Here is a 56,477-nt window from a genome sequence, read left to right as displayed (position 1 = left end):
GGTGCAGAAGAATTGATCCGCTGCAGAGGCACGCTGTTCGACAGCGAAGCCGTAGATGCTTTTACGGCAATTCTTGCCGACTGTGATTATGAATTGGAACGTTATGAGAAATAGGAAAGAGGCTGTCGGCTATGAGCCAGTTTGATTACTTATTGATTGCCCACTTGATCGGCGATTTTCTGCTGCAGACCGGCTGGATGGCGAAACACAAAGCCAGCAAATGGCTGCCTCTATTAACACATGTCTCTATTTACACGGCGGTCATTGCGCTGTTCGGCCATTTCTCAGGAGGCTTGTCCTTTGCGGCAGTGGCCATCGTTTTTATCGGCCATATTATTCTGGACCGGAAAACCTTTGTTTTATTTTGGGTGGAGCGGGTCCAGACGGCTAAAGGGCCGGAGAAGGTTTGGCTGTCGATCATGGCTGACCAGATTTTCCATATTATTTTGCTGGCTGTTGCCGTAGCGATTTCTTAGGAGTGAAGACCATGAAGCCCAAAACCTATGTGCTTGAAAAAGAATATGCAGTAGACCGGAAAACCGCTTGGCAGCTGCTCGCAGACAATAACCGCATGAACCTCTACATCGGTTTGTTTCCGGTAAGCTTCAGTCCGGCAAAACAAGACGGCGCGGAAGTGTTTTACCGGGAAGCCCATGCCAAAGTGCTGGGGCTTGTGCCGATTTCGTGGCAGGAGTTTCCGTTCCAGTGGCAGGAAAACGACAGCTATACCGTTGAACGCCGCTACCTGACAGGTCCGCTCAAGCATTACACCTTGAAAGTGGAGCTGTTCGACAATGGAAATAAAGGGACGCGGGTCAAGCTGACGGCTGATTTTACGCCGCTTAATCCTTTAGGATATGCTGCTATTTGGGCGACCGGCCTGCCGGCTATCAAAAAGATCATGCGTTATTTGGACGATTATTTGGCGTCGGATGCAAAAAACGTTTTGGAAGCGCCGCAAAAACCGGCAACCGTCAAAATCAACCTGCTGGAACTGGACCGGTTGTCGGCCTTGCTTGCCAAGTCACCTGTCGATGGCAGCTATGTCGAACGGCTGCACCAGTATTTAGCCGGGAAAGGCGACCATGACGTCGCGCAGATCGAACCGATTCAACTGGCGAAGCTGTGGAACGCCGATTTGGATGATACCTTGCGCGTGTTGCTTTATGCCACAAAAGCGGGCTTGCTGAACTTGAGCTGGAACGTCATCTGTCCGAATTGCCGGGTGTCGAAAGTCGAGCACAGTTCATTGGCGCAGCTGGAGCAGGAATTTCATTGCAACCTGTGCGGCGTCAATTACGATGCCAATTTCGATCAATTTGTCGAGCTGAACTTCTCGGTGCATCCAAGCATACGCCAAGCCTATGCCGAAGTGTATTGCATCGGAGGGCCGATGATCACGCCGCATGTCAAAGCGCAACAGGTGATCCAACAAGGCAAAACTGCTTGGTTTGTGATTCCGGAAGGCGAAGATGCGCTGCGTTTTCGGGTGTTGCAAGCGAATGACAGAGTCATTGTAGATAGTCATACCGAAGTGGGTTCGCTGGATTATTCCGATGCGGGCTGGTCACAGGATTCGGTATCAGGCTCTTGTGAAGTCTCCATCACAAACTCAAGTTCAATGGATATTGTCGTCGCCTTGGAGCATGCTGATTGGAACAAACAGGCGGTGACAGCTGCCAAAGTGACGGCGATGCAGGAGTTCAGGGACCTGTTTTCTTCAGAAGTGCTGTCGCCCGGCCAGAAAATCGGCATCGATCATGTGACGATCCTCTTTACGGATTTAAAAGGCTCGACTTTACTGTATGAAACGGTGGGGGATTCGAACGCTTATGGCCAGGTGCGCAATCATTTTGATTTCCTGACCGGACACATCGCGCGAAATTCAGGCAGCGTCGTAAAAACGATCGGCGACGCCGTCATGGCGATATTCAATAAACCGGAAGACGGATTGAAGGCGGCGTTGGCCATTCAGAAAAACCTGGCAGCGTTCAATGACACAGCGAATGAAGACCTGGTGCTGCGCCTCGGTTTGTACAGCGGAGCGGCCATCGCCGTCAATTCCAATGACCGCCTTGATTACTTCGGACGGACCGTCAACCTTGCTGCTCGTATCCAGGGACAGGGCGAAGGCAATGACATCGTCATCAGCCGTGAGGTATTGGCGCAGCCGATGTCGGCGGAATTATTGTCGACTGCTGGTGTGGAGCTGGAGGAGTTTTCGGCTGCCTTGAAAGGCATTGATGGAGCGGTGGAGTTGGTAAGAGTCCGGTTAAGGGAAGAGTTGTTGATTGAAGAGCAGACGGGTTGAACGGTTTCCAATAGCTGGAGCTAATTAAAAATAGTTTGTTAATAAATGCCTGTTGAGATATCTTTATCTTAAGAGGCATTTTTTTGTTATGGAAAGGGAGTTGGGCATGAAAGTTCAAACAGAACAATTCGGTGAAGTGGAACTGGCAGAAGAACGTGTCATCACGTTTGATAGAGGAATTCCAGGATTTGATGAATATAAAAAGTATGTGTTGCTGCCGGCAGATGCAGAAGAGGAATCGCCATTCTTTTTCCTGCAGTCAGTAGATACGATGGAAGTCAGCTTCTTTCTGGTCGATCCGTTTACGTTTTTCCAGGATTACGACATCAAATTGGAAGAGCAGATGGTGGAGCGGCTGCAGCTGGAAGATCCGTCAGATGCTATTGTATTAACGACGGTGACAGTTAAAGACGACATCAGCGGAGCGACAACCAATTTGAAAGCGCCGTTGGTCATCAACAATAAGAAGCAAAGCGGTATGCAGATTGTACTGAACAACAAAGACTACCAGATCAAGCAGGCTTTATTCCAGAGCGGTGACACCGCTGCAAGGCAGGTGTAAAGAATGTTAGTACTGGGACGAAAAAAAGGCGAAACGATCATCATCAACGACGACATTGAAATCACGGTGACCTCTATAGAAGGGGACATGGTGCGCCTCGGCATCAACGCGCCGAAGCAAGTGATCATCCACCGGAAAGAAGTGTACCTCGAGATTCAGGAAGAGAATAGGCAAGCAACTTCGAATATCATCAACTTGAGTGATTTTTTGAGCATGAAGAAGAAATAGAGCGAGAGCCTGCAGAATTTGCAGGCTTTTTAATTGGTTTGAAAAGAAAAAAGAAAAACTTTCAAAAAACGCTAAACATTTATGAAACCCCTCCGATATAACTACTGTAAGGCAGTTCAAAAGGATTTGGGCGCTTGCAAAAAAAACAAAAAACATTACACGGAGGTAATACACAATGATCATCAACCACAATATCGCAGCACTTAACACACACAGACAAATGGGCTCAGCTCAAAGCGCACAAATGGACAGCATGGAGAAATTGTCTTCTGGTCTTCGCATTAACAGTGCAAAAGATGATGCAGCAGGTCTTACAATTTCTGAAAAGATGCGCGGACAAATTCGCGGGTTAGAGCAAGCTTCGACGAACGCACAAGATGGAATTTCGTTGATTCAAACTGCTGAGGGTACATTGAATGAAACTCAGGATATTCTTCAGCGTATGCGTGAACTAGCAGTTCAATCTGCCAACGATACAAACACAGATACAGATCGTAACGAAATCCAAAAAGAAGTAACTGAATTAGCTTCTGAAATCACAAGAATCGGTAATGATACTGCATTCAATACTAAAGATTTGTTAAACGGCGAATTTAAAGCTACTTTCCAAATTGGTGCAAACTCGGGTCAAAATCTTTCTATCTCAATCGGTGATATGCGTTCAGAAGCTCTTGGAGTTGGTACTAACTACACTGCAAATGCAACTGGAACTGAAATTGCGTATAAAGATGCTGAAGGAGCTGACGCTACAGCTACTTGGCAAGATGCTGTAAAAGCAGCACCGGCAGTAGCAGCAGTAGCAGCAAGCGATGGACCAGATGGTATAGCAGGAAATGCAGATGATATAGCAGCAGTAGCAGCAGTAGATGCAGTAGAGGCTTCAGCAGCTGGTTATTACAATGGTACTGATCTTGTAGTAGCAGCAGATGCTCAATTTGCAGCAAATGCTACTGGTGTAGCAGGAATTGACGTTTCTTCACAAACAAATGCTGATAAAGCAATCACAACAATCAACAATGCAATCGAATCAGTTTCTTCTGAGCGTTCTAAACTTGGTGCAAGCCAAAACCGTTTAGATCACACAATCAACAACCTGAACACATCTTCTGAAAACCTAACAGCTGCGGAATCAAGAATCCGTGACGTTGATATGGCGAAAGAAATGATGGAACAAACAAAGAACTCGATTCTTGCACAAGCATCACAAGCAATGCTAGCTCAATCCAATCAAATGACTCAATCAGTTTTACAACTGTTGAGATAATTGATTCTAGGGCGTCTAACCGGGTAACGGGTTAGAGTATAACTGGGTGAATTGCTGGAACTTCCTAAAGCCCCATCAACCACAACGTAACTGGAAACGGTCGGCGTGACGGTTTGAAAATGATGAGGATGGACCAATGGATAATCAGCAGCCAAGCTCCTGTGAGGAAACTCTGGGGAAGGTTCAACGACTAGGATAGACCGTCTAAGGCGAAAGCTATGGCGATGAAATCCGTAGGGTGGCAAGCGACATTCGAAGTGCCCAGCCCCTCTAAATAGAGGGTGAAGATATAGTCTATTCTATGATCGAAAGACATAGCGGCAAAGCAGGCCAACCAAGCACCACAGCAAGTACTACAATTGCTGCGTTAATCTTAAAAATGAGAAGGAGCCTAATTTTAGGCTCCTTTTTTCATAAGGAGGCAATCTAATGGATATCGCCGCATTATCAATGGCCTTAAGCCAGATGAACGTCCGGACTGAAGCGAACGTATCGATTATGAAGAAGACAATAGATCAGGCAGAAACAAACGGTCGAGATGTTGTGAAGATGCTGGAGCAGTCTGTTCAGCCTCATATTGGAAGTTCTCTTGATATAAAAATCTAAAAAGGAAAAAGATCTCATACTTTGAGATCTTTTTTTAATCCGGCAATATATACTCACTGTTATTCTTTCGCAGCTCAGCCCATTTATAGACAACGGACCAGTACGGCCGGTTCAAGTGAGCTGCAATTTCTTTATCGGTTCGGCCTTCTCTTTTCATTTTGCATAATACCTCGCATTCTTCCTCGGTATAATTTTTCTTTCGATCAGACGAACTGACAATTACTTCGTATCCTGGATAAGATTCTTGATATCTCTTAACTTCCTGCGAAAAACGGAATTCCCAATCTGTTTTGTGATACATAGAAGGGCAATCTCTAGATACTTCGCCAACTATTTTCAGGAACTTCATTGTTTCACAGACTTTTGTTGTTTTTAATATATAACCAAACCCATCTGATCTCTTACTGGTGTTAACTTCTACTGAAAATTGAGTGTGGATATGCAATTTTAGTTTGCATAGGTCTTCTAAAGAAAGACATTGCAAGTAAAGATAGATATGCGGCGTTAAATAAATAGTTTTTTTCAAGTGATTCTTACTAACCGATATAGACAGCGAACCGTCATCTAAAAATAAAGTTGTCAGAAACAATGGGGACTTGCACAGTTTCAGCATTTCTAGAGAAACAATTTTATCGCCGTTTGAATTATAAAAATGATTAAACATTTGTGTTAAAAGAGGCAAGGAGGGAGAGACTAGGAAAGAACAAGATTTATTAAAATAAAAAGTGGGCGGTAGTAGATTCAATTTCCAAATACGGTAATCTAATTGTTGGATACTGAAATGCTCCCTATAGCTATTATTTTTTCGACGAGATCCTGGATACCTCTTAGTGATTTCTCCATCTCCTAATATACTAGCGATTAAGACATTTTGTTCGTCTGATGTTAGAACATGTAAGTCCATAGTGACCCTCCTTTAATTAAGAGCATATGTTCTTTTTTAATATACTATGAAGTAGTTGTAATTGTCTAATTACTGTCGCATTAATTTAATTCAAGTTTAAAAATAAACTTTCTCTCCCACAATTATCCTATTCTTTTTTCCTTCGTTATCTTGTAAACTAAACAAGATTAACTCAAGCAAGGGGTGTGAGAACCGCATGACCAGTCCGATTTCTAATAATTTTCTTTTATATAATACAATCGCTTCGATGGCGAAGTCGATGCCCGCTTTAGGCAAGGCCGACAATGGCGCTAATTCCGTCGGCAGTTCGACGAGTCCGAGTACGTTTTTTGCAATGTTGATGAACGCAATGATGGAAAGTATGGAACAAACGAATACCGGGACCGGGACGGCTCCGCAAACAGGCGTTCAGGCTGCTGCGCCATCTTTGACTACACCGTTAACGGCGCCACTCGCGAATTCTTACAATCCGGCGATTACGATTCCGCCGATCGATAAGAAAGAAGTACCGACTGCTGCGACGGATACGAGTGATTTGAAGTTCAAGCCGACGCAATTTATCAAGCTGGACAATACACTGGAAGGCAAGTTGGGCGGAACAGCTGCTCACTTTATCAACGCTGGAAAGAAATACGACCTGGATCCGAATTTATTATCAGCCATCGCCATCCATGAAACCGGCAATGGTTCATCACGTGCGGTCAATGATAAGAATAATGTCGCCGGCATGATGGGCAAGAACGGCCTGCGGAGCTATGCTTCTGTAGAAGACAGCATTTTCGACATGGCCCGCAACCTGCGCCAAAATTATTTGAATGAAGGCAAAGACACCATCGCGAAGATCGGGGCGAAATACGCGCCGGTTGGAGCCGCTAACGATCCAACCGGGTTAAATAACCACTGGACAAAAGGCGTCAGCAATCATTATTCCAAACTCACATAAGATAAGGCAGGCTCTTTACGGGCTTGTCTTATTTTTTTTGATTTAATGCTAAAAAAATCTGCTTTTCTGCCGATAACTAATATAGAGAACCATTTAGCGAGTTTAACCAATTAGGAGAGTGTCCATTATGGAAGTAACCAATACATCAATACCGCATTTTCCGAAAGTCAATGAGGTGGATCCAGTAGTCTCAAAGGAGACAGCTGGTGCTGGAAAAACCAACAGCGAAAACTTAGAAAAACCTATTACTAAGGAAGCAATCATAGATAAAGTGGACAGCATGAACAAATTTTTAGAGCCAACATCGACAAACGTGAAATTTCAGCTGCATGAAGAGCTGGAAGTTTATTATGTGCAAGTCATTGATTCCAAAACTGACGAAGTTTTAAGGGAGATTCCTAACAGGAAGTTTCTGGATATGTATGCTTCGCTGGATGATTTAGCAGGCTTGATGATGGACGAGAAACGATAAGAAGGGAGTGAAAACCCAATGCGCGTTGGCGGATTAGCATCGGGCATGGATACCGACTCAATCGTCAAAGACATGATGAAGATCCAAAAGATGCCTTTAGATAAATTAATGCAGCAAAAAACGTTTACCGAATGGCAGCAAGAAGCAACTCGCGATACGAACCTGTCCATGACGAACCTGCGCACAAGCGCCAGTAACTTACGTCTGCAATCGTCATTCAACTCTTATAGCGCCACGTCGCCGACTCCAAACAGCTTCACGGTTGCGACAACAGCGAATGCGATGAGCGGATCGTATCAAGTACAGGTAATAAGTGTGGCGAGTGCAGCGAAGTTGAATTCAGCTAACTCAGTTACAAATTCAGCAGGTACTGCGGCAAAATCAACAGACCAAATCGGTGTAGCCGGAAGAATCACCATAGGCGACATAAGTATCGATGTGGCGAGCACCGATACCTTTGCGGACGTAGCCAAAAATCTACAGGACAAAACAGCAGCTTCAGTTCCAGCGTTACGGGCCAGCTTTGACAACACGACTTCCCGATTTTTCATCGCGACAAAAGGGATGGGCAGTGAACAAGCTTTTACAATGGAGTTTAAGAATGCAGATGGAACAGCAGAAAATACAGACTTAGCTGCAAAAATTGTCAATAATGGCAGTGCTACAGCAACGGCCGATGGAGCCGCCGATGGATCAATCAAGTTCGATGGCATTGACATTACAGGATTGAAAACTAATCAAACGACCGTCAATGGATTAACGATTAATCTATTACAGACTTCTGAGACAGCATCCACCATCAACGTCCAATCCAACCCGGAAAAACCACTGGCGATGATCAAAGACTTTGTCGACAAATACAACGAAACCATCGAAAACCTGCAGAAGCAGCTGGTCGAAAAGCGCTACCCGGATTTCCAGCCTTTGTCTGACGAACAGAAAAAAGACATGACGGAAAAGGAAATCGAATTATGGGAAGACAAAGCACGGAGTGGTTTATTGCGCAATGACCCCGTATTGAAATCCGCCATGCAGGACTTGCGGAGAGCTTTTATGGACAGTGTAACCGGTCTTGCGGAAGGCAATATCAATCATTTATCGCAAATTGGCATCAACACCGGATCGTATACAGAAGGTGGTAAATTATTCATTGATGAAAAGAAATTGAGCGAAGCGCTTACCAATAAACCCGATGAAGTAATGGCGCTTTTCACCACACGTGATGCAGCGGGGAATGGTGTCGGTGCAAGAGTCTATGACACATTGAACAACATCGTCAAAAATCTCAGCGAAAAAGCTGGCAGTTCTTCAAGCTCGGTCGATAACAGTACATTGTCCAAAAAGATCAAACAGATGAACGATGAAATCAGCCGCTGGCAGGACCGTCTGACACGTGTTGAGGACCGCTACTGGAAGCAGTTCACTGCAATGGAGAAGGCGTTAAGCCAAATGAACTCACAAAGCGCCTGGATGCAGCAGAACCTGTTTGGAGGTGCGTAATGAACAGCGCGAAATCGATCATGCATGCATTTCTGAAACAGACACAGGAACTTTATGAAAGAGCGCAAACTATCCATTCCCGCATGGAAGCCAATGAAGAAGGAACAGTCGAAGCTCTTGAAACCTTATTCTTCCGGCGGCAGGAATCGATTAAGCAATTGGAAACGTTTATGAGGCAAAAAAACTTTCAATGGACTACAGAAGAACACTTCATCATCGAGCAAGTAAAAGAAAGTGACCAGCAGCTCCAACAATTGCTTAATAACCTTCATTTTGCCTTCCTGACGCAGATCAAACGCATTGCCCAAACAAAAGAAGTATCGAAAAAATACAACGGTGCTTATCAAACGATGGCCACCGGCGGTTCATTTATAGACAAGCGCAACTAAAAGCAAGGGGGAATTATTTACATGGCAACGATTAATCCTTACCAGACTTACCAGCAAAACTCAGTACTGACCGCATCACCGCAGGAGCTGACGTTAATGCTTTACAACGGCAGCCTGAAATTCATGAAAATGGCAAAGCGTGCGATGGCCGAAAAGAAATTCGAAGAAAAAAACACCAATATCATCAAAGCCCAAAACATCGTTCAAGAACTTCGCATCACTTTGGATTTGGAGATCGAAATGTCAGCCGCTCTTGCCCAGATGTACGAATACATGTACACCCGCCTGATGGATGCCAACATGAAAAACGACATAACAGCCCTGGAAGAAGTGGAAACACTCATGGCTGACATGCGCAACACCTGGAAACAGGCGATGGTTTTAGCAAAAAAATAATTAATTTAACCAAATTTACTGATCAAACGATCTCACCAGTAGATATAAAAATTGTGGAAGACTTGGAGTTACTTATAGCTCAACAATTTTTTTAGCGCCGGCGCGTCCACGGGCTAGGCGAAGCAAGAAGACGGGCGTATTTTGCCCGGCTTCTTGCGGGAGCCATGCCCAAAGCGTCCGAAGCGATGTGCAACAGGTAATTTTTTAGTATGTATATAAATGAAATGAGGTATGAACGTGGATAAGACATCATGGATAGGGGTCATCATGGGATTTGCGGTGCTGGTTGGCGGAATGATCCTGAAGGGATCAAGCCCGATCGCATTATACAATCCTGCGGCGTTGGTAATCATTTTTGCTGGAACCATCGCCTGTATCCTCGTTGCCTTCCCAATGGATGAAGTAAAGAAAATCCCTAGTTTGTTCAAAGTGATTTTCAGAAACGAGAAAACGGTCTCCATCAAAGAAATGATTCCCATGTTCACTGGATGGGCGATGTTGGCGAGAAAACAAGGTTTGCTGGCACTGGAAGAAAAAGCGGAAGAAGTGGAAGATCCGTTTTTGCAGCGTGGATTGAAAATGGTCGTCGATGGCCAATCACAGGAACATATTCGTGATTTGATGGAAGAAGAAATCGCCGCCATGGAAGATCGCCATGAATTGGGTGCGAAAATCTTTGCGCAAGCTGGAACCTATGCACCGACACTCGGTGTATTGGGTGCCGTGATTGGACTCGTTGCCGCACTTGGCCATTTGGACGACGTGGCGCTGCTCGGAAAATCGATTTCCGCAGCCTTTATCGCTACCTTGTTCGGGATTTTCTCAGGCTATGTATTATGGCATCCATTTGCCAACAAGCTGAAGCGGAAATCCGAACAGGAAGCCAAAATGAAAATGATTATGCTCGAAGGCTTGCTAGCTGTTCAGGAAGGTTTGCCTGTCCGGACAGTAGAAGAGAAATTATTGACTTATTTGCCGGCGAAAGACCGTGTGCTCGACTCTGAAGAAGGAAGCGGTGTTCCACTTGAAGCGCAAAAAGAAGCATGAAGAACACGTTGATGAAGCCTGGCTATTGCCTTATGCAGATATCTTAACGTTATTGTTGGCGTTATTTATCGTCCTCTTTGCAGCGAGCGAAGTGGATTCAAAGAAATTCCAGGCGATTTCCAGTTCGTTCAATAGCGAATTGCAGGGCGGCACCGGAATCCTGGATCAGGAAGCGCCGGTCGAAAGCTTAGATCCATCGACGACCGCTAAGTTGAACGAGGATCTGCCATCGGGTGAAAGCGAAGAAGAAATCCTGGCTGCTAAAGACCAGCAGGAATTAGAGGATTTTCAGACAAAGATTGAAGCGTATATCGATGAAAAAGGGCTATCGCCTCGCCTGCAAACCGAGATGACTGTAAAAGGATTGATGATTACCATTAAAGAAGGGGTTTTATTCGAATCGGGCAGTGCTGATATTATTGGCGGTTCACAGACCATTGCGGATGAGATTTCGAATCTGCTGGTTTCCGATCCGCCACGGATGATTTTCATTGAAGGGCATACCGACAATATTCCGGCAGGAACAAAAGAATATCCGACGAATTGGGAATTGAGTTCTGCACGCGCCATTAATTTCATGAAAATCCTGTTGGAGAACGACAAGTTAGATCCGGAAAAATTCAGTGCGACCGGCTACAGTGAATACCATCCGATTGCCACAAACGATACGCCTGAAGGACGGACAGAAAACCGCCGTGTCGAAGTGTTGATCTCACCTTACGAAAAAGAAACCGAAGAATAAGAGGTGCACCATGGGGAAATTGGGGAAATTAGAGAAAATAATCGCCATTGTCATTATCGCGACTATTGTCGGCGGAGGCGCCGCATTTTATGTGGGGCAAAAAGATGCTGAAGCGGAAGTGGACAAGCCGCTCAGCGCTGAAGAAGTGGAAAAATTGAGCGTTGCCACCGATATCATTACAACCAACTTGGCATCTCCCGGAAGTTATGGCATTGTCCAATTCAATATTTTGTTAAGTGATAAAGACACAAAAAAAGAAGCGGAAAAACGGACCGCTGAAGTGCGTGCTGCGGTTATCGCAACAGTTGCAAGCTTCGAGAAAGACGAACTGATCGGTGAAAATGGGATTGAAACGCTCGAAACCGAGCTTGCCGCCCGTTTAGCTGAAGTTTTTCAAAAAGGTACTGTCGACCGGGTGCTGGTGACAGAATTTAAAGTGCAATAAGAAGATTTCTTTAAATAAAAGAGAAATAAATTGAAATTACCACTAAACTTTTCGTGGAAACTACCGATAATAAATCTATAGAGAAGATCAGGTGAATGATATGGGAGCAAATCAGCTGGATAATTGCCGGATTTGCGGTACATTATACCTTAAAGACCACACGGATTACTGTTTGGACTGCTACAAGGATATCGAGCAGGAATTCAAGACAGTGAACGAATTTTTAAAAATTGAAAGCAATCGCTTTGCGAATATTCGAGAAACCAGCCAATCCACAACTGTATCTGTTAAGCGGATTACCGATTTTATTCGCGATGGACGCATCTACGCGGATGACTTCCCGAATTTGGGTTATCCGTGCAAACATTGTGGTACAGAGATTAAGAAACAAATCCTATGCGATGACTGTTACACTGAGTTTGCGGCGGAAATCGATGCGACATTGAAAAACGATGAGTTTTTGCAAGCTATCGGCAGAAAACGGGAAAGGCCGAAGATCAATGCGCAATACTGGCAAGCACGAAAATAAAAAACTTAAACTAAAGGGCGGTGAAGGAATGAATATTGATAAAACGAATGCTTCTTCCTTTATTCAATCTTATCAAAAAATGCAGGTGACTCCGGCAGCTAAGACGAAGCCGCTGCAAAAAGAGGACGAATTGCAGATTTCAAACCAGGCTAAGGCTATGTTTGAAAAAAACGCCAGCGTCGATATTGAAAGACAGGAAAAGATCAAGATGCTAAAAGCGCAAGTCCAATCCGGTGAATACGAAGTCAACAGCGACAAAGTAGCCGAACAAGTTTTTAAATTCTGGTTTGATAAGTAAGTGGAAAACATGAAAAAGGAGGGTATCGGATGCTGAATTTAGTAGTCAATACGCTGGATGAATTGATCAGTATACAAAAACAGCTTATCCGTTATGCCGAACGCAAGCAGACTGTGTTGATCGAACGAAAAGTCGATGAACTGACGGAGCTTGTGAAAGAAGAAGCAAAGCTGGTCAAACAGCTTAGCCAATTGGAAGACGAACGGCAACTGCTTGTGGCCGACGTATTGGAAGAGCATCCGGGTCTGACATTCAGCCAGTTTGCGGAACAGATTCCAGATGAACAAGTGAGACAAGAGCTGCATTTACAATTGAAAACCTTACAAATGCTTTTAACAGAGCTTCAGGCGAAAAACAAAAGCAATGAAAAAATCCTGGAAGACTCAATGAGCTTTGTTCAACATATGATCACCCAAGTAACAAAATCAAAACAACAGCAATTTAACTACCAATCGCCGGCAGGGCAGCAGAAACCACAAACAACCAATCAAGGCTTTTTCGATACAAGAGCCTGAAGGTTGCAGGAAAGCAGGGAAAACAATGGTCTCATCATTTCACGGTTTGGAATTAGGGAAGCGCGGATTGTCCGTTGGGCAGGCAAGCATTTCAACAACTGGCCAAAACATTGCCAACGTCAATACGAAAGGCTACTCACGCCAGCAGGTGAATTCAAGCGCTTCGCCATCTTTGGACGTTTGGACCAGCCAAGGTGCGAATACTGGCCAACTTGGAACCGGCGTTAACCTTGATTCGATCACCCGTGTAAGAGACTTTTTTTTGGATCAGCAATTCCGGGATCATTCAGAAACTCTTGGCCAGTGGCAGGCAAAGCAGACGACATTGGACCGTTTGGAAACCATCGTCAACGAACCGAGCGACAGCGGCTTGAATACTGCGATGGACGGACTGAAAAATGCGTGGCAGGATTTGGCCAATGAGCCGGACAGCCTGTCTGCACAGGCAGTAGTGAAAGAACGTGCGCAAGGCTTTATCGAAGTGGCCCAGTCGATGAACAAGTCGATGGACAATTTGAACAGTGAACTGTTGCAGCAGTCGCAGCAGACCGTTGAAGAAGCAAATGCCTATTTAAAACAGATAGCAGACTTAAATAAAAGCATCGTCCGCGACGGCAACCAGTCAAATGATTTAAAGGACAAACGGGATGCGTTGGTGGAAGAACTATCGACTTTGATGTCCATCAAAGTCGATGAAAAATCGAATGGCAGCTATTCCATCAGCCTTGCTTCCAACAACCAGCCATTGGTCAGCGGTGAAGAAGTTTCTGAAATCGATGACAAAGCCGGTGCTGAGGGAAATAAAGTATATGGTGGTAAATTAGCCGGACTGAGCGAGTCAATGGACATTGCAAAAGATTATCAAGCGAACCTGAACAAAGTGGTTGCTGATTTTGCGTCAGCCAACAGCATGTCCGCAACCGGTGGGAAGGATCAGGCTTTATTCATCGGCAATGCGGCAGAATTCAAGCTTTCGGAGTTGAAAGTCAATTACGCAGCTGACCCTTTAAAGCAGCCAGCTGGAACAGGAAAAACATCCGAAGCGGCGCAAAGCGATTTCCGTAAACTGGTCAGCCAGCTTGGTGCGCAAAGCCAGGCAGCGGTCAACTCTGTAAGCAATCACGGTGCAGCTCTTCAAGCGACGGAAAACCGCAGGCAGTCCGTAACCGGTGTTTCCCTTGATGAGGAAATGGCCAATTTGATCAAATATCAGCATTCATACAATGCGGCAGCACGGTTAGTATCAATGACAGATCAGATGCTGGATACCATCATCAACCGTATGGCCGCCCGTTAAGTAGAGGGGGAAGCAAGATGAGAGTGACACAGCAGATGCTCAACCAAAATTCGATCCGCAACATGAATCAGAACTTGAGCCGTTTTGAAAAAATCAATAATCAGGTGTCGACAGGAAAATTGCTTCACCGGCCATCGGATGATCCAAATGGAGTCAGCCAAGCAATGAACTTGAAAAGTTCACTTGCTGCCAATGCACAAGCTGAACGCAATACCAGCGAAGCGAAGTTATGGATGGATGAAACCGACCAAAATATCGGTTCCATGGTGGATGTCGTGCAGCGGGTTCGCGAGCTCGCCGTACAGGGCAATAACGGCACTTTATCCGAACATGACCGTACAGTGATTTCCAAAGAAGTGGAAGAATTGACGGAGCAGATGCGCCAATTGGCGAATGCCAAGATTAATGGAAAGTCGTTGTTCAATGGCCAAAAAACCAGCGAAATTCCTTTCCCTGAAAAAGGAAACTATGCTTTTGACAGCAACGGACTGAGCGCAAAAGTGGTTAACGTCGGAGAAGGCATCAGTATCCAATCCAGTGTCTTACCGGATGACTTGTTTGGATCAGCGACAGACGACAACAATCTCTTCAAAACATTAGAAAGCATGCATGCTTCTCTGCAGGCTGGAACTTCCATTGATTTGGAGAAGATCGATAAAGGAATAGAGCGGTTGTTGACAGCCGCTGCTGAAAACGGCGCTCGCCAAAACCGTGTGGAAGCCGTAGAAAATCGGATGCTCGACAGCAACCTGCAATTGAAAACGATGCTGTCAAATGTTGAAGACATCGACTACGCGGAAGCGATCATTAAGTTGACCAGCGAAGAAAGCGTCTACCAGGCCAGCCTTGCTGCTACTTCAAAAATAATTCAACCGAGCTTGATGGACTTTTTAAGATAATTTAAAAACGATAAAAAGAGCAGGCACCCCGCGGGGTGCCTGCTCTTTTTGCATTATCCTTTAATCGAATTGACCAAGCCCATCATATCATCTGCGTAGGAAATGGCTCTTCCTTGTGATTGAAACAATCGCTGCGTTGCAATCAATTCGGTCATTTCATCGCTAAGTTCCACATTGGATGCTTCAAGCGCACCTTGCTTAATGCTGACGGAACCGTCATTTTGTTGGGACAAGTTGATCAGCTGCAAATTGCCGTTGGCGATTTGCTCAGCTTCGGTGCCGGCCAGGCGGTAAAGATTGCCGCCTGCTTTTTCAAGTGAATTCGTCCGGTTTACTTGGGCGATGCCCATTTGGATTTCTACCGGTTGTTTGGGATCGTTATAGGAAATTTCCAAAGCACCATTTCCATTCAACTGAAGGGTTTTGTAATCGGCATCAAAAACAATTGGCTGGTTGTTGGCCCCAAGAACAGCTTCTCCGTTGGCAGTGACCAAACTTACTTGATTGGAATTTAAAATCGGTTGAACTTGGAAAGAACCGTCTTTTGTATAAGATACTCCGTCTTCGGAAGAAACCCGGAAATAAGCGTTTTCTCCTTGGATCATGAAATCAAGCGGCCGGTCGGTTTGACGGACAGAACCTTGTTCGTTGCGTACGGCTGTTTGTGAAAGAATAGCGCCCGCTCCAATGCGCAAACCATAAGGTGTATTTCGTCCGACTTCATGTTGCTGGCCGACTTGTTTTTCGATGGATTGCACCAGTGCGTCTGAAAAACTGGCTTCCTGGCGCTTATAGCCATTGGTGTTGACATTGGCAATATTATTGCCGATCAAATCGATTTTCTTTTGCAGTTCACTCATTGTATTACTGGCTGTATTCATTTGGATATTCAACTTTATAACTTCCTCCTTACACGCGTCCTATTTCATTGACGGCTTTTTCCATGCTTCGATCATATGCTTGAATCACTTTCTGGTTGGATTCGAAGCCCCGGTATGTCGTCATCATATCGGTCATCGTCCGAGTCAGGTCGACATTCGACTGTTCAATAAATCCTTGTTTGACAAAGGACTCTGTATTATTAAGAAGAGCAACATCCCCAACATTTTGAGGAGCTTGATCTGCATCTCCTTGCCAGCGCAATAAATTCTGGCCTTCTTTTACAAGTTGATCGGGATTTTCAGTATGGCCAATCCATAGACGCCCCACTTGTGTACCGTCAGCCAAAACGACTTGGCCGTTATCGGCTACAGTAAAGTCAGTGGACCCGACTTGAATCGGCTGCAGGTTTTCGCCTAATACCGGGAATCCTTCGCTAGTCGTTAATGTGCCTTCAGGATTTACAGCGAAGGTTCCATTTTTTGTGTAACGTGTATCTCCATTTTCAGCAGTGACTGCGAAAACCATAGTGCCTTTTTGTTGAGTATCTGGATTTACGGGAAGCAGCTCATCCAATAAAGCCATATCTGTCGAATTTCCGGTTTCTTTTAAAGGACCTTGCAAAAAAGAAGGAATTCCTTCTTGAGCATATACTCCTGTAGTTAAAGTCCCGATATTTTGTGAGGCTATTGTACCTTTTTTACCGGTTTCCATCGCTTTAATCAACTGATCAGGAAAAGCGCGAAGGACCGTTTGATCTTCTTTAAATCCAGGAGTATTGGCATTAGATAGGTTATTTGTCAATATTTGTTGTTGCCTATTATTGGCCATCATCCCTGATGTAGCAGTATATAATCCACGAAACATGGTCTTTTCTCCTTTTTGAACAACGGTTAGTATTTCTCGCGTAGCATACCATTAAAAAAACGAAAAAAATAGAGACTATTCTATTAAAATGGAAAAAATATGATAAAAAATTTTATTAAATAAAAATATACAAAAATGTAGAAACATGATACTATCACTTTGCTATTATTTTTTGAAAATAGTACGAAATAACGAGTTTGAAAATCAAATACTTGAAATCATTGTGATAATGGCAAACTTATTCGAAAGATAAAGACGCAAAGCCACGGGCCTAAATACGCAATGTACAGGGCAGCCGGGTTACCAAAAATGGTAGATTTAAAATAAATCCACCTTTTTTAAGGGTGGATTTTTATATACCAAATAACTGTAAAAAAAAGGAGTTTATTGATGAATATATTCCCTAAATCTCTGGAAACGATGGAACAAGCTTTATCGGCTTCCACTTTACGTCAACGGGTTCACTCGGCAAACATCGCCAATGTGGATACGGCCAACTACAAAAGCAAAAAAGTCGATTTTCAAGCGGCCTTGGATACAGCAATGAATAAACAAAGCTTAACGAGTTATAAAACAAATGATCAACATCTATCGTTCAGCAATGAAGTTTCCAAAACGACGACAGAAATTACTACTAATCATTCCACTCAATACAACAACAATGGCAACAATGTCGACATGGATGCCGAAATGGCCGAGCTGGCCAAAAACCAATTATGGTATAACGCGGTCACTGAACGGGTCAACGGCAAGCTTAACAGTCTCAGCTCCGTCATTAATGGAGGGAGATAAAAAAGATGAGTTTATTTAATGGATTTAACATCAGTGCTTCAGGGCTGACGGCGAACCGGTTGCGCATGGACGTTGTCTCTGCCAATATCGCCAACGCGAACACCAATCGTGCTGAGCTGGTCGATGGGGAATGGATGCCTTACCGCCGGAAAACGGTTGAGTTGTCGCAAAGTGGAACATCGCCTTTTGCCAACCAACTCCAGTCAGTGATCAATAGAGGGAATACCGCGGTATCAGGTGTGAAAGCATCGGAAATCAGAGAAGACCAGACACCTTTCACCATGAACTATGATCCGGAACATCCGGATGCGGGAGAAGACGGTTATGTGCGGTCATCCAATGTCGATCCATTGAAAGAAATGGTCGACCTGATGTCTGCAACCCGTTCATATGAAGCAAACGTCACCGCCATGAACGCTTCCAAAAGCATGTTCATGAAAGCATTGGAGATTGGTAAGTAAATCAGTTACTTTCACTTTTGATATTCCGCAAAACAACTCCGCTTTCCTGCGGGCGAGCGCCAAGCCGCTTCGTCGCTGCGCTCCTGCAGGGTCTCGGCTGTCTCACTATCCCGCGGGAGTCTCCGCTGTTTTGCTCCATATCTTATATAGAAACAGTGAAAAATTTAATGTCGCTTCTAAGTTAATAAGTTTCTTAGCGCCGACGCGTCCAGGGGCTAAGCGAAGCGAGAAGACAGGCGTTCTTTGCCTGGCTTCTTGCGGGAGCTATGCCCAAAGCGGCCGGAGCGGTGTAAAAAAGGTAAATTCTTCATCTTAAAATATAGAGAACATTAAGGAGGCACCATGGAAAAAATTAGCCAAGTTCAGACGCCTTTCATTCAAAATCAATTGCTCGATAAAGTAAAACCTGAAAACAAAGTTGAAGGGTTTGGGGAAATATTTAAAGACGCGTTGAAAGAAGTTAGCAAAGCACAAAATGAATCAGATAAATTGACCAATCAATTGGTGACAGGAGAAGTACAGGATGTACACGAAGTCATGATCGCTTCGCAAAAAGCCAGCTTATCGCTGCAGATGACCATGCAAGTGAGAAACAAGGTTGTCGAAGCTTACCAAGAAGTTATGAGAATGCAAGTATGATACGAACTGGCGGGATGATGACTAGATGAAAGAAAAGTTTTCGGCATATAAATCGAAGTTGAGTGAATCATGGGCCAGTTTTTCTCCTGTAACAAAATGGTCTGTCATTGGCTCATTTTTAATCACTTTGTTAATTTTGATTGTCTTCGTTTTTCTCAGCAACCGCTCCGATTTTTCGGTATTGTACTCGAATTTAACAGCGGCAGAAGCAGGAGAAATCAAAGCAGCAATTGAGGCACAGACCATTCCGGTGGAAGTATCAGCCGATGGCACGACCATCAGTGTGCCTAAAGAACATTTAGCGAACTTGAAAGTCAGTTTGGCGGCAGAAGGCATTCCGAAAAACGGCAATGTCAATTACGGCATATTCAGCGAAAACATGGGCCTCGGCATGACCGACCGCCATTTTGATGTGGTCGAGCGTGACGCGATGCAGAACGAGTTGGCGTATTTGATCCAACAGATTGATGGTGTGACGGAAGCGAATGTCATGATCACGCTGCCGAAAGAAAACGTCTGGATTACCGATGAAGAACAGACATCTACAGCGTCCATCGTCGTCAAAGGCGATCCGACATTTCAATTAGATCAGAAACAAGTTAATGGGTTGTATCACTTGATCAGCAAATCGGTTCCAAGTTTACCGCCTGAGCAGATTGTCATCATGGATCAGAATGGGCAAGTGTTTGAAGTGCAGGATGCGAGCCAAGCGGATACAAATTTGACAGCTTATCAGCAGCACCGCGAAATCCAAAAAGGGATCGAGCAGGACATTCAGCGTGAGCTGCAGCAAATGCTCGGCTTGCTTTTAGGGCAGGATAAAGTCGTCGTTTCTGTTATGACGAATATTGATTTTACGAAAGAAAAGCGGGAAGAACAATTGGTTGAACCCGTCGATATTGAAAACAACGAAGGTTTGGATATCAGTGTGGAACGGATTGTGGAAACCTACTCGAGTGAAGGTACTGTAGCGGAAGACGCAGCGGGAACTGGAGACACCGAAGTCGCGAATTATCCGGCTGGAGATGCAGCTGGAAACAGCGAATCCGAACGGACAGAAGAACGCATCAACAGTGAAGTCAACCGCATCAATCGCCAAATTGAAATGAGCCCGTACGTCATCGATGACATTACAATCAACGTCGGTGTGGAACCGCCAGTGCCAGAAAATCCAGCGAGTTTATCGCAGGAAAACATCACCGACATCAGCAACTTGCTGAAAAATGCAGTGAGTACTTCATTGAGCATGAATGAATTCCCAGTAACGGAAGCGGAACTGGAAGACAAGATTTCGGTGTTTGCAACAGAATTCCAGGGCCGTCCGGCAGTTGAAGAAGAAGAACCGGAAACCACGTTCCTGTCAGGCATACCGAATAATCTGCTGCTCGTTATTGGTGCAGCCGTGGTGTTGCTGATCATCATCATTATTGCGGTCATCTTGCTTCGCAGAAAGAAAAAAGAAGAACTATTTGAAGAAGACTATGATTTTGGAGGATTTGAACAGGCATTAGCCAAGTCCAATCAAGTAAATCTGGAAGCAGAAGAAGAAGAAATGGACTTGTCCGAGTTCAGTGCCAAAGCAAATCCAAAACGAAAAACTATTGAAAAGCTTGCCAAAGGACGACCTGAAGACTTTGCTAAATTGTTGCGGTCATGGATGGCAGATGACTAGGAGAGTGGCAAATGGTTAGACGCATGAGAGAGTTCACAGGGGTACAAAAAGTAGCCATTTTGTTGGTCGGCTTAGGGCCGGATGTCTCCATTGAAATATTCAAGCAGTTGACAGAACCGGAAATCGATCAATTGACTATGGAGATTTCCAACGTTCGCCAATTGAAAAAAAGCCAGACGGAAGACGTCATCAATGAATTCTATGAAATGATTTTAGCTCAGGACTATATGAATGAAGGCGGATTAAGCTATGCCCGCAACATTTTGGAACAGGCATTGGGGAAAGAAAAAGCGATAGATACCATCAACCGCCTCTCGAACAGGCTGCAAGTAAAGCCATTCAGTTTCGCTCGAAAAGCCGATCCCAACCAGATTTTAAATGTTTTGCAGCACGAGCAGGCTCAAACAATTGCGTTGGTGCTGTCGTATTTGGATCCCAAGCAATCTTCACAGATTTTGTCTCAGCTTCCTGCTGAAAAACAAGCGGAAGTGGCAAGAAGAGTTGCGTTGATGGAAAGCACATCACCTGATGTCATCCATCAAGTGGAACAGATTTTGGAACGTAAGCTGACTGCCACAGGAACACATGATTATACTGCTACCGGCGGAGTCGAAACCATTGTCCGTGTATTGAGCAATGTTGACCGAGGAACAGAAAAATCCATTTTGACGAACCTTGAAAACGGCAGTCCAGAATTAGTAGCCGAAATTAAGAAGCGGATGTTTGTCTTTGAAGATATTGTCAATCTTGAAATTCGTTCGGTGCAACGGATTGTCCGTGAAGTGAGCGATGCTGATTTGATGTTCGCTCTGAAAGTAGCGAGTGAAGAAGTCAAAGACAGCATTTACAGCAATATGTCGACTCGCAGAGCGGAAGCCATCCGTGAGGAAATTGACGTGATGGGCCCTGTGAAACTGAAAGATGTAGAAAACGCACAAACAAATATTGTCGGGTTGATTCGAAACCTTGAAGAAAAAGGAGAAATTAGCGTTTCCCGTGGAGAAGGGGATGAAATGATTGTCTAATATCATTCGCCTTTCTCAGACATCATCAAGTGAAAAGAAAATCATCCATACCCGAAAGATTGAAATGAAAAAAACTGTGTTCAATGATTCCGAAACGGATCCGAGGGAACAGCGGCAACAATTATTGCAGGAAATCATGGATTTGGAAACACGCCGTGAGCAATTGCGGATCCAAATTTCAGAAGAACAGCAAAATGCTCAGCAGGAAATCAATGAATGGTGGCAAGTTAAACAGCAGGAAGCCCGACAACAAGCTGAAAAGCTGGAGCAGGAAGCTGAACAACAAGGGTTTCAAGCTGGATTTACGCAAGGTCTCCAACAAGCAGAGCAGGACAGTGTTGAAAAGCGCTCGGAGATGAACCGTTTATTGGAAATTGCTTATGAAGAAAAAGTGAACATCATTCAACAGGCAGAACCGTTTTTATTGTCGTTAAGTGTCAAGATTGCAGAAAAAGTGATTCACAACGAATTAAATCAAGATGAACAACAAGTGCTGCACATTATTCAACAGGCATTAAAGCAGGTGGAAGAATCGGAAGATGTGACAATGCAGGTTTCTCCTGAAGATTACCCGTTGATCATTCCATTTTTGGAAGAGCTCAAGACCTATGTTAAAGCAGATTCGGAATTGAAGCTGATTCCGGTTGCCAGCCTGACGCCAGGGGGCTGCAGAATCCATACAGCAAGCGGTTCTTATGACGCGATGGTCGATAATCAGCTGGAAGAAATCAAGAACCAATTGCTTTCTTACTGTGAGGAGAAAACAAACGATGAATCTGTGGGCAGATGAATATTTAGAATTGATGAATGACATTGAACCGATCAAAAAGCATGGGAAAGTGATCCAGGTCATTGGTTTGACGATTGAATCAAGAGGGCCGAATGCAAAAATCGGTGAGCTTTGTCTCCTATACCCGAATCGCAATGAACCGCCCATTGAGGCGGAAGTTGTCGGCTTTAAAGAAAACCGGATCATGTTGATGCCTTTGCAGGATCTTTCGCAGGTCGGTCCGGGATGCCTGGTGGTTGCGACCGGAGGACCGCTTCAAATCAAAGTGGGTCCATCTATTCTAGGGAAAGTCCTCGATGGAACAGGTATGCCGTTAGATGAGAGTTTGTTGCCGCGCGGCCTGAAAAAGTATTCGACCAACAACGCTCCGCCGAATCCGTTGAAACGTCCGCGGATCGACAAATCGCTGGAAGTCGGCGTCCGTGCAATCGACGGCTTGCTGACAGTCGGGCAAGGCCAGCGGGTTGGGGTGTTTGCAGGAAGCGGCGTCGGAAAAAGTACGTTGATGGGCATGATCGCCCGCAATACAGAAGCCGATATTAACGTGATTGCGTTGGTTGGGGAACGTGGCCGGGAAGTCCGTGATTTCATTGAACGGGACCTTGGACCAGAAGGATTGAAGAAATCGGTGGTCGTCGCAGCGACTTCCGATCAGACTCCGATGCAGCGCATTAAAGCTGCGTTGACTGCAACTGCCATTGCGGAATATTTCCGTGACCAAGGAAAGAACGTCATGCTGATGATGGATTCGGTTACCCGTTTCGCCATGGCCCAGCGTGAAGTCGGGTTGGCGGTGGGGGAACCTCCGACCAGTAAAGGCTATACGCCGAGCGTCTTCGCCTTGTTGCCTAAATTGCTGGAGCGCTCAGGCACTTCAAGCAAAGGGTCCATCACCGCTTTCTATACGGTTTTGGTGGATGGCGACGATATGAATGAACCGATTGCCGATGCGGTGCGCGGAATTTTGGATGGCCATATTGTGTTGGACCGAAAAATTGCCCAAAAAGGCCAATTCCCAGCGATCAATGTCATGGCCAGCGTCAGCCGGGTTATGCATGAAGTCGTATCGGCGGAACATCAGCTGGCCGCGCGGGAATTCAAGCGGCTTTTGGCGGCTTATGAAACATCGGAAGACCTCATCAACATCGGTGCTTACAAGAGCGGCGCCAATAAAGAGATCGATGATGCCATCCGGTCGCATCCGCTGATTAAAGAGTATCTGCAGCAGGACATTTACGAAAAAGCCAAGCTGGAACAAAGTGTAGAACGGTTAACAGCACAATTTGGAGGCGTTTAAACTGACAGGATTCAACTTTCGATTTCAAAAGATATTGGACTTAAAAGAAAATGAAAAAGGCGTTGCGCAGCTCCAAATGGCTGAAGCCATTAAACAGCATGAAGTGGGACATCAACGCAACAGAGCCATTGAAAATAAAATCAATGATATAGAACAATTGAAAAATGCCAAGCAACAAAGCGGCGTCAATATATCGGAACTGAGAATGCTGGAAGAATACATCCATCAGCTTCAAGACCAATCGCTTTCCTCCAAAAGAGAGCTTGAATATTTACAAAAAAACGTTTCGGCGTCTCAAGGTTTATTGCAAAAGAAAGCGCAGGAAGAAAAAACCTGGGAAAACCTGAAACAGCAGAAACTGAATCATTTTCAGGAAGAAAGCAAAGCGGCTGAGCAAAGCTTTTTTGATGAAATGGCCAGTACGCGCTTTTATCGCTTATCCAAAGCGAATAGCTTAGCGGAAGGAAGTTAATCAGATGGAAGCCATAAAAATAGCGGTTCCCCAAACGGTTACTCTACCTGCAAAACCAATCGTTGCAACGGCTCAAGATCAAGCAATGTTTGCTTCTCTGCTGGAATCGTTAAGTGGAGAAGCGGAACTTCCGGCAGAAGAACAGGCACCTGAAAAAGAGTTGTTGGAAAGTCTGGAAAGCCTGCTGGCATTTTTACAGGAACTGCCGACTGGCAAACAACTGCCCGAAGCGCCGGATTTTCAATACGCTGTCTATCAGTTGGCGAATCTTCAAATTGAAAATGGAGAGATTCGCATCCCTTCAACCAGCAAGTCGGGTGAAACTAGTGAACCTATAACTGATGGCACGGGAAAGCTGATTGGGTTGCTTGAAAAAATCCAGCAGAACCTGCAGATTCTCTCCGCCGAATTTACTACAGAATTCGCAGGCTCGGTTGTCTTTACGGGGGCAGATGGAAAAAAGAATGCGATAAATGCCAATACCTTAGAAAAAATTTCAACCCAACTCGATAATGTGATTTCGATTCTCGAAAAGCAACAGCAGCTAATGTCGGTTCAGCAATCTAAGATAGATGGACAAGAATTAGCAGTGTTGCCACCGATTGAAGGAATGAAACCTGTCAGAGAGGCTTTGAAGTATTCAAATGAAATCACCAAACCGGTAGAGGATGTGTCAACAAAGCCTGTTGACATCCAGCAGATTCCGCAGAAAAACGAAGCGAAGGAAGTACAGCCGGCCATCAAGCAACAACCCACTGACGAACTTCAAACGAAAGTGCCGGCCGAAAACAAAGCGCCTCAAGAGCCGGCTGTTCAACCGACTGCGGCTGTTGAATCTGGAAAGACTGCAGGTGCTGTGGTCCGGACGGAAACCAATCCCCCGACTCCTTTTGTCCGGTTAGCCAACCTTTTGGAAGACTTGGGCGGCATGTTGAAAAGCTCCATGCGTTTGGTGGAAAGCCAGGAAGGCATGAAGATGCGCGTTAATATTTTCCCTGAGCATCTAGGCCATCTGGAAATCTTACTGACGTCAACAAATGGCAAGCTGGCCGCACAAATACTGGCGAGCACTCCAATGGCGAAAGAAGCCATTGAACTTCAGCTGAATCAATTGCGGGCTTCGCTGGTTCAGCAAGGGGTGGCGGTGGAGAAAATTGAAGTGCTGCAGCAAAGTTCGCAGCAGCCATTCAACCAACAGCACTCCCAAAACAACCAACGGTTTACACAGCCTCAGCAAGGCCAAGGTTCTTCTGGAAACAGCAAAAATGGTTATTTGAAAGAAGACGACAATGTCGTTGCTGAACGCAGGCAATCGTTAGGTGAGGGTTTGATGAAAGTGGATTACACCGTATAGAAGAAAGGGTGTTTAGATGAACGTTACAAATGCAACGGCAGGAACGACTAACACTCCGGCTGCTGATACAGCAAGCAAAACAGACCCTAAAAATTCGTTGGGGCAAGATGCCTTTCTTAAAATCCTGGTGACGCAAATGCAGCATCAAGACCCAATGGAGCCATTGAAGGATACAGAATTTATTGGGCAAATGGCGCAGTTCACCAGTTTAGAGCAACTGACGAATTTAAATAAAACAATGACGCAATTTGTCAGCAACCAGGGAGCTTCTTCCCTGGCGGATTACGCACACTTAATTGGGACTTCAGTTAAATGGGAAACAGAAACGGATTCAGGCGAAGGAATCGTCAAAGCCTTGTCCAGCAAGAATGGCGAATTGATTGCTGAACTTGAAGGATCCGATATAAAAGTGCCAATCGAGTCCATTCAACGAATCGAGAAACAATCAGCAAGCACAAATGAACAAGAAACTGTGTAATCCATTTTGGATCAAATGCAGTTCTTGAAAGGGGAAAATTAAATGTTACGTTCAATGTACTCAGGTGTATCAGGTATGAAAAATTTCCAAACGAAACTGGATGTTATCGGGAACAATATTTCCAACGTCAATACAATCGGCTATAAGAAAAGCACGATTAACTTTCAGGACTTGATGAGCCAGAACATGTCCAATAGCGGAAGCAACCCGATGCAAGTTGGATTGGGATCATCAACTTCTTCCATCAATGTGGTTCATACACCAGGTTCTTCGATGTCAACTGGGGTAGCGACTGATTTAACTGTTAGTGGAAATGGTTTTTTTGTAGTAGGGACTCCAGGAGACTTTAATTTAACACGTTCCGGAAGTTTTACAGTAAATAATGCTGGGGTTTTAAAGACAGCACAAGGTCAAGATGTATTGGATTCTCAAGGGCGAACAATTACTATCCCAGAAAACAATCGCGATTCTTTTGGAATCAACAGTGCGGGACAAATTGTAGTGCCGGGATCAGTAAATCCTATTGCTACATTAGGAATTATTACAGTCGATAACCCAAGTAGTCTTCGTAAAGTGGGAGGGTCTATGTATGGAGCACCAGCCAATTCTACGCCTACCACTGCTGCACTTGCGGAAGTATCCGTCGGTTCCGGACAACTTGAAATGTCCAACGTTGACTTAACGGAAGAGTTCACGGAAATGATCATCGCACAGCGAGGGTTCCAAGCAAACTCACGGACAATCACTACTTCAGATGAAATTCTGCAGGAAGTCGTCAACTTGAAACGTTAATAGAGGAGGCTTAGGCTGAGCAAAGATTTGCTTTGCTCAGCAATCGATATGATTCAATTAACCAGGTTAAACCGATCAGCGATCGTATTGAATGCAATCTATATTGAACGGCTGGAATCGACACCGGATACGGTGGTGACATTGACGACCGGCAAGAAAGTCCATGTGTTGGAAACCGTTGAGGAAGTTATGGATAAAGTGACGGTGTATTACCGGAAACTGAACATTTTGCCTCGTTTGCATGAGCCGAACCTGGACGAATGAGGGGGCAATCAATTTGACAGATGTTTTATCAGAAGAGAATATCGAAACCATTCTTTCGGCAATGGGGCAACAAGAACCGAAAGCTGTCGAGAAGAAAAGAAATGTCCAAGTTTACGATTTTAAAAAAGCGCTGCGTTTTTCGCAGGATCAAATCCGGACCTTGTCCCGAATCCATGAAAATTTTGCACGTTTGTTGACTTCTTATTTTTCTGCCCAGCTGCGGACTTATGTTCAGATCCACGTAGATGCAGTTGAGCAGCTTTCTTATCACGAATATATCCGGAATGTCCGGAAAAAATCGATTTTAGGTGTGTTTGAAGCAATGCCGCTGCAGGGCAGCATGGTCATGGATTTTTCCCCGAATGTGGCATATGTCATGTTCGACCGGCTTCTGGGAGGCCAAGGCACTGTTCTGGAAAAGGACAATGAGTTGACTGAAATTGAAATCAGCGTTATTGAGCGGGTATTCTCGAAGTCATTGGAAAGTTTCCAAGAAGCTTGGTCTTCAGTGTTGAAGCTAACTCCAGAACTGAAAGAGATTGAAGTGAATCCTCAATTTTTAACAATGTCCCCACCAAACGAAACGGTCATTCTGGTCAAGCTTAGCGCGAGAATAGGGGAAGTCGAAGGCTTCGTCAATATCTGTTTGCCCCATGTGGTGCTAGAGCATATTCTGCCGAAGTTATCGGCGAAACACTGGCTGGCAAATCAGAAAAAAGCAGTTGAGTCACATGAGCTGGAAGCACTGGAAGAAAAGCTCCAAGGCACCAAAATGGAAATAAAAGCTGTTTTAGGAAAATCAACGATTGAACTTGGAGATTTTCTGAACTTGAAGAATGGCGATGTGATTCGTTTGAATGAATCCTACGATGCACCTGTCACACTTCTAGTAGACAACAAAACGAAGTTCCATGCACAGCCTGGAGTCTCGAAAGGCAGAATGGCAGTACAGATAACGGAAGTGACCGTTGCGGGAGACTTGTCTGATGAGGATTAATCAGCTATTTTCTGAAGAATTATCACGAATGTTAAAGCATAAAAAGACAGGGGGAAAAGGCGATGCCTGAAAGTTCATTGTCCAAAACTGAAACAGAAGCAGTCAGCGAATTGCTGAATGCATCATTGAGCGGATCGGCTGCCGTGTTGTCTTCTCTGCTTTCTGAACAGGTTTTTGTGACTGCGCCCGTTTTGAGCGTGACCCATAGAGATGAAGTGTTGGCATCAGCCGCTGCACCATTTTATGTGGTTTTGGGGGAATACAGTGGAGCAGCCAATGGAATGCAAATTCTGTCCATATCGAAAAAAGATGTTGATGCTGCGGCTGGAATAACTGGCTTAGCTGATGTGGAAGAAGAAAAGCAATTTCAGCGTGTACAGAAAATAATCGGAACCATGTTTGAATCGGTGGCAAAATCGATGTCGGCGCTGCTGGAAGCGGAAATTTCCCATTCTTTGTCCGGTATGGATACTGTAGAACAATTGGAAGATTTTCCGTTAGCTAATTTCACTAAAGAGCAATGGTTTGTGGAAGCTAAATTTGAACTCAATATTGGCGGCAAACAGAATGTTCGTTTCCATTTATGTATTTCAGTGGCGTTGGCAACACAACTGGCAGCGATACTGACCGAACCGTTTAATGATGAAGAAATAGAGGAGATACGCGAAATGCCAATGCAATCAGATAAGCAGCCGAACGAAACAATCCAAGAAACACCGACTGTGCAAAATGTCCAGTTTTCAAGTTTCGACAATACGGAAACAGCACAAACCGAGCCAAATAACCTGAATATGCTGTTGGATATACCGCTTCAAGTGACGGTGGAACTGGGGCGCACAAAGCGCATGGTTAAAGACATACTGGAAATCTCCCAAGGGTCCATCATTGAACTGGATAAATTAGCTGGAGAACCGGTTGATATCCTGATCAATAACAAGCTGATTGCAGTGGGAGAAGTAGTGGTCATCGATGAGAACTTCGGCGTCCGCGTGACGGATGTGCTGAGCACAGCTGAACGCATCTCGAAACTGCGTTAATGCCTGATAGAAGGAGTTTATCCAGATTGAACAAATCATTGTTTTTAGTCATACCGCTAATTATGGCGATACTAATGCTGTCTGTACTGTCCGTGCCATTGTCTGCCCAAGCCAACCCGAATGTGGTGGAATGGCTGAATAACGAAGAACCCGCAGAAGAAGTCCCGGTAGATGAAGCAGAAGCGGCGCCAATAGAAGAAAAAAGTCTGGCGGGCATCATTGTTCAATTGGTGCTCTACACGCTGTTGATTGTGGCGATGATTTACGGCCTGATCAAGTTTTTGGCAGCACGCCAGAAAAACTTTCAGCCGAACCAGGCGGTCAAGCTCATGGGCGGTACGCCGCTTGGCAACAACAAGTCGCTGCAGCTGGTGAAAGTTGGCGGACAGATGTATTTGATTGGTGTCGGCGATGAAGTGACGTTGATTAAAGAGTTCTCGGATGCAGCGGAAATCAGCGGCATCGAAAAAGACTTTGAACAGCAGCAGCCCGCGCTTTCTAAAAATCTGTTCGACTTTACAAAAAAGAAAATCGGCAGTTTTTCAAAAAGTCCACAGAAAAGTGGTTTTGATCAGCTGTTCAAGCAAAGCTTGAACAAGCAAAAAGCCCAGCAACAGGAACTTGAGGAAAAACTTGTGCAAGAACAGAAAGATAAGGAAGGACGTCCGCTATGATTCCGGAAATTTTATCATCCATCAATATTCCGGGCATCGATTTTGGCGGAGAGTCACCTGAAGATGTCTCGACGACGCTCCAGTTGTTCTTCTTGCTGACTGTTTTGTCTCTGGCTCCAGGCATCCTCATTTTGATGACCAGTTTCACGCGGATCATCATCGTCCTGTCGTTTGTCCGCACGGGTCTTGGTACGCAGTCCATGCCGCCGAACCAGGTATTGGTCGGATTGGCCTTATTCCTGACGTTCTTCATCATGTCGCCGATTGCGGTGGAGATGAATGAAACAGCCCTGCAGCCTTATCTGGACGGGGAGTTGGAGCAGCAGGAAGCGCTTGACACAGCCATTGTTCCATTAAAGCAATTCATGGCACAGAACACTCGGGAAAAAGATTTAGCTTTGTTTTTCAAATACGCCGAGTTGGAAAAGCCTGACAGCATTGAAGAAATTCCGTTGACATCATTGATTCCGGCATTTGCCATCAGTGAGCTGAAAACGGCATTCCAAATTGGCTTTGTTATTTTCATTCCTTTTTTGATCATCGATATGGTCGTAGCCAGCACGTTAATGGCAATGGGGATGATGATGCTGCCTCCGGTCATGATTTCATTGCCGTTTAAAATTTTGCTGTTCGTCTTGGTGGATGGCTGGTACTTAATAATCGAATCGCTGCTTGTCAGCTTTTGACGAAGGGAAGAAAACGATGACTCCAGATATGGTGATCAAACTAGCCGAACAATCGATATTTACCATTATCCTTATATCCGCTCCGATGCTGTTGATTGCGTTGGCGGTCGGATTATTGGTTAGTGTTTTCCAGGCGATGACGCAAATTCAGGAACAGACATTGTCGTTCATCCCCAAAATATTGGCGGTCTTCATCTCGCTTGTAGTTTTTGGGCCTTGGATGCTGACGCTGTTATTGGATTACACGAGAGACCTGTTTCAGCAACTGCCAAGAATCATCGGGTAAAGGGATATGGAAATGATTTTTGACATACTGCCTTACTTTCTATTGATGCTTGTCCGCTTGACCAGCTTCTTTCTAATCGCTCCGCTGTTCTCGATGCGGGGTGTACCCACTCAGTTCAAAATCGGCATCGCCGCTTTTCTGGCATATGTAGCTGTTTCGACTCTTCCGATGAACGAATCGATTTTACTGGACTCTTCTTATATTTTATTGATCCTCAAAGAACTCGGAACCGGTTTGGCACTCGGCTTCACAGCGGCGTTGGTGCTATATGTAGTGCAGATTGCTGGAGCGTTCATCGATTTCCAAATGGGTTTTTCCATGGCCAACGTATTGGATCCGCAAACAGGTGCCCAGGTGCCGATCATCGGCCATTTCAAGTACATGCTGGCGCTCTTATTCTTACTGACAGTCAACGGCCATCACTTGATGCTGGATGGCGTCATGCAGAGCCTCCGCGTGTTTCCGGTGGAGCGTTTGGCGATTTCAGTGAAGGCTGAAGACATCGCCCACTTTATGACCGGCTTGTTTACGGAAATGTTCCTGATTGCGTTGCAGATCGCTTTGCCGATTGTGGGTGCTTTGTTTTTAGTGGACATCGCCCTCGGTATTTTGGCTAAGACGGTGCCGCAGCTGAATATATTTGCGGTTGGTCTGCCGTTGAAGATTTTTGTCGGCTTTATCATGCTGTTTCTGACCATGCCCGTGTTCTTCTACATCCTGCAGATTCTTTTCGAGAAACTGTTGGTGAGCATGGCTCAGCTGATCAGTTTATTAGGAGGAACATAAGTGGTGAAAAGGTATCCCTTGGACCTGCAATTTTTTGCCGGTGAAAAAACTGAAAAAGCGACACCGCAAAAACGTCAGGAGTCCAAGCGGAAAGGCCAAGTCGCCAAAAGTCCGGAAGTCGCGGCTGCCATGATTATATTAGGGGGCATCATGCTGCTGAATTCGATGGGCGGCTGGATGTTGGACCGGATATTGGCTATTTACCGCATTCATTTCACTGAATATATTTCCTGGGAAATAACGCCGGCGACGATCCGTACATTATTTGAACAAATGGCGATGAATGCATTTTTATTAATGCTGCCCATCATGCTGGTTGGGGTAATCTTCGGTTTTCTGGGAAACTTTATTCAAGTAGGGGCCATCTTTACGACTGATCCCATCATGGCGAAGCTCGAACGCCTGGATCCGGTCAAAGGGGCGAAGCGGATTTTCTCTCTTCGTGCCCTGGTGGAATTAGGCAAATCTCTGCTGAAAATCGCCATTATCGGCGGTGCCGCTTTTGGTGTGCTGTGGACCAGTAAAGCAGAACTGTTTACACTGTCCCAAAAAAGCATCAGCTTTTCTTTATCCTTTATCGGCTCATTGGTCTTTAAAATGGGTCTGACTGCTGGCATCATCCTGCTGTGTTTATCGATCATGGATTATATGTACCAAAAATACGAATTTGAAAAAGGCATACGGATGTCGAAACAGGACATCAAAGATGAATACAAAAAAGCGGAAGGCGATCCGCTGATCAAAGGAAAAATAAAAGACAAGCAACGGCAAATGAGCATGAATCGCATGATTCAGGATTTGCCTGGCGCGGATGTATTGATCACCAATCCAACGCATTACGCAATCGCCATCAAATACGATGCCGAAACGATGGCGGCTCCGGTCATCATCGCAATGGGCAAAGATCATCTGGCGTTAAAGATTAAAGCAAAAGCAAAAGAATTTGGAATTGTGACGATGGAAAATAAACCTCTTGCGCGCGCACTGTATGCCCAGGCTGAAGTCGGAGATACCGTTCCGGAAGAGTTGTTCCTGGCTGTGGCAGAGGTTTTAGCATATATTTACCGATTAAAAGGAAAAATCCGATGAACAAGAAAGAGGAGGGATACGCGTGAAATTTAGAGATTATGCCATCATGGTAGCCGTCATCATGATTGTGGTGATGATGGTCATCCCTCTTCCGCCGCTCTTATTAGATGTCTTAATCATGATCAATATCAGTCTTGCCTTAACGATCTTGTTAGTGGCAATGAATACAAAAGAACCGCTGCAATTTTCTATTTTTCCTACTTTATTATTATTAACGACTTTATTTCGTTTAGGCTTGAACGTCTCGACGACGCGTTCGATCCTCACTAACCAAACCGGTGGACAAGTCATTGAAACATTCGGCTCATTTGTGGTCGGTGGCAGTGCCATCATCGGGATTCTGGTATTCCTGATCCTCGTCATCATCCAGTTCCTGGTCATCACAAAAGGATCGGAACGCGTAGCGGAAGTGGCTGCACGTTTCACACTCGATTCCATGCCCGGCAAACAGATGAGCATCGACGCTGATCTTGGCGCTGGCATGATTTCGGATCAAGAAGCCAAGAACCGCCGCGAGAAAGTCAGCTCAGAAGCGGATTTCTATGGTGCCATGGACGGTGCCAGCAAATTCGTCAAAGGAGATGCAATTGCCGGCATCATCATTACGCTCATTAACATTATCGGCGGTTTGCTGATTGGTGTGATGGTCCACAAGCTGCCATTCGGTGAAGCGGCCCAGCTGTTCACCCTGCTGTCGATCGGAGACGGTTTGGTTTCTCAAATTCCAGCCCTACTGATCTCTACTGCAATGGGTATTGTCGTAACTCGCGCAGTATCGGATGGCAATCTGGGTTCGGATATCACCAAGCAGCTTTTTGCTTATCCGAAAATGCTGTACATCGTAGCTGGAACCTTGGTCATGTTTGCAGTGTTTACACCGATCAGCCCGTTGTTGGTGGTGCCGATTGCAGGTGTCATCGCTTATGGCGCGTTCAGTATGCAAAAGACCTTGAAATCTGAAGAAAAACAGGACGTCGACTTAAGCAAAGATGAAAAAGAAATCGAAGGGATGAAAAGCCCGGAAAGCGTCATCGACTTATTGCATGTCGACGCCATCGAATTTGAATTCGGCTATGGCCTGATTCCGATTGCCGATAAAAACCAAGGCGGTGATTTGCTGGACCGTGTCATCATGATTCGCCGGCAATGTGCAATGGAACTGGGCATTGTGGTTCCAGTTATTCGGATCCGTGATAATATTCAGCTTCAGCCCAATGAATATGTCATCAAGATCAAAGGGAACCGGGTAGCGTCGGGTGAAATCATGCTCGACCATTACTTGGCGATGAGTCCGGGCATTGACGACGAAGCGGTAGAAGGCATTGAAACCGTTGAACCCGCCTTCGGCATGCCGGCTCTATGGGTCAATGAAGACATGAAAGAAGAAGCCGAAATGGCAGGCTATGCCATCGTCGACCCGCCTTCTGTCGTTTCAACTCACCTGACGGAAGTCATCAAGCGCCATGCCCATGAACTGATCGGCAGGCAGGAAGTGAAATCATTGATTGAAAATGTGCGGGAAACTGCCCCGGCAGTAGTGGAAGAATTGGTGCCGCAGCTGATGACAATCGGCGAAGTGCAGAAAGTGCTGATGAAGTTGTTGAAAGAAAAAGTATCGATCCGCAATTTATTGGTCATCTTGGAAACGCTGGCCGATTATGCTTCGCAGACAAAAGATACAGACCTATTGACAGAATACGTTCGCCAGTCCTTATCGCGCCAAATTACATTGCAATACGCGACTCAGAAAGAGCCGTTGCAAGTGATTACAGCTGGAGCAAGCCTTGAGAAGAAGTTCGCGGATTCGGTTCACCGGACGGAACAAGGCAATTACTTGTCCATCGATCCGGAGTCTTCCCAGACAATTTTCCAGAAGATTACGGAACAAGCCGCACAGCTTCAGCAAACCGGCGTCCAGCCGATTCTGCTGACGTCTCCGGCCATCCGGATTTACATGAGGCAGTTCGTGGAGCGTTTTGCCCCAGATCTGCCGGTACTGTCCTATAACGAACTGGAACCCGAAATTGAAATTCAAAGTGTTGGAGTGGTTAACATCTCATGATGCTGAAAACCTATATCGTCGGCACAATGACCGAAGCGATCCCGCTGATCAAGCAGGATTTAGGTGCTGATGCTTTGATCTTGAATACCAAAAAAATCAAAACCGGCGGATTTCTTGGGTTTTTCCAGAAAGACAAACTGGAAGTCACTGCTGCTGTTGACCCCGAAGTGAAGCAGGAGATGCAGGTCCAGCAAGTTGAATTTCCAAAAGCTGCGACCAGTGTAACACTGGAAATCGAATCCACTGCTGAACTGCTTCAGGGAATAAAAAGACTATTGGCGGCACAGGAAGTGGCAGTGGATGTCCAAGGGGAATTGCTTTTAAAACTGCTTTCAAGACTAAAGGACAAAACTGACTATACGTTAGAGATTGTGCATCAGATGGCTCGCGAAGAATTGATGGAGATGGTTGAAAACAATCAAAGCCGAAGGATTGTTACAGAACCGGAAATCATTTGTTTTATGGGTCCGACGGGTGTCGGAAAAACAACGTCCATCGCTAAAATTGCTGCTGATTATATGCTGAACAAAGATAAAAAAGTGGGATTAGTTACTGCAGATAAGTATCGCATTGCCGCAGTAGAGCAATTGAAGACCTATGGCAGCATCTTGAATATTCCGGTCAGAGTGGTTGAAACGGCAGGAGATGTGTTGGTTGTACTGGAGGATTTTCAGGACTGTGACATCATTTTAATGGATACGGCAGGACGCAATTATCAACAGGCCCAGTATATCGAAGAGTTGAAACGATTATTGCCGCTTGCCAGCAAGATTCAAATTCATTTGGTGTTGAGCTTGACCGCAAAGTACGAGGATATGAAAAAAATCATAGATAATTTTCAATCGCTTTCCGTGGATGAATTGTTGTTAACCAAAAAAGATGAAACCAGTTCTGTGGGAGCGATCCTCAACTTAATTCATCATTATGATATCCCCATTCGCCAGATCGCCAATGGGCAAAATGTTCCCAACGACATACTGAAAGTCACTCCAAGTGTAGTGGCGGATTTTATATTGGAGGAAGACAATCATGCTTGATCAGGCAAATGGTCTAAGAGAAAAGATGAAGAATCAGCAACCCGAAAATCCTGGCAGGAAAGCTGGTAAAAAGACCCGTGTCCTGGCAGTCACCAGCGGCAAAGGAGGGGTGGGAAAGTCAAACTTCGCTTTGAACTTTGCATTAAGCTTGATCGAGCAAAACAAGAAAGTATTGATTTTTGATGTTGATCTTGGCTTTGCCAATATTGAGGTGCTTCTTGGCCTTATGCCGCGGGAAACCATCGCAACGATGATCGAAAAAGATCTGGCTGTACAGGACATAATCGAAGAAGGACCGAATGGCTTGCTGTTCATTTCAGGAGGCAACGGTTTTAATGAATTATTTCAGATGAATGATCTGAAATTGGAAAAATTCTTTAAGGAATTGGGCACTCTGCAAGGCAAGGTGGATTACATCATCTTGGATACTGGAGCTGGCTTATCTTATGAAAATCTCCGGTTTATCTTGGCGGCAGATGATGTCATTCTGGTGACGACTCCGGAGCCGACGTCGATTACGGATGCCTACTCAGTTGTAAAAATGGTCCAGGGCATCGATCCGAATGTCCACTTGAAATTGGTGGTCAACCAATGCATCAGCGAAAAAGAGGGGCAACAAACGGCAGACAATTTCAAACAGGCTACTGAGCAATTTTTGGGTAAAGAAATTGGCTCATTGGGGTGCATCCCGAGCGACGCGCGCGTACCGGAAGCTGTGAAAAGGCAGCAACCGCTTCTCCTGGCCTATCCGAACAGCGAATCGGCAACAGCCATACGCCAAATGGCAAGTGGATTTCTGCAGCTGCCGTTGCCGTATAAGCTCGGCCTTAAAGGCTTTATCATGAAAATCTTGTTTAAATAAGGGCGGTTTTTTCGCTTGGAAATGGTGGTGAAAATCATGCTGAACCAGAAACTATCAAAAGAAGAACTTAATTATTGGGGTGACTGGCAACAGCACCGGGATCCGCAGGCTGGCGATTACCTGGTTGAGCAGTATCTTCCCTTAGTGGATTACGTCATACAACGCTTTATGATCAGTTTGCCTAAAACTGTGGAAAAAGACGATGTCCGAAGCTATGCCTATGAAGGATTGCTTGATGCGTTGAGCAAATTCAACATCGAGCGGGATCTGAAGTTTGAAACCTATGCTTCCTGGCGCATTAAAGGGGCTATTATTGATGGGCTGCGGAACAGTGATTGGCTTCCGCGTTCTGTCCGGGATAAAGTGAAAAAAATTGAAAAGGCCTATCTATTGCTGGAACAGGAGAATAACGAATCGGTCTCTGATGACCAAGTCAGCGCCTACTTGGGCATCACCAAAGCAGAACTTAACAAGACGGTTTCTGAAGCCGCCTTATCGACAATGATTTCAATGGATGATGAACATTTCCAAGAGCAAGGGACAATGGGTAGCTACTATGCCGATTCCCCTGAACGTCACCTGTCAGAGCAAATGACCAAGGAATCTCTGGTCCGTGCGATTGATAAATTGCCGGAAAAAGAAAAAATCACCGTTTCTTTATGTTATTTTGAAGAAATGAAATTAACCGAGATTGCGGAAATTCTCAATGTCAGCGTTTCAAGAGTCTCACAGCTTCACTCGAAAGCCATGCTGCGTTTGCATGCTTCGATTTTATCCGTACATGATAATTATTAAGGTGCAATCAGAACAGAAGGTGCGGGGATGACAATGGAATGGCTATCGGTCGCAATAATCTTCTTATTGCTGGCAATGAATATAAAGTTGATGCTATCTGTTAAAAAGCAGCAGGCGGAACAAGCGCCAGTTGGAATCCATGAAGATATGGCGGAATTCATAGCCCAACTTGAAAAAGAAAATAAGGAACTTTACGATAAATTACTTTCCCATCTGAAAGGCAGCGAGTCGGATTTAGTGGAGCGAATTGAACGTTTGGAAGAAAAACTTGCCTCTGAGTTTGAAGAGGTGCCGGAAATCGATTCTATAGAAACTGAAAAGATCATGCAGCTTTCCAGACAAGGATTTTCTTTCGAACAAATTGCCAAAGTGCTCCAAACGGAGTATGGAAAAGTGGAACTCGTCGTTAATAGAAACAATCAGCATCATGAGAATACGAAAGAAGACGAGGTGCTGTAAATGCGCATTGACAGTCAAAGCAATATCCAAAACGAACGGCTTTCGGTACAGGGCACGGGAAATAAGAGCGGAGAGCTTTTTATGAATGCCATGAAAAAATCCCAATCAAAGCTTCACAATGATTCCCTGAACCAATTGATGGGGCGTGTGGATGCGCAAGGCCAGAAGCTTTCCAACCAGCGGACACTCGAAAACCTATTGAATTACAAGCAGGCAGTCAAGCAATTCGTCAGCGAATCCATACGGCATGGTTTGCGTTTATCTGATGAACAAAGCCACGCACCAGGCGGAGGAATGAAATCTCATCAGGTCATCAAAGTGATTGATCAAAAACTGATTGAAATTCAGGACGAATTATTGAATAATGAAGAAGCTGGCATCGGTACTTTAGATCTAGTTGGGGAAATTAAAGGCTTGCTCGTTAATTTGTATATGTAACCAGGGGTGGAGAGGGCGAAATGGGAGAAAATCGTCGCGAATTTTTTAGGGTTATTTTTAATCAGGCTGTGAATGGGAAACTATCGGTTTACGGAGGCAGATTCTTGCCGATCGAGATTTACAATGTCAGTGTAGGGGGACTGGTGTTTTCTTCAGCGCTTAATATTCCTTTGCATGAAAGTGTAAATTGCAGCTTTCACATACTGGACAGTGTTTTTTTGTTGGAAGGGTCGATTGTTCGAAAATCAACAAGAGGAGATACCGTAGAATACGGAATGGAGTTCTCCGTAAATCAAGGAACTTCTTCGGAGTTGTTCAAGCAACTGAATTACTACCAGATTCGTCAGCGCAAAGGTTTATTGGCAGAGTAATGCCACGAGTTGCGTTTACAAAGAGCAGACCCTCGGGCTTGTTCTTTTTTTGTTGCTGTAAATGTCTGAAGTTCGTCTGAGCTTAGAAGGACTTTCTAGAGAGAAAAGAGAAGTAATAGCCATACGAAAAAAGAGAAGGTGGAAAAAATGGAAGCACCGGCAGAAATTCTTTCCGTGTGGCGAGAGTTCGACGATTTTCCAATGGAGACCTTGACCAAAGCTTGGTATTCTCAGCGCTCAGACGAACAGAAGCAGCGCAGCGTGGAGTTGATGAAAGAGCAGCGGGAGCAATATGGGATCACCGGCAATTGTTTTGATTTGGCCATTTGGCTGCTTGCAGCTTTCGATGAAGCAGGTGTAACAGCTTATCCGGTGGGGAGTGAGCTGGGGACGGAACAGGCACATGCTGCTATTATGGCAGAAGACCGGAACGGGCGCAGATTCCTCTGTGATTTGGGGGATCAGTGGATACAGCCCATCTTAATGGATGTCGATCGTCCAGAGTTCAGAGGCGACAGGTTAGCGGGATTCTTTCCGGGAGCGGAAGTTCAAGTACAGAAAGCGGAAGAAGGAATAAAAATCATTTATTATCGGCCCAACGGCAAACAGTCTCAGCAGATCTATACGATCGAACCGGTGGATCGTGCAGACTTTATGGAAGCGGCTGAGTATTCCCAGCGCCATATCCATCCAGAGCCGCTCGTTGAAGTGCGGTTGCCGGGAGAAGGCGAAACCGTTCATTGGGAGTTCGACAACTGGACAAGCTTTTCGAGCACCAGTACGGGCCTTTATCCGGATGAACCGATTGAAACGCTGGAAGATTGGGTAGAAAGAATACATGGCAAAACGCATTACGACAAAGAATTTCTGGCAGAAGCCTTAGGGTTTTACCGCCGGCTGAATTTAGGTGGGCACGAATAGAAAGCTTGTATGGGGAGAAAAGGGCAGGTGATGAATAGCATGGAACTTAAAACACAATTACAATTTGAACTTACCGAATTCATGGACGGTGATGGAGTCGAAAGAATACCGGCTATCGGAAACTACGATTACTGGCTTTTGCTGATGGAATATTTTCTGGCTAAATCCGATACATTCGAAATTCATTGTTTCAATGAAGAAGCAGGAGTGATTGAAGAGCTTACAACCAATTTGCCGGGATTGTTCGATATTGATGACAAGCAGGGTATGACCATTTTCTCGGGGTTGCTGACGTTGGAAATTGCCGAATACTTGATGAGCCAACATGTCAGTGAAAAGAAAAAGCTCAAGTGGTTCTCCATTTTCTTGAGCAAAGGAGAACAGCATATTTTCTCCTCCGAACATTGGGGAACTGAATTTTTCGTTCCGGATATCACCGAGGAAGACCTGCTGTTCATCAAGCATGTAGCACCGGATGATACACATTTTAATGAATACTCATGAATGCGTTTGAAGTGCTTTAAGATTACAGAAAAATTTAATATAGCTGGAGGAAGAACCGGCCAGGTAAATGGCCGGTTTTTTTGCTATGCTAAAAAGAAAAAAGGGGAATGATAATGGAAACGGAGAAACTGCGTGTTTGCGACGAACATGGACATCCACAAGGCATAGAGACTCGGCAAGCTGTCCATGAACACGGCTTTTGGCATGAAACATTTCACTGTTGGATGGTCGGGTGGAGGAACAGCAGGGATACGGTTTATCTTCAGTTGCGCAGTGAAGCCAAGAAAGATTTCCCCGGTCTGTTCGATATCACTGCAGCCGGCCATTTGCTGGCGGATGAAACTGTAGAAGAGGGTGTAAGGGAAGTCAAAGAAGAACTTGGCTTAAAAGTGGAATTTGATAAACTCATTCATCTCGGTATGGTCAAAGATCAAATGGAGATGCCAGGGTTTATAGACAACGAACGCTGCCATTGCTTCTTATACCCTATGCCGAATAACCATGACTTTAGGTTCGAGTTGCAGCTGGAGGAAGTGTCAGGTATGGGGGAAGTTGATTTTGAGGCATTGGCGGGTTTGTTTATGGGTAAGGAAGAAGAAGTGGAGATTGATGGGTTTATCGCAAAGCCGGATGGCCACAGTCTTTTCAAAAAAAGGATTGGCCTAAAGGATATCGTTCCGCATAGCTCCTCTTACTTGGAAAAAATCATTTATCTCATCAGACAGGAGTTGAACAGATGAAATCATCTATTCAAGCATTGGTATTCGACGTTTATGGCACATTGTTTGATGTCTACTCAGTCAAAGAGAAATGTCGGGAGTTATATAGTGACAAAGGAGAGGAAGTCAGCATCGTCTGGCGCCAGAAACAGCTGCAGTACTCATTTTTGCGGCAATTGATGGGGCAATATGAACCGTTTTCCCAAATCACGAAGGATGCTTTGGATTATACATTGACGAAATTGGGACTTCCATATGATGAGGAAAAAGTGGAGACCTTGCTTGAGGCTTACAGAAATCTCGAAGCACATCCAGAAGCCGCAGAAATTTTAGAGCAGATGCGCGACAAGAAAATTGCCGTTTTTTCAAATGGCTCACGGGATATGCTGGAGCCGCTTATCAAAAATTCGGTTCTTTCTGAACTGATCGATGACATCATCAGCGTCGACGACATCAAGCAGTATAAACCGACGCCGGCATCGTACAGTTATGCTTTAAAGGTCCTTGGAGTGAAGCGCCACGAAGTCCTGTTCATGTCTTCGAACGAATGGGATATCGCAGGAGCAAAGAGCTTTGGCTTTCAGACCGCCTGGATCAATCGTGACGGGATGCCACTAGATAAACTGGGTATGGAACCCGACAGCATCTATCGGGACCTTACCGGTATTTTGGAATGGCAATGAACAACATTTTCATCAAGCAAAACGGCAGCGCCTTTTACAGGCCTGCCGTTTTTTATTGGCTAATTCAAATAATACAGAGCAACAGAAATCACCAGGCTGCTGATGGAAAAAAGAAGGCCGATCTGAAGAAACGAATTTCGGCTTGGGAATTCTTTCCGGTAATCCACTCGATCAAACGAACGTTTTTCGCTTTCACGGATGAGCTGGTCTTTTTTATTTACTTTTGCAAAAAAGTTTCGGGTGCTTTTTAAAAATGCCGTAAAAAATTGGCCTTCGATCAATACCATGATGAAATAGACCATCAGCAGCAACAGGCCTACTAAAAACAAAGCATCAAACCATCTGGCGATTGACCATTGCCTATATAGGAAGAAAGGCAAAACCAATGAACTGCCCAATGAAATCAAAAACAGGACTCTTTTAAAATTCATACAAGTCGATCCTCTCTTTACATAAATAAAGATTACCATGTAAATTATATTTTTGAAAATTAAAACATCTTGTTGCCTATTTCAGCAATAACAATTATGATTATAAAGAATTATCAAAATAAAGAATTATCAAAAAATGGGGGTAGGGAAAATGGAGAGAAAGAGAAAAACGCAGATTTTCATGATTTTGATTGCATTCGTTTTAATCTTATCGGGGTGTAACTTCAATTCTTCGGAGAGTTCAAACGAAGAAAGCGCAGCAGAAGGGGAAGCTGGGCAAGTATTGAACATCTCGACTACGGCAGACATTCCTACTTTAGATTCGACAAAAGCACATGACGGCATTGCGTTTACGGTGCTGAATAATGTCAATGAAGGACTTTACCGCCAAGATGAAAACCACGAACCGATTGAAGCTTTAGTAACGGACCATACAGAAAATGAAGACAAGAGCGTTCACACGTTCACATTGCGCGACTCGAACTGGAGCAATGGGGAACCGGTTACTGCGCAGGATTTCGAATATGCTTGGAAACGTGTTATGAAAGACGCAAGCCCTTATAACTTCATGTTCGTAACAGCAGGGATCAAAAATGCTGAAGCGATCATGAACGAAGAAATGGACGCAGAAGAATTGGGCGTTAAAGCAATCGACGAGAAAACACTGGAAGTTACGTTGGAAGCAGCGAACCCATTGTTCCAGTCCTTGATGACATTCCCGACTTTCTTGCCACAGAACCAGAAGTTTGTAGAAGAACAGGGTGACCAATACGCATTGGAAGCGGAAAATATCCTGTTCAACGGACCATTCACATTGGTGGATTGGACGCATGAGCAAGGATGGAAATACGAGAAGAACGAAGATTACTGGGATGCAGACAACGTTAAACTTGATGCTGTGAATGCTTACGTTGTGAAAGATCCGGCAGCAGGCGTCAATTTATACGAAACAAATAAAGTGGACCGCATCGTATTGAGCTCAGAAGCTGTTGACCAAAACAAGGACGACGAAAACTTCGATACAATTTTAGAGCCGGAAGTCATCTTCCTTCGTTTCAACCATAACCATCCGGTACTGGGCAACAAAAACATTCGCCAAGCAGTTAATATGGCGATCGACAAAGCAAGCTTAACGGATGTTATTTTGAAAAATGGATCGACTGCCTTGAACGGCATCGTGCCGAAAGGATTCTTCAAATCGCCAACAGGTGAAGATTTCCGTGACTTGAACGGAGACTTCAATACAGGCACAGTTGAAGAAGCCCAGAAGCTTTGGGAAGCAGGGCTGAAAGAGACAGGGGCAACAGATGTAACAGTCTCTATCAACATTGCCGATTCTGAAGACCATAAGAAAGTGGCTGAATACATTCAGGCACAATTGGAAGACAATCTTCCAGGATTCAAATTGGACATCAAAGCGGTTCCTTTCGCACAACGTCTGGAAATCGAAAAAGCGGTCGAGTATGATTTGTCTCTATCTTCATGGGGACCGGATTACAGCGACCCGATGACATACTTGGATATGTGGTTGGAAGGCGGATCAGCTAACCGCATGGATTACAAAAACGCCGAATTGGAAGAATTGGTAGCTTCAGCAAGAACGGAAACGGATCTAGAAAAACGTTACCAGATGCTGTTAGATATCGAGAAAATCCTATTGGAAGAAGATGCAGCGATCGTACCGCTTTACCAGGAAGGTGCTGCGGTCTTAATGAGAAGCAAAATCAAAAATCTTTTGGTGCATCCAACAGGCGCTTCATTCTCCTACAAATGGGTGACGATCGAAGAATAAAACAGGTTTACAGCTTATAGAGTACGAGGGTGTAGCCGATTCGTGGGCGCCCTCGTATTTTTTCATCGCTGAAACACTTGCCAGTATCACACGGACGTTTCCACTTTTCGTATTGTCCAGACTCCAGCACCCAGCTACCCGGGCGCTTTCGCTTTTCGCATCATGAAGTTTAATTCACCCTATAGAACCGAGGTGTTCACATGAAACGTTATTTACTGCAGCGGATCGGCTTTATGCTCATTACGCTTTTCATTATTGTGACAGCTACCTTTTTCTTGATGCAGCTGTTGCCGGGTACACCGTTCACCAACCCGGAGAAATTGACCGATAGCCAATTGGCGATATTGAATGCTAAATATGGACTGGATCAGCCAGTCGCTATCCAATACATTCAGTATATCGGCAACCTGGTACAGGGCGATCTAGGTTATTCATTCCAACATGAAGGCCGGACGGTCACCAGCATGATCAGTGACCGCATCGGGCCATCAGCTTTTATCGGCTTGCAGGCATTGGTGATCGGAGCGATTATCGGATTGGTTTTAGGAATTGTTTCGGCTTTAAAGCACAATTCCCTTTTGGATTACGGGTCGGTGACATTAGCCGTTTTGGGAATGTCGATTCCGTCTTTCGTTTTTGCAGCGTTGCTGCAGTATTACGTAGGCGTTAAATTGGAATGGCTGCCCGTCGCGTTATGGGAAGGGTATTCCAGTACGCTGCTGCCGTCCATCGCTTTGTCGGTGACGGTGACGGCCACGGTCGCGCGGTTTATCCGCAGTGAAATGCTCGAAGTGATCGGCCAGGATTACATCATCACAGCTCGAGCCAAGGGCTTGAAAGAAAACCAGGTCATCGTCAAGCACGTCATCCGCAATGCGCTGATTCCGGTTGTCACCATGCTTGGGCCGCTTGCTGTCTCGATTATGACGGGAACCTTGGTCATCGAAAAGATTTTCGCAGTGCCGGGGCTTGGCGAGCAGTTCACTTTATCGATCCTGGTATTGGATTACAGCGTCATCATGGGCATTACCATTTTTTACAGCGCTTTGTTCATTTTCGTTGTCTTTGTCGTGGATATCATTTACAGCTTCCTGGATCCACGCATCAACTATAAGGGGGAATCAGCATGACGAAAAACATACCACACCTTCCCCCGCACCAAGATTTGCAGGCGCAAAACCAATATGCTTACGACGAAATCCCATCGGATCTGTTTGTGAAAGCGCCGCTGGACCAACGGAAAAGCGAGGAAATTGGTACGCCGTCCGTGTCTTTCTGGAAAGAAGCATTTCAGCGTCTCATCAAAAACAAAGGCGCTATGATTTCACTCGTCATGCTCGTCTTGTTGATTGCTTTGGCGTTGATCGGTCCGAGTCTGAATGAATTTTCTTACCGGGAACAAAATTTGGCGCATTCCAATATGCCGCCGAAAGTCGAAGGATTGGAGTGGCTCGGGTTCAATGGACAGAACTCGGCAGGCGTGGATCAATATGCGGAGCGGGACGTTCAGATCAATTACTGGTTCGGTACCGATGAATTCGGCCGCGATCTGTGGACCCGTGTTTGGAAAGGGACGCAGATCTCCTTGTTCATCGCTTTAGTGGCAGCTTTCCTCGATTTGGTGATCGGCGTCATCTATGGCGGGATCTCCTCATTTTACGGAGGGCGCATCGACAACGTCATGCAGCGGATCATCGAAATTCTTATGGGAATTCCGAACTTGATTGTCATCATTTTGTTTATCCTTGTGCTGGAGCCGGGCATCACATCGATTATTCTGGCGATGGTCATCACCGGCTGGGTCGGCATGGCGCGTGTGGTACGCGGCCAAGTGCTGCAGCTGAAGGGCCAGGAATTTGTTTTGGCTTCCCGTACCCTTGGCGCATCAAATCCACGGCTGATTTCGAAGCATCTTTTGCCGAATGTCATGGGACCGATTATCGTCACAGTCATGTTTACGATTCCGACCGCTATTTTCTTCGAAGCGTTCTTGAGCTTTATCGGTCTTGGATTGCAGGCGCCTCTTGCGTCGCTTGGTGTTTTGATTGAAGACGGCTATAAATCAATGCGGTATTTCCCGTATAAATTGATTTTTCCAGCCTTGGTCATCAGTATCATCATGATCTCATTCAATTTGCTTGGCGATGGTTTACGTGATGCATTAGATCCGAAAATGAGAAAATAGGGGAGGGTTCAACATGAGCGAGACCATTTTGACAGTCGACAACCTGCATGTAGCGTTTAAAACCCAAACCGGCAAATTGACGGCGGTGCGGGGTGTAAGTTTTGATTTAAAAAAAGGGGAGACATTGGCGATTGTCGGCGAATCCGGGTCGGGCAAGTCAGTCACCGCCAAATCTATCATGCAATTGCTGCCGGCAGCCACCACAGAAGTGACTAAAGGCGACATTGTCTATAACGGCAAAAGTTTATTGAAGATGTCCAAACGGCAAGTTACCGATTTGCGTGGATCGGAAATCTCAATGGTGTTCCAGGATCCGATGACTTCACTGAATCCGACGATGAAAGTCGGCAAACAGATCATGGAAGGCGTGCAGCGGCATGAACAGCTGACAAAAGCGCAAGCACGCAACCGGGCGCTGGAAATGCTCAAGCTGGTCGGGATTCCGCAAGCGGAAAATCGGCTGGATAATTACCCGCATCAATTTTCAGGCGGCATGAGGCAGCGTGTGGTCATCGCGCTGGCGCTTGCCTGCAACCCGAAAGTGCTGATTGCGGATGAACCGACAACGGCACTCGATGTTACCATCCAGGCGCAAATCCTGGATTTGATGAAGGACCTGCAAAAGAAAACCGAGACAGCCATTATTCTGATTACGCACGATTTGGGTGTGGTTGCCAATATGGCCGATCGTGTCGCTGTCATGTATGGCGGCAAAATTGTGGAACAGGGCACACTTGATGAAATCTTCTACAATCCGCAGCATCCGTATACTTTGGGCCTGCTTCAATCGATGCCCAAACTGAATGAAGACCGCTCACAACCGCTCTTGCCGATTGCGGGTTCACCGCCTAACTTGGCGACGCTTGGAGAAGGCTGCGCATTTGCGGCCAGATGCCCGCATACGATGGCGGTATGCCATACGTATACACCGCGTGATACAGTGACGGAAACGGGCCATTCTGTGGCTTGCTGGCTGCAGGACGATCGGGTAGCGGCATCACGTGATCTTGTGGAGACCGGAAGCCCATCATAAAAACACATCAAAAAACCAGTAAGGCCCGAATCGGCTTACTGGTTTTTTTAGTGTTTAAATGACACTGATTTCTTCGGTTTTCAAATCGGTGATGAACATATGTCCGGGTGCATGGGTGATCATGATTTCGGGTTTGACGTGCATGGCAATCGCCTGTGGCGTCACACCGCAAGCCCAAAATACAGGAACTTCACCTTCTTTGACAGTCACGCGGTCCCCAAAATCAGGCTGGTTTAAATTACGGATGCCAATGCCTTCAGGATTGCCGATATGCACGGGAGCTCCGTGGACGCTCGGAAAACGGCTCGTCACCTGGACGGCCCGGATAACGTCTTTTTCCGGCATGGGGCGCATGCTGACTACCGTCGGCCCTTCAAAGCGTCCCGCTTTCACTGCGGGAATGGAGGTCCTGTACATCGGTACATTGCAGTTTTCTTCGTTATGGCGAATCGGAATGCCATTGTTGATCAGGGCTTCTTCAAAAGTGAAACTGCAGCCGATTAAAAACCCGACCATGTCATCTGTCCACAAGTCGGTGATCTGGTCTCTTTCTTCCGTCAGTATGCCGTCTCTGTAAATCCGGTATTTCGGAAGATCTGTCCGCAAATCAGCGGTTGGCGCTGACAACTCTGGAATAAATGAACCCGGTTCTGTTACATCGATTAACGGACAGGATTTCGGATTGCGCTGACAGAAAAGCAGGAACTCAAAAGCCATTTCTTTTGGCAGCACAGCCAGGTTGGCCTGGATAAAGCCATTAGCCAAACTGGACGTGGGCTTATGCCATTCGCCATTGCGGATCAGCTGCCGAATCTCACGAGGGGACTGTTGATTGATGATGTTCATCTCATTCCACTCCTTTATTCAAATAATGCTGGAATTCCGTTCATCAAGGTATAGATTCCCATCCACGCCATAGCGACCACGATGACGACACCGAAAACAGTCATCCATAGGGGATGCCTGTAGTCGCCGACAATCTTCGCTTTATGCGCGGCAATCAACATAACGCCAAGGGCAATCGGTAAAATCAAGCCATTCAAGGATCCCACAAGCACCAATACCAGAACGGGCTGGCCGATGATGACAAAAACAGAGGTGGAGATGACAATAAAACTGATGATCAATAGACGATTGTACTTTTCCAGCACCGGACTGAACGACCGGATAAAGGATACAGATGTGTAGGCAGCTCCAACAACCGATGTGACTGCAGCCGCCCACATGACGACGCCGAAAATTTTATAGCCAACGTTGCCGGCGGCCAATTGGAAGACGGAAGCAGGCGGATTGGCAGGGTCCAACGAAAGGCCTTGTGACACGACACCGAGCACCGCCAGAAACAAAATAATGCGCATGAATGAAGCGATACCAATCGCATAAATGGAGCTTCTGGTCACTTCGGGCAAGGCTGCTCTGCCGGTCAGGCCTGCATCAATCAGCCGGTGTCCGCCTGCAAAAGTAATATAGCCGCCGACGGTCCCGCCGACGAGCGTGACAATGGCAAAGATGTCGATGGTATCGGGCACGAAAGTTTTTGCGATCGCTTCGCCGACAGGCGGCTGTGCAGTGATCATAACGTAAACGGTCAGTCCGATCATGACAAAGCCAAGGATTTGAGCAAAACGGTCCATCGCCCGCCCGGCTTCTTTTACAACAAAAATCCCGATAGCGAGCAAGCCGCTTAAAACAGCCCCGACTTTTGGATCGATTCCGAACAGCACATTTGTGCCAAGCCCAGCGCCGCCGATGTTGCCGATATTAAAAGCAAGCCCGCCCATGACGACCAATAAAGCCAGGAAATAACCCAGGCCAGGCAAAACGTCATTCGCAATATCCTGCGCCCGTTTGCCGGAGACGGCGATGATGCGCCATATATTCGTTTGGGCACCGATATCAATGATGACAGAAATTAAAATAACAAATCCGAAAGAAGCCAATAAAGTTTCCGTAAAAACCGTCGTTTGTGTCAGAAATCCAGGTCCGATGGCGGAAGTCGCCATCAGGAAAGCGGCACCCAGCAAGACGCTGGCATTGGTGTTTTTCATCTTCTTCGCATTCTTCATTGAAATCCTCCTCGGCTTGTATTAAACGAACTCACTCACTTTAACAATATCAATACCGGCTCCTTTCAAAGATTTTGAAATCTGTCTGGCGAACTCGAGTGCGTTAACGCCGTCTCCGTGAATGCAGATGGTTTCTGCCTGCAGCTCGGCATCGCTGTTTTCAACCGTCGCCACTTTATTTTCCTTGACCATGCGAATGACCTGGTCGATGGCAATCCGTGGATCGGTGATCAAGGCGTTGCTCTGGGTCCGAGGCGTCAGCGAACCGTCCGGTTGATAGGTACGATCTGAAAAGACTTCATTGGCTGTACGAAGCCCGATTTTCTCGCCAGCTTTGATGATTTCACTGCCGGAAAGCCCGAACAGCACCAGTTCCGGATCGATTTTGTAGACGGCTTCGGCAATGGCTTCTGACAATGCCGCATCTTTTACTGCCATATTATATAAAGCACCATGCGCTTTGACATGTTGCAACTGTCCGCCTTCGGCTTTGATAAAACCTGATAAAGCGCCGATTTGATAAACGGTTAAGTCGTAAGCTTCTTGAGGAGACAGGGCGATATTGCGGCGGCCGAAGCCGACCAGGTCCTGCAAGCCAGGGTGGGCGCCAATACCAACATTTTTTTCGAGCGCCAATTGAACGGTTTTGCGCATCGTCGAAGGGTCGCCGGCGTGGAAGCCGCAAGCGATGTTCGCAGAGGTAACGTAATCAAGGATTTCCTCATCATTGCCCATCCGGTATGCGCCAAAGCTTTCGCCCATATCACAGTTCAAATCCACTTTATAACTCATGTCCATTCCTCCCGTTTCAACTTAATCGCGGCTTTTATTTGCCGAATCGATTGTTCTTGTTCAATCCAACGCTGTTGTGCATCTGCCAGGGAAATTTCTTTAAAGCGCAATTGCTGTCCCGGCTTCAGCTGGCTGATGAGCGGCAAGTCAACAGACGCAACCTGTCCGATCTTCGGATAGCCGCCAGTCGTTTGTCGGTCTGCCAGCAGGACAATCGGGTTGCCATCCACCGGTACTTGGACAGAACCGAAAGCCACTGCTTCTGAAATCAATTCCGCCGGATTTTCAAGAGCCAGATGAGGACCTTCCAAACGATAGCCCATGCGGTCAGAATTGGAAGAGACGGCGAAGGCTTCTTGGAAGATCCGTTTTTGGCTGGCGCCATCGAATAAATCAAATTGCCTCCCGGCCATCATCCGGATGACGGGTTCTTCAAAATACCGGACAGGCGGCAGCAGCCAATCTGAGTCATTGTCAGCTTCCTGCATTAGTGAAGAAAGCCGCTGCCTGCTGATCTGGCCAACCGGCACTTCGTCGCCTTTTTCCAGAGAGCGCCCTTGAAACCCTCCAATCCCGGCCCGCATATACGTAGAACGGCTGCCCATAACTTCAGGAACATCGATGCCGCCGGCAATTGCCAAATAACAGCGGGCGCCTACGCGAGGCTCACCAAAGGTCAGGGTATTGCCTTTTTTAACGGACAGCATCCGCCACATAGGAAGGGCTTGGCCATCCAGTTTCGGGCTCAAGTCACCGCCGCATAGCGCGATGACTGTATCTTCTATGAATTCAATTGCAGGCCCGACGAGTGTGATTTCAAGTGTGGCTGCCTGTTCTTTATTGCCGACCAGTAGATTGGCCAGGCGATGAGCAAGGGGATCCATCGCGCCGCTGGCGATGACGCCATATTTCTGGAAGCCATTTCGGCCAAGGTCCTGTACGGTGGTCTGCAAGCCGTTCTTAAGGATTTTCAGCATTCGGATCCTCCTTCCATGCGTAGTAGTCTGTTTCAGAGATTTCCCGGAAGACCACTTTGTCTCCTGCCCGCAGCAGGCTCGGAATGTCATTTTCCGGCCGGAATAACCGAAGCGGCGTCCTGCCGATCAGCTGCCAACCACCCGGTGTTTCAATTGGATAGACACCGGTCTGCATGCCGGCGATGCCGACTGTCCGTTCCGGGATGCGGAGTCGCGGGGAATCGCGCCTTGGGGCCGCAATTTTTTCAGACATGCCTCCGATAAAAGGAAAGCCGGGCGCAAAGCCGATCATGTGGACCGAATAACTGCCGGAAGTATGAATGTCAATGACCTCGCGCGCAGTCAAGCCATTGTGTTGTGCCACGAATTCCAGGTCGGGTCCGAATTCACCGCCATAACAGACAGGAATTTCAACGGTTCTGGATTCGACAGCCAACTCTTCCCCGAGGTGCGCCAGAAGTTCCGCCAGCTCTTCTTGTACCTTGCTGTATGTTGCTGCGCAAGGATCATAGAAGACAGCTACCGTTATAAATGCAGGGATAAATTCAATCATCCAATCGGGTGGCCGGCTTTCCAGCAAAGTGGATAATCTTCGTATTTTTTTTTCTGTTTCTTCATTGATTTCAGTGCCCAGTTCAATGACAATCGCCTGATCACCCAGCGGCGAAAACGAAGTATTCATCTGCTCGCCTCCTTAGACTGACTATTCTTACTTTTAGTTTAGTATAAGGCTTTTGGAAGTCGCTGGAAAGGAGAGATATGGATTCTCTAAATAACGTATTAACTGTATCGGAAAGTATTTGAAGTGAAGTGGAAAGTATTCAGGCGGAATCAGAAAGTATTTGAAGTGAAATGGAAAGTATTTCGACTAAATCAGAAAGTATATCCACTTAACTGGAAAAATCACAGCCATCCCGCAATAAAAAAAGCTCCCAAAAAAGAAGCTGCTCAATCAAGAGCAGCTTCTTTAACAATTATTCTTCAATTTCCACTTTCTCAGTCACATCGGCACCATTAAAGAATTCTGCTGAGATTTCGGCGATTGTGCCGTCCTCCAGCATTTCTTCGATGACGCGATCTACATTCTCGGCAAGTTCGGTATTGTCTTCGTTCATCACAACACCCACTTCAGAAGGGCTGTACTTGAGGTTCGGGTGGATGGTGATGTCCAGTTCCGGAAAGGCTGCAATCGCCAATGTCTGCAAATAATAATCGTTCAGAATGACATCCGTGCGGCCGATTGCGACGTCGCGCAGGTAGGTTTCATTCGTCGCATTGTCATAAACAACTTCCTCGGCCCCATATTCGCGTGCGGTCTCCATGTAAACGGAAGTCGAAGCACCGGCGGCTTTTTTGCCTTTTAGGTCTTCTAAGGTTTCGATGCCGGACAAATCGTCTGAACGGACGATTGCAGTGCCATAAGAATACTTAAACGGTGTGGAGAAAAGAAAATTGTCCTGGCGGTCTTCCGTGATTTCAATATCGTTTGCAGCAATATCAACTTGTCCCGTTTGGACAGACGTCAACATTTCATCAAATCCAAGCTCCGTGAATTCAACTTCCAATTCAAGGCGTTCACCGATTTCTCGGGCCACTTCCACTTCGAAGCCGGTCAATTCATCTGATCCTTCTTCCCGATAGGAAGTAGGAAACAATGTCCCGGATGTGGCAACGGTCAAGCTGCCTTTTTCCTGGATTTCATCCCAGGCGGTCGTTGTTTCTTCAGAAGCTGTATCTTCGCTATTTCCACAGGCACCCAAGAGCGACAAAGTCACTAGGCCGGCTATGATTGACGCATTTTTTCTGGAAAAGAATATTTTCACGGGGTCTTCCTCCTCTATTATGATTGCACCTAAAAGATAGCATTCTAAGAGGGCGGAGGCAACGGTTTAATTCACCATTTAAAAAATCAGACAATTTAGACTAATTTGTTGACCGGTATGGTCGAATGCTGTATTCTGTAGTCGACCAGAATGGTCTAAAGAAATGAAAGAGGGTATGAGCATGGAGAAATTTGAAAACCTCGACCCCAAAAAGCAACAAAAAATCCTTGATTCCGCCTTGATGGAATTTGCCGAAAATGGATTTGGGCAAGCTTCAACCAACCGCATCGTCAAAAAGGCCGGCATTGGAAAAGGAATGTTGTTCTATTATTTTTCAAACAAAAAGGACCTGTACGAATATTTGGTTGACTATAGTATGAATTTCATTGTTAACGAATATTTAAGCTTGGTGGATATCAATGAAAGGGATTTTATTAAACGAATGAGGGATGCGGCGCAAATAAAAATGAAGGCACAACTGAAAAACGAGCATATCTTTAACTTTATGGGAACGTTTATGTTAACGAAAGATCGGGATCTTCCTCCACATCTGCAGAAGCGTTATGAGCATTTGCAGCAGCAGGGTTATGCATTGCTGTATGAAGGAATCGACAAAACGCTTTTCAGAAAAGATGTCGACGTTGACAAGGCATTCAATTTAATCCGTTGGGGAGTTGATGGCTACCAGCAAAATCTCCTGCAAAAGCTGCAGGGGAAAAAAATGACCGAACTGGATTTGAAGCCTTACTGGGATGAATTTTACGAATATCTCGATATTCTGAAAAAAAGCTTCTATACAAATTAGGAGGGAAACTCATGGCAGTATTGAGAACGGTTGATCTGACGAAGAAATTCGGGGATTTTGCAGCACTCGACGGCGTGAACATTGAAGTGGGCGAGGGGGAAGTGTATGGCTTTATCGGTCCGAATGGATCAGGGAAATCGACTACTCTGCGTGTACTGCTCGGCATTTTAAAAGCGACGGACGGGCGTGCAGAAATTTTTGGAAAGGATTCCTGGAAAGATGCCGTAGAAATTCATAAACGCGTAGCTTATGTTCCAGGAGATATCAACCTATGGCCGAACTTGACCGGAGGCGAAGTCATCGATCTGTTCGTTAAACTGCGCGGTGGCAATAATTTAGAGCGACGGGAGGAACTGATCCGTAAATTCGACTTGGACCCGACGAAAAAATGCCGGACCTACTCCAAAGGGAACCGGCAAAAAGTGGCATTGATTGCGGCATTCTCGTCGGATGTGGATTTGTATGTTTTAGACGAACCGACTTCGGGCCTCGATCCGCTCATGGAGCGTGTGTTTCAGGAGTATGTAGTGGAAGCGAAAAAAAGGGGCAAGAGCATCCTGCTGTCGAGCCACATCCTGTCGGAAGTCGAAAAGCTCTGTGATAAAGTGGCGATCATTCGTGAAGGGAAAATTATCGAAACCGGAACGCTCAAAGAACTGCGGCATTTGACCGGGACGATTCTGCTGGTAGAAACCAAAGAGCCGATTGTAGGATTGGAAGAGCTGAAAGGAGTCAGTGGCATCCAGCAGAAAGGCAGCGCTTTGTCTTTCCAGGTCGACACAGCGGAAGTGGATCATGTCATCCGTTACATCAGCCGCTTCGGGGTGAGCCGCATTGAAAGTTCACCGCCGACGCTGGAGGAACTGTTTATGCGCCATTACGAGGGAACCGCTGGAGCGGTGGAATCAGGAGCAGGAGGCGAACCGTAATGACCAGACATCTGTTTGACGGAACCGGAACCTTGATCCGTTTTGTTTTGCGGCGCGACCGTTTGCGTCTGCCCATCTGGCTCGTCTCATTTGCGGCCATTTCGGCAATTATCGCCCTGGCTTTCGTTGGCCTGTATCAAAATGCGGAGGAAAGGCAGGCAATGGCTGAAACGATGCGCAATCCCGCGATGACTGCGATGGTCGGGCCGGGATACGGACTGGACAATTATACGGTCGGCGCGATGACTGCGCATGAAATGCTGCTGATGACAGCGGTTGTGGTCGGCTTGATGAATATTTTGCTGGTCATCCGCCATACACGTACAGATGAAGAAGATGGCCGCATCGAACTGGTCCGCTCTTTGCCGGTAGGCCGGTTGTCGAATCTGTCATCGACTTTGCTCGTAATGACCGGTGCCAACATTGTCCTGGCTTTGCTGACGGCTTTTTCACTGGCTGCTTTAGGGATTGAGAGTGTCGATCTGCAAGGGTCGCTTGTCTATGGGTTTGCACTAGGCGCTGCCGGTCTGGTTTTTGCCGGCGTTGCGGCTGTCTGTGCACAGTTATCTCCCAATGCCAGAAACGCACTTGGGCTGTCGATTGCCATATTGTTGCTGGCTTATATGGTCCGGGCCATTGGTGACGTCGCAAACGAAACCTTGTCCTGGTTGTCGCCGCTTGGCTGGATTTTGCGGTCTGAGGCCTATGTCAATAATTATTGGTGGCCAATTTTGCTGACAATTGCTGGAGCCTTGCTGCTGATGGCTTTGGCTCTGTACTTGAACTCGATCCGTGACCTTGGTTCTGGCTTTTTGCCTTCGCGGGCGGGAAAAGCCAAAGCTGCCCGATCCTTATTGAGTCCGTTTGGGCTGGTATTGCGCCTTCAGCGGACCGGATTCATCGCCTGGGCAGCAGGGTTGCTACTAATTGGGGCATCCTATGGTTCGGTTCTGGGCGATTTGGAGTCGTTTTTTGAAGACATTGACCTGATGCAGCAAATGATTGTTCAGTCGGAAGGCTTTTCACTGACAGAACAATTCATTCCCGTGCTGATGGCCGTCATGGCAATTCTTGGAACCATTCCGGTATTGATGGCGGTGCTGAAATTGAAAACAGAAGAAAAGAATGGCCGGCTTGAGCACATTTTGAGCCGTTCCGTTTCCAGAAACCACGTGCTGGGCAGTTACTTGGCAATGGCTGTTTTGACCGGCTTTGTTATGCTATCTTTAGCAGCACTGGGTCTTGGTTTAGTCGGCAATGCCATGATGGAGGAGCAACTTTCACTGGGGATGTTTTATGGCTCGGCGCTGGCTTATTTGCCGGCAATGTTTGCCATGATCGGCGTGGCGGTATTGTTGCTCGGATGGGCTCCGAATTTAATCGGTGCCGTTTGGCTGTATTTAGCTTTTTCGTTTTTTGTCATTTACCTGGGCGGTTTGTTCCAATTTCCCGAATGGGTAGGAAAGTTGACACCGTTTGGCTATGTGTCCGAGATACCGATTGAAGAGATGAATTATCTGAACGCGGTGATGCTGACAGTTGTCGCGGTTATTTTGACAGCAATCGGCATCACCGGATTTAATCGCCGGGATATCGGCAAGTAGAAGCTAATTGAACAACAATAAACAGATCCCCTTTTCTTGTGAAAAGGGGATCTGTTTATTTTATAGAAGTAAAAGCCAGGCAGCGACAGGTCCTAGTAAAGCACCGAATACCGCACTTAACGTCATCGCAACAGAACTCATCGATGCTTCCTGCTGGCCGTATTCGAAGGCTTTGGCAGTTCCCATGCCATGGGCGGAAGTGCCAAGGCCGATGCCGCGGCCGATCGGCGAATCAATACGCAGCCATTTCAACAGGAGAGGACCGACGATATAGCCGGTAAATCCAGCCACCATGACGAAAACTGCAGCGAGCGAAGGGATTCCACCGAGGTTGCTGGCAACTTGCATGGCAACCGGCGTGGTCAGTGACTTCGGCAGGACAGTCAAAATCAGTTCTTCTGAAAAACGGAAGAGTTGCGTGAACAAAATGCCGCTTGCCATGCCAACAACAACACCCGCAGCAATTCCAGAAAGAATCGGCAGCATATTGTTGAAAAGGAGATCC

At 45.9% G+C, this 56,477-nt stretch carries 67 protein-coding genes, 1 pseudogene and 1 riboswitch (2 of these 69 running past the window's edge); of the genes and pseudogenes, 57 read left to right on the top strand and 11 right to left on the bottom strand.

Features of this window, described 5'->3' with window-relative positions:
• The 7 genes from IRE19_RS13040 to IRE19_RS13010 all read left to right on the top strand — a co-directional run.
• On the top strand, positions 1-114 hold the 3' end of the coding sequence (locus tag IRE19_RS13040) for an HD-GYP domain-containing protein (RefSeq protein ID WP_203340724.1). 1,014 nt of this gene lie to the left of the window's left edge; only the last 114 of its 1,128 coding nucleotides appear in the window; its start codon lies beyond the left edge, outside the window; it ends in the stop codon at positions 112-114.
• Positions 115-131: 17 nt separating this feature from the next.
• Positions 132-476, top strand: coding sequence for a DUF3307 domain-containing protein (locus IRE19_RS13035; protein ID WP_203340723.1), 345 nt, complete (start codon positions 132-134; stop codon positions 474-476).
• An 11-nt stretch (positions 477-487) separates the two neighbouring features.
• Complete coding sequence (locus IRE19_RS13030; RefSeq protein WP_203340722.1) at positions 488-2,311, top strand: adenylate/guanylate cyclase domain-containing protein; 1,824 nt, start codon at positions 488-490, stop codon at positions 2,309-2,311.
• A gap of 106 nt (positions 2,312-2,417) precedes the next feature.
• Positions 2,418-2,873 carry a flagellar assembly protein FliW gene (fliW, locus tag IRE19_RS13025; RefSeq protein WP_203340721.1) on the top strand — a complete coding sequence of 152 codons (456 nt, stop codon included), beginning with the start codon at positions 2,418-2,420 and terminating at the stop codon, positions 2,871-2,873.
• A gap of 3 nt (positions 2,874-2,876) precedes the next feature.
• Positions 2,877-3,101 carry a carbon storage regulator CsrA gene (csrA, locus tag IRE19_RS13020; protein ID WP_203340720.1) on the top strand — a complete coding sequence of 75 codons (225 nt, stop codon included), beginning with the start codon at positions 2,877-2,879 and terminating at the stop codon, positions 3,099-3,101.
• Positions 3,102-3,276: 175 nt separating this feature from the next.
• Positions 3,277-4,365: a flagellin N-terminal helical domain-containing protein gene (locus tag IRE19_RS13015; RefSeq protein WP_203340719.1), complete on the top strand. Its 1,089-nt coding sequence runs from the start codon at positions 3,277-3,279 to the stop codon at positions 4,363-4,365.
• 429 nt (positions 4,366-4,794) lie between these two features.
• Positions 4,795-4,971 (top strand): YjfB family protein, encoded by a 177-nt coding sequence (locus tag IRE19_RS13010; RefSeq protein ID WP_203340718.1) that lies wholly within the window; start codon positions 4,795-4,797, stop codon positions 4,969-4,971.
• 34 nt (positions 4,972-5,005) lie between these two features.
• Here IRE19_RS13010 and IRE19_RS13005 read toward each other — a convergent pair whose 3' ends face one another.
• Entirely contained in the window at positions 5,006-5,875 is an 870-nt protein-coding gene (locus tag IRE19_RS13005; protein ID WP_203340717.1) for a DNA endonuclease, read from the bottom strand.
• A 196-nt stretch (positions 5,876-6,071) separates the two neighbouring features.
• Here IRE19_RS13005 and IRE19_RS13000 point away from each other — a divergent pair, with 196 nt between their 5' ends.
• From IRE19_RS13000 to flgL, 13 genes are all read left to right on the top strand, one after another.
• A complete protein-coding gene (locus IRE19_RS13000; protein ID WP_203340716.1) occupies positions 6,072-6,818 on the top strand; it encodes a glucosaminidase domain-containing protein in 747 nt (248 codons plus the stop codon).
• 127 nt (positions 6,819-6,945) lie between these two features.
• A complete protein-coding gene (gene flaG / locus IRE19_RS12995; RefSeq protein ID WP_203340715.1) occupies positions 6,946-7,290 on the top strand; it encodes a flagellar protein FlaG in 345 nt (114 codons plus the stop codon).
• A gap of 18 nt (positions 7,291-7,308) precedes the next feature.
• Positions 7,309-8,790 carry a flagellar filament capping protein FliD gene (fliD, locus tag IRE19_RS12990; protein ID WP_203340714.1) on the top strand — a complete coding sequence of 494 codons (1,482 nt, stop codon included), beginning with the start codon at positions 7,309-7,311 and terminating at the stop codon, positions 8,788-8,790.
• A complete protein-coding gene (fliT, locus tag IRE19_RS12985; protein ID WP_203340713.1) occupies positions 8,790-9,179 on the top strand; it encodes a flagellar protein FliT in 390 nt (129 codons plus the stop codon). Before fliD ends, fliT begins: the two co-directional genes overlap by 1 nt.
• 21 nt (positions 9,180-9,200) lie before the next feature.
• Positions 9,201-9,575: a flagellar export chaperone FliS gene (gene fliS, locus IRE19_RS12980; protein ID WP_203340712.1), complete on the top strand. Its 375-nt coding sequence runs from the start codon at positions 9,201-9,203 to the stop codon at positions 9,573-9,575.
• 237 nt (positions 9,576-9,812) lie between these two features.
• A complete protein-coding gene (gene motA, locus IRE19_RS12975) occupies positions 9,813-10,622 on the top strand; it encodes a flagellar motor stator protein MotA (protein ID WP_203340711.1) in 810 nt (269 codons plus the stop codon).
• The gene (motB, locus tag IRE19_RS12970; protein WP_203340710.1) at positions 10,600-11,364 is read left to right on the top strand and encodes a flagellar motor protein MotB; all 765 of its coding nucleotides are present in this window, start codon (positions 10,600-10,602) and stop codon (positions 11,362-11,364) included. Before motA ends, motB begins: the two co-directional genes overlap by 23 nt.
• Before the next feature lie 10 nt (positions 11,365-11,374).
• The gene (locus IRE19_RS12965; RefSeq protein ID WP_238943207.1) at positions 11,375-11,809 is read left to right on the top strand and encodes a flagellar basal body-associated FliL family protein; all 435 of its coding nucleotides are present in this window, start codon (positions 11,375-11,377) and stop codon (positions 11,807-11,809) included.
• A 100-nt stretch (positions 11,810-11,909) separates the two neighbouring features.
• Positions 11,910-12,338, top strand: a complete 429-nt coding sequence (locus IRE19_RS12960; protein WP_203340709.1) for a flagellar protein — start codon at positions 11,910-11,912, stop codon at positions 12,336-12,338.
• Positions 12,339-12,366: 28 nt separating this feature from the next.
• Positions 12,367-12,636, top strand: a complete 270-nt coding sequence (flgM, locus tag IRE19_RS12955; protein WP_203340708.1) for a flagellar biosynthesis anti-sigma factor FlgM — start codon at positions 12,367-12,369, stop codon at positions 12,634-12,636.
• A 29-nt stretch (positions 12,637-12,665) separates the two neighbouring features.
• Positions 12,666-13,151, top strand: coding sequence for a flagellar protein FlgN (locus IRE19_RS12950; RefSeq protein ID WP_203340707.1), 486 nt, complete (start codon positions 12,666-12,668; stop codon positions 13,149-13,151).
• Positions 13,152-13,176: 25 nt separating this feature from the next.
• Entirely contained in the window at positions 13,177-14,448 is a 1,272-nt protein-coding gene (gene flgK / locus IRE19_RS12945; protein ID WP_203340706.1) for a flagellar hook-associated protein FlgK, read from the top strand.
• A gap of 17 nt (positions 14,449-14,465) precedes the next feature.
• Positions 14,466-15,347 carry a flagellar hook-associated protein FlgL gene (gene flgL / locus IRE19_RS12940; RefSeq protein ID WP_203340705.1) on the top strand — a complete coding sequence of 294 codons (882 nt, stop codon included), beginning with the start codon at positions 14,466-14,468 and terminating at the stop codon, positions 15,345-15,347.
• A gap of 53 nt (positions 15,348-15,400) precedes the next feature.
• Here the strand turns inward: flgL and IRE19_RS12935 are convergent, their stop codons facing one another.
• On the bottom strand, positions 15,401-16,240 hold the full coding sequence (locus IRE19_RS12935; RefSeq protein WP_203340704.1) for a flagellar hook-basal body protein: 840 nt from the start codon (positions 16,238-16,240) through the stop codon (positions 15,401-15,403).
• A 16-nt stretch (positions 16,241-16,256) separates the two neighbouring features.
• Positions 16,257-17,093 carry a flagellar hook-basal body protein gene (locus IRE19_RS12930; RefSeq protein WP_203340703.1) on the bottom strand — a complete coding sequence of 279 codons (837 nt, stop codon included), beginning with the start codon at positions 17,091-17,093 and terminating at the stop codon, positions 16,257-16,259.
• Positions 17,094-17,314: 221 nt separating this feature from the next.
• Positions 17,315-17,401: riboswitch (cyclic di-GMP riboswitch) on the top strand.
• Between the two features lie 82 nt (positions 17,402-17,483).
• Here IRE19_RS12930 and flgB point away from each other — a divergent pair.
• The 30 genes and pseudogenes from flgB (at position 17,484) to IRE19_RS12780 (ending at position 41,535) form a co-directional block, all read left to right on the top strand.
• Positions 17,484-17,885, top strand: a complete 402-nt coding sequence (flgB, locus tag IRE19_RS12925) for a flagellar basal body rod protein FlgB (protein WP_191715138.1) — start codon at positions 17,484-17,486, stop codon at positions 17,883-17,885.
• Between the two features lie 5 nt (positions 17,886-17,890).
• Positions 17,891-18,346, top strand: a complete 456-nt coding sequence (gene flgC / locus IRE19_RS12920; protein ID WP_203340702.1) for a flagellar basal body rod protein FlgC — start codon at positions 17,891-17,893, stop codon at positions 18,344-18,346.
• 342 nt (positions 18,347-18,688) lie between these two features.
• Positions 18,689-18,985 (top strand): flagellar hook-basal body complex protein FliE, encoded by a 297-nt coding sequence (gene fliE / locus IRE19_RS12915; RefSeq protein ID WP_191715140.1) that lies wholly within the window; start codon positions 18,689-18,691, stop codon positions 18,983-18,985.
• A gap of 25 nt (positions 18,986-19,010) precedes the next feature.
• A complete protein-coding gene (fliF, locus tag IRE19_RS12910) occupies positions 19,011-20,657 on the top strand; it encodes a flagellar basal-body MS-ring/collar protein FliF (protein WP_203340701.1) in 1,647 nt (548 codons plus the stop codon).
• Positions 20,658-20,668: 11 nt separating this feature from the next.
• Complete coding sequence (fliG, locus tag IRE19_RS12905) at positions 20,669-21,682, top strand: flagellar motor switch protein FliG (RefSeq protein WP_203340700.1); 1,014 nt, start codon at positions 20,669-20,671, stop codon at positions 21,680-21,682.
• The gene (locus tag IRE19_RS12900; protein ID WP_203340699.1) at positions 21,675-22,472 is read left to right on the top strand and encodes a FliH/SctL family protein; all 798 of its coding nucleotides are present in this window, start codon (positions 21,675-21,677) and stop codon (positions 22,470-22,472) included. Before fliG ends, IRE19_RS12900 begins: the two co-directional genes overlap by 8 nt.
• Positions 22,453-23,769: a flagellar protein export ATPase FliI gene (fliI, locus tag IRE19_RS12895; RefSeq protein WP_191715144.1), complete on the top strand. Its 1,317-nt coding sequence runs from the start codon at positions 22,453-22,455 to the stop codon at positions 23,767-23,769. The genes IRE19_RS12900 and fliI overlap by 20 nt, the downstream gene beginning before the upstream one ends.
• Complete coding sequence (gene fliJ, locus IRE19_RS12890) at positions 23,756-24,241, top strand: flagellar export protein FliJ (RefSeq protein WP_203340698.1); 486 nt, start codon at positions 23,756-23,758, stop codon at positions 24,239-24,241. The genes fliI and fliJ overlap by 14 nt, the downstream gene beginning before the upstream one ends.
• Before the next feature lie 4 nt (positions 24,242-24,245).
• A complete protein-coding gene (locus IRE19_RS12885; RefSeq protein ID WP_203340697.1) occupies positions 24,246-25,595 on the top strand; it encodes a flagellar hook-length control protein FliK in 1,350 nt (449 codons plus the stop codon).
• 16 nt (positions 25,596-25,611) lie between these two features.
• Positions 25,612-26,073 (top strand): flagellar hook assembly protein FlgD, encoded by a 462-nt coding sequence (gene flgD / locus IRE19_RS12880; protein ID WP_191715147.1) that lies wholly within the window; start codon positions 25,612-25,614, stop codon positions 26,071-26,073.
• Positions 26,074-26,115: 42 nt separating this feature from the next.
• Positions 26,116-26,865: a flagellar hook-basal body complex protein gene (locus IRE19_RS12875; protein ID WP_203340696.1), complete on the top strand. Its 750-nt coding sequence runs from the start codon at positions 26,116-26,118 to the stop codon at positions 26,863-26,865.
• A gap of 27 nt (positions 26,866-26,892) precedes the next feature.
• On the top strand, positions 26,893-27,129 hold the full coding sequence (locus tag IRE19_RS12870; protein WP_301610584.1) for a flagellar FlbD family protein: 237 nt from the start codon (positions 26,893-26,895) through the stop codon (positions 27,127-27,129).
• A gap of 13 nt (positions 27,130-27,142) precedes the next feature.
• Entirely contained in the window at positions 27,143-28,126 is a 984-nt protein-coding gene (fliM, locus tag IRE19_RS12865; protein WP_203340695.1) for a flagellar motor switch protein FliM, read from the top strand.
• Positions 28,116-29,163 (top strand): annotated as a pseudogene (gene fliN / locus IRE19_RS12860) (flagellar motor switch protein FliN). The gene fliM and the pseudogene fliN overlap by 11 nt, the downstream one beginning before the upstream one ends.
• Before the next feature lie 26 nt (positions 29,164-29,189).
• A complete protein-coding gene (locus IRE19_RS12855) occupies positions 29,190-29,837 on the top strand; it encodes a flagellar biosynthetic protein FliO (RefSeq protein ID WP_238943205.1) in 648 nt (215 codons plus the stop codon).
• On the top strand, positions 29,834-30,523 hold the full coding sequence (gene fliP, locus IRE19_RS12850; protein ID WP_203340693.1) for a flagellar type III secretion system pore protein FliP: 690 nt from the start codon (positions 29,834-29,836) through the stop codon (positions 30,521-30,523). The genes IRE19_RS12855 and fliP overlap by 4 nt, the downstream gene beginning before the upstream one ends.
• A gap of 16 nt (positions 30,524-30,539) precedes the next feature.
• Positions 30,540-30,809 carry a flagellar biosynthesis protein FliQ gene (gene fliQ / locus IRE19_RS12845; RefSeq protein ID WP_191715152.1) on the top strand — a complete coding sequence of 90 codons (270 nt, stop codon included), beginning with the start codon at positions 30,540-30,542 and terminating at the stop codon, positions 30,807-30,809.
• Between the two features lie 6 nt (positions 30,810-30,815).
• Entirely contained in the window at positions 30,816-31,595 is a 780-nt protein-coding gene (fliR, locus tag IRE19_RS12840; protein WP_203340692.1) for a flagellar biosynthetic protein FliR, read from the top strand.
• Positions 31,596-32,684 (top strand): flagellar biosynthesis protein FlhB, encoded by a 1,089-nt coding sequence (gene flhB, locus IRE19_RS12835; RefSeq protein WP_191715154.1) that lies wholly within the window; start codon positions 31,596-31,598, stop codon positions 32,682-32,684.
• Between the two features lie 22 nt (positions 32,685-32,706).
• Positions 32,707-34,746, top strand: a complete 2,040-nt coding sequence (gene flhA / locus IRE19_RS12830) for a flagellar biosynthesis protein FlhA (RefSeq protein WP_191715155.1) — start codon at positions 32,707-32,709, stop codon at positions 34,744-34,746.
• A complete protein-coding gene (locus tag IRE19_RS12825; protein ID WP_203340691.1) occupies positions 34,743-35,783 on the top strand; it encodes a flagellar biosynthesis protein FlhF in 1,041 nt (346 codons plus the stop codon). Before flhA ends, IRE19_RS12825 begins: the two co-directional genes overlap by 4 nt.
• Complete coding sequence (locus tag IRE19_RS12820) at positions 35,776-36,645, top strand: MinD/ParA family protein (protein WP_203340690.1); 870 nt, start codon at positions 35,776-35,778, stop codon at positions 36,643-36,645. The genes IRE19_RS12825 and IRE19_RS12820 overlap by 8 nt, the downstream gene beginning before the upstream one ends.
• A 36-nt stretch (positions 36,646-36,681) precedes the next feature.
• Positions 36,682-37,440 (top strand): FliA/WhiG family RNA polymerase sigma factor, encoded by a 759-nt coding sequence (locus tag IRE19_RS12815; RefSeq protein ID WP_203340689.1) that lies wholly within the window; start codon positions 36,682-36,684, stop codon positions 37,438-37,440.
• 27 nt (positions 37,441-37,467) lie between these two features.
• On the top strand, positions 37,468-37,899 hold the full coding sequence (locus tag IRE19_RS12810) for a DUF6115 domain-containing protein (protein ID WP_238943204.1): 432 nt from the start codon (positions 37,468-37,470) through the stop codon (positions 37,897-37,899).
• The gene (locus IRE19_RS12805) at positions 37,900-38,337 is read left to right on the top strand and encodes a YaaR family protein (RefSeq protein ID WP_203340688.1); all 438 of its coding nucleotides are present in this window, start codon (positions 37,900-37,902) and stop codon (positions 38,335-38,337) included.
• 20 nt (positions 38,338-38,357) lie between these two features.
• The gene (locus IRE19_RS12800; RefSeq protein ID WP_203340687.1) at positions 38,358-38,708 is read left to right on the top strand and encodes a PilZ domain-containing protein; all 351 of its coding nucleotides are present in this window, start codon (positions 38,358-38,360) and stop codon (positions 38,706-38,708) included.
• A 147-nt stretch (positions 38,709-38,855) separates the two neighbouring features.
• A complete protein-coding gene (locus IRE19_RS12795) occupies positions 38,856-39,629 on the top strand; it encodes a hypothetical protein (RefSeq protein WP_203340686.1) in 774 nt (257 codons plus the stop codon).
• 39 nt (positions 39,630-39,668) lie between these two features.
• The gene (locus tag IRE19_RS12790; RefSeq protein ID WP_203340685.1) at positions 39,669-40,133 is read left to right on the top strand and encodes a hypothetical protein; all 465 of its coding nucleotides are present in this window, start codon (positions 39,669-39,671) and stop codon (positions 40,131-40,133) included.
• Between the two features lie 113 nt (positions 40,134-40,246).
• Positions 40,247-40,873 carry an NUDIX hydrolase gene (locus IRE19_RS12785; protein ID WP_203340684.1) on the top strand — a complete coding sequence of 209 codons (627 nt, stop codon included), beginning with the start codon at positions 40,247-40,249 and terminating at the stop codon, positions 40,871-40,873.
• A complete protein-coding gene (locus IRE19_RS12780; RefSeq protein WP_203340683.1) occupies positions 40,870-41,535 on the top strand; it encodes a haloacid dehalogenase type II in 666 nt (221 codons plus the stop codon). The genes IRE19_RS12785 and IRE19_RS12780 overlap by 4 nt, the downstream gene beginning before the upstream one ends.
• Before the next feature lie 59 nt (positions 41,536-41,594).
• Here the strand turns inward: IRE19_RS12780 and IRE19_RS12775 are convergent, their stop codons facing one another.
• Positions 41,595-41,966, bottom strand: a complete 372-nt coding sequence (locus IRE19_RS12775) for a DUF3899 domain-containing protein (protein WP_203340682.1) — start codon at positions 41,964-41,966, stop codon at positions 41,595-41,597.
• 151 nt (positions 41,967-42,117) lie between these two features.
• Between IRE19_RS12775 and IRE19_RS12770 the strand changes: the two genes are divergently transcribed.
• The 4 genes from IRE19_RS12770 to IRE19_RS12755 all read left to right on the top strand — a co-directional run bounded on the left by IRE19_RS12770 (position 42,118) and on the right by IRE19_RS12755 (position 46,976).
• Positions 42,118-43,758: a peptide ABC transporter substrate-binding protein gene (locus IRE19_RS12770; RefSeq protein ID WP_203340681.1), complete on the top strand. Its 1,641-nt coding sequence runs from the start codon at positions 42,118-42,120 to the stop codon at positions 43,756-43,758.
• A gap of 200 nt (positions 43,759-43,958) precedes the next feature.
• Positions 43,959-44,888 carry an ABC transporter permease gene (locus tag IRE19_RS12765; protein WP_191715167.1) on the top strand — a complete coding sequence of 310 codons (930 nt, stop codon included), beginning with the start codon at positions 43,959-43,961 and terminating at the stop codon, positions 44,886-44,888.
• Positions 44,885-45,943 carry an oligopeptide ABC transporter permease gene (gene opp3C, locus IRE19_RS12760; protein ID WP_238943203.1) on the top strand — a complete coding sequence of 353 codons (1,059 nt, stop codon included), beginning with the start codon at positions 44,885-44,887 and terminating at the stop codon, positions 45,941-45,943. The genes IRE19_RS12765 and opp3C overlap by 4 nt, the downstream gene beginning before the upstream one ends.
• A gap of 13 nt (positions 45,944-45,956) precedes the next feature.
• Positions 45,957-46,976 carry an ABC transporter ATP-binding protein gene (locus tag IRE19_RS12755; protein ID WP_203340680.1) on the top strand — a complete coding sequence of 340 codons (1,020 nt, stop codon included), beginning with the start codon at positions 45,957-45,959 and terminating at the stop codon, positions 46,974-46,976.
• Positions 46,977-47,030: 54 nt separating this feature from the next.
• Here IRE19_RS12755 and IRE19_RS12750 read toward each other — a convergent pair whose 3' ends face one another.
• From IRE19_RS12750 to IRE19_RS12725, 6 genes are all read right to left on the bottom strand, one after another.
• Complete coding sequence (locus tag IRE19_RS12750; protein ID WP_203340679.1) at positions 47,031-47,822, bottom strand: putative hydro-lyase; 792 nt, start codon at positions 47,820-47,822, stop codon at positions 47,031-47,033.
• A 14-nt stretch (positions 47,823-47,836) separates the two neighbouring features.
• Positions 47,837-49,042: an NRAMP family divalent metal transporter gene (locus tag IRE19_RS12745; protein ID WP_203340678.1), complete on the bottom strand. Its 1,206-nt coding sequence runs from the start codon at positions 49,040-49,042 to the stop codon at positions 47,837-47,839.
• Positions 49,043-49,063: 21 nt separating this feature from the next.
• Complete coding sequence (locus IRE19_RS12740) at positions 49,064-49,834, bottom strand: LamB/YcsF family protein (protein WP_203340677.1); 771 nt, start codon at positions 49,832-49,834, stop codon at positions 49,064-49,066.
• Positions 49,831-50,811 carry a 5-oxoprolinase subunit C family protein gene (locus tag IRE19_RS12735; RefSeq protein WP_203340676.1) on the bottom strand — a complete coding sequence of 327 codons (981 nt, stop codon included), beginning with the start codon at positions 50,809-50,811 and terminating at the stop codon, positions 49,831-49,833. Before IRE19_RS12735 ends, IRE19_RS12740 begins: the two co-directional genes overlap by 4 nt.
• Positions 50,795-51,493: a 5-oxoprolinase subunit PxpB gene (gene pxpB, locus IRE19_RS12730; protein WP_203340675.1), complete on the bottom strand. Its 699-nt coding sequence runs from the start codon at positions 51,491-51,493 to the stop codon at positions 50,795-50,797. The genes IRE19_RS12735 and pxpB overlap by 17 nt, the downstream gene beginning before the upstream one ends.
• Before the next feature lie 292 nt (positions 51,494-51,785).
• Positions 51,786-52,634 (bottom strand): transporter substrate-binding domain-containing protein, encoded by an 849-nt coding sequence (locus tag IRE19_RS12725; protein WP_203340674.1) that lies wholly within the window; start codon positions 52,632-52,634, stop codon positions 51,786-51,788.
• A gap of 181 nt (positions 52,635-52,815) precedes the next feature.
• On the opposite strand from IRE19_RS12725, the gene IRE19_RS12720 reads away from it, so the two are divergent.
• Genes IRE19_RS12720 through IRE19_RS12710 form a run of 3 tightly spaced genes read left to right on the top strand, consistent with a single transcriptional unit; the run spans position 52,816 to position 55,972 of the window.
• Positions 52,816-53,439, top strand: a complete 624-nt coding sequence (locus IRE19_RS12720) for a TetR/AcrR family transcriptional regulator (protein ID WP_203340673.1) — start codon at positions 52,816-52,818, stop codon at positions 53,437-53,439.
• Between the two features lie 11 nt (positions 53,440-53,450).
• Entirely contained in the window at positions 53,451-54,368 is a 918-nt protein-coding gene (locus tag IRE19_RS12715; protein WP_203340672.1) for an ABC transporter ATP-binding protein, read from the top strand.
• Positions 54,368-55,972, top strand: coding sequence for an ABC transporter permease (locus IRE19_RS12710; protein WP_203340671.1), 1,605 nt, complete (start codon positions 54,368-54,370; stop codon positions 55,970-55,972). Before IRE19_RS12715 ends, IRE19_RS12710 begins: the two co-directional genes overlap by 1 nt.
• Before the next feature lie 60 nt (positions 55,973-56,032).
• On the opposite strand, the gene IRE19_RS12705 is transcribed toward IRE19_RS12710, so the two are convergent.
• Positions 56,033-56,477, bottom strand: the 3' portion of a protein-coding gene (locus IRE19_RS12705; protein WP_203340670.1) for an LrgB family protein. The gene runs 248 nt beyond the window's last position; 445 of the gene's 693 nt are visible here — the last part of the coding sequence; the start codon falls outside the window, past its right edge; its stop codon occupies positions 56,033-56,035.

It is taken from the genome of Planococcus beijingensis (assembly GCF_016820615.1).
Lineage (GTDB): Bacteria > Bacillota > Bacilli > Bacillales_A > Planococcaceae > Planococcus > Planococcus notacanthi.
This window is presented reverse-complemented; position numbering and strand designations above follow the sequence as displayed.

Coding starts and splice junctions, on each gene's coding strand:
- IRE19_RS13035 (WP_203340723.1), top strand. CDS start 132: ATGAGCCAGTTTGATTACTTATTGATTGCCCACTTGATCGGCGATTTT.
- IRE19_RS13030 (WP_203340722.1), top strand. CDS start 488: ATGAAGCCCAAAACCTATGTGCTTGAAAAAGAATATGCAGTAGACCGG.
- fliW (WP_203340721.1), top strand. CDS start 2,418: ATGAAAGTTCAAACAGAACAATTCGGTGAAGTGGAACTGGCAGAAGAA.
- csrA (WP_203340720.1), top strand. CDS start 2,877: ATGTTAGTACTGGGACGAAAAAAAGGCGAAACGATCATCATCAACGAC.
- IRE19_RS13015 (WP_203340719.1), top strand. CDS start 3,277: ATGATCATCAACCACAATATCGCAGCACTTAACACACACAGACAAATG.
- IRE19_RS13010 (WP_203340718.1), top strand. CDS start 4,795: ATGGATATCGCCGCATTATCAATGGCCTTAAGCCAGATGAACGTCCGG.
- IRE19_RS13005 (WP_203340717.1), bottom strand. CDS start 5,875: ATGGACTTACATGTTCTAACATCAGACGAACAAAATGTCTTAATCGCT.
- IRE19_RS13000 (WP_203340716.1), top strand. CDS start 6,072: ATGACCAGTCCGATTTCTAATAATTTTCTTTTATATAATACAATCGCT.
- flaG (WP_203340715.1), top strand. CDS start 6,946: ATGGAAGTAACCAATACATCAATACCGCATTTTCCGAAAGTCAATGAG.
- fliD (WP_203340714.1), top strand. CDS start 7,309: ATGCGCGTTGGCGGATTAGCATCGGGCATGGATACCGACTCAATCGTC.
- fliT (WP_203340713.1), top strand. CDS start 8,790: ATGAACAGCGCGAAATCGATCATGCATGCATTTCTGAAACAGACACAG.
- fliS (WP_203340712.1), top strand. CDS start 9,201: ATGGCAACGATTAATCCTTACCAGACTTACCAGCAAAACTCAGTACTG.
- IRE19_RS12965 (WP_238943207.1), top strand. CDS start 11,375: ATGGGGAAATTGGGGAAATTAGAGAAAATAATCGCCATTGTCATTATC.
- IRE19_RS12960 (WP_203340709.1), top strand. CDS start 11,910: ATGGGAGCAAATCAGCTGGATAATTGCCGGATTTGCGGTACATTATAC.
- flgM (WP_203340708.1), top strand. CDS start 12,367: ATGAATATTGATAAAACGAATGCTTCTTCCTTTATTCAATCTTATCAA.
- IRE19_RS12950 (WP_203340707.1), top strand. CDS start 12,666: ATGCTGAATTTAGTAGTCAATACGCTGGATGAATTGATCAGTATACAA.
- flgK (WP_203340706.1), top strand. CDS start 13,177: ATGGTCTCATCATTTCACGGTTTGGAATTAGGGAAGCGCGGATTGTCC.
- flgL (WP_203340705.1), top strand. CDS start 14,466: ATGAGAGTGACACAGCAGATGCTCAACCAAAATTCGATCCGCAACATG.
- IRE19_RS12930 (WP_203340703.1), bottom strand. CDS start 17,093: ATGTTTCGTGGATTATATACTGCTACATCAGGGATGATGGCCAATAAT.
- flgB (WP_191715138.1), top strand. CDS start 17,484: ATGAATATATTCCCTAAATCTCTGGAAACGATGGAACAAGCTTTATCG.
- flgC (WP_203340702.1), top strand. CDS start 17,891: ATGAGTTTATTTAATGGATTTAACATCAGTGCTTCAGGGCTGACGGCG.
- fliE (WP_191715140.1), top strand. CDS start 18,689: ATGGAAAAAATTAGCCAAGTTCAGACGCCTTTCATTCAAAATCAATTG.
- fliF (WP_203340701.1), top strand. CDS start 19,011: ATGAAAGAAAAGTTTTCGGCATATAAATCGAAGTTGAGTGAATCATGG.
- fliG (WP_203340700.1), top strand. CDS start 20,669: ATGGTTAGACGCATGAGAGAGTTCACAGGGGTACAAAAAGTAGCCATT.
- fliI (WP_191715144.1), top strand. CDS start 22,453: ATGAATCTGTGGGCAGATGAATATTTAGAATTGATGAATGACATTGAA.
- IRE19_RS12885 (WP_203340697.1), top strand. CDS start 24,246: ATGGAAGCCATAAAAATAGCGGTTCCCCAAACGGTTACTCTACCTGCA.
- flgD (WP_191715147.1), top strand. CDS start 25,612: ATGAACGTTACAAATGCAACGGCAGGAACGACTAACACTCCGGCTGCT.
- IRE19_RS12875 (WP_203340696.1), top strand. CDS start 26,116: ATGTTACGTTCAATGTACTCAGGTGTATCAGGTATGAAAAATTTCCAA.
- fliP (WP_203340693.1), top strand. CDS start 29,834: ATGATTCCGGAAATTTTATCATCCATCAATATTCCGGGCATCGATTTT.
- fliQ (WP_191715152.1), top strand. CDS start 30,540: ATGACTCCAGATATGGTGATCAAACTAGCCGAACAATCGATATTTACC.
- fliR (WP_203340692.1), top strand. CDS start 30,816: ATGGAAATGATTTTTGACATACTGCCTTACTTTCTATTGATGCTTGTC.
- IRE19_RS12825 (WP_203340691.1), top strand. CDS start 34,743: ATGATGCTGAAAACCTATATCGTCGGCACAATGACCGAAGCGATCCCG.
- IRE19_RS12820 (WP_203340690.1), top strand. CDS start 35,776: ATGCTTGATCAGGCAAATGGTCTAAGAGAAAAGATGAAGAATCAGCAA.
- IRE19_RS12815 (WP_203340689.1), top strand. CDS start 36,682: ATGCTGAACCAGAAACTATCAAAAGAAGAACTTAATTATTGGGGTGAC.
- IRE19_RS12810 (WP_238943204.1), top strand. CDS start 37,468: ATGACAATGGAATGGCTATCGGTCGCAATAATCTTCTTATTGCTGGCA.
- IRE19_RS12805 (WP_203340688.1), top strand. CDS start 37,900: ATGCGCATTGACAGTCAAAGCAATATCCAAAACGAACGGCTTTCGGTA.
- IRE19_RS12800 (WP_203340687.1), top strand. CDS start 38,358: ATGGGAGAAAATCGTCGCGAATTTTTTAGGGTTATTTTTAATCAGGCT.
- IRE19_RS12795 (WP_203340686.1), top strand. CDS start 38,856: ATGGAAGCACCGGCAGAAATTCTTTCCGTGTGGCGAGAGTTCGACGAT.
- IRE19_RS12790 (WP_203340685.1), top strand. CDS start 39,669: ATGGAACTTAAAACACAATTACAATTTGAACTTACCGAATTCATGGAC.
- IRE19_RS12785 (WP_203340684.1), top strand. CDS start 40,247: ATGGAAACGGAGAAACTGCGTGTTTGCGACGAACATGGACATCCACAA.
- IRE19_RS12780 (WP_203340683.1), top strand. CDS start 40,870: ATGAAATCATCTATTCAAGCATTGGTATTCGACGTTTATGGCACATTG.
- IRE19_RS12775 (WP_203340682.1), bottom strand. CDS start 41,966: ATGAATTTTAAAAGAGTCCTGTTTTTGATTTCATTGGGCAGTTCATTG.
- IRE19_RS12770 (WP_203340681.1), top strand. CDS start 42,118: ATGGAGAGAAAGAGAAAAACGCAGATTTTCATGATTTTGATTGCATTC.
- IRE19_RS12765 (WP_191715167.1), top strand. CDS start 43,959: ATGAAACGTTATTTACTGCAGCGGATCGGCTTTATGCTCATTACGCTT.
- opp3C (WP_238943203.1), top strand. CDS start 44,885: ATGACGAAAAACATACCACACCTTCCCCCGCACCAAGATTTGCAGGCG.
- IRE19_RS12755 (WP_203340680.1), top strand. CDS start 45,957: ATGAGCGAGACCATTTTGACAGTCGACAACCTGCATGTAGCGTTTAAA.
- IRE19_RS12750 (WP_203340679.1), bottom strand. CDS start 47,822: ATGAACATCATCAATCAACAGTCCCCTCGTGAGATTCGGCAGCTGATC.
- IRE19_RS12745 (WP_203340678.1), bottom strand. CDS start 49,042: ATGAAGAATGCGAAGAAGATGAAAAACACCAATGCCAGCGTCTTGCTG.
- IRE19_RS12740 (WP_203340677.1), bottom strand. CDS start 49,834: ATGAGTTATAAAGTGGATTTGAACTGTGATATGGGCGAAAGCTTTGGC.
- IRE19_RS12735 (WP_203340676.1), bottom strand. CDS start 50,811: ATGCTGAAAATCCTTAAGAACGGCTTGCAGACCACCGTACAGGACCTT.
- pxpB (WP_203340675.1), bottom strand. CDS start 51,493: ATGAATACTTCGTTTTCGCCGCTGGGTGATCAGGCGATTGTCATTGAA.
- IRE19_RS12720 (WP_203340673.1), top strand. CDS start 52,816: ATGGAGAAATTTGAAAACCTCGACCCCAAAAAGCAACAAAAAATCCTT.
- IRE19_RS12715 (WP_203340672.1), top strand. CDS start 53,451: ATGGCAGTATTGAGAACGGTTGATCTGACGAAGAAATTCGGGGATTTT.
- IRE19_RS12710 (WP_203340671.1), top strand. CDS start 54,368: ATGACCAGACATCTGTTTGACGGAACCGGAACCTTGATCCGTTTTGTT.